The organism is Streptomyces sp. NPDC059695 (assembly GCF_042733785.1).
In the GTDB taxonomy this organism is placed as follows: Bacteria; Actinomycetota; Actinomycetes; order Streptomycetales; family Streptomycetaceae; genus Streptomyces.
Genome location: NZ_JBHWFF010000035.1, coordinates 1 through 54,860, shown reverse-complemented (window position 1 = coordinate 54,860; position 54,860 = coordinate 1). Strand labels below are relative to the sequence as shown.

Annotated in this window: 56 protein-coding genes and 1 riboswitch (1 of these 57 running past the window's edge); of the genes, 25 read left to right on the top strand and 31 right to left on the bottom strand. The window is 72.8% G+C overall.

The features are described 5' to 3' along the window. The 10 genes from metK to ACFV2S_RS31605 all read right to left on the bottom strand — a co-directional run. Positions 1 to 823, bottom strand: the 5' portion of a protein-coding gene (gene metK / locus ACFV2S_RS31650) for a methionine adenosyltransferase (protein WP_385566910.1). 386 nt of this gene lie to the left of the window's left edge; 823 of the gene's 1,209 nt are visible here — the first part of the coding sequence; the start codon lies at positions 821 to 823; its stop codon lies beyond the left edge, outside the window. Continuing rightward, the gene (locus tag ACFV2S_RS31645; protein WP_093874787.1) at positions 820 to 1,071 is read right to left on the bottom strand and encodes a phosphopantetheine-binding protein; all 252 of its coding nucleotides are present in this window, start codon (positions 1,069 to 1,071) and stop codon (positions 820 to 822) included. The genes metK and ACFV2S_RS31645 overlap by 4 nt, the downstream gene beginning before the upstream one ends. Before the next feature lie 14 nt (positions 1,072 to 1,085). Beyond that, positions 1,086 to 1,532, bottom strand: coding sequence for a holo-ACP synthase (acpS, locus tag ACFV2S_RS31640; RefSeq protein ID WP_352021520.1), 447 nt, complete (start codon positions 1,530 to 1,532; stop codon positions 1,086 to 1,088). A 1-nt stretch (position 1,533) separates the two neighbouring features. Continuing rightward, positions 1,534 to 2,421: a hypothetical protein gene (locus ACFV2S_RS31635; protein ID WP_385566903.1), complete on the bottom strand. Its 888-nt coding sequence runs from the start codon at positions 2,419 to 2,421 to the stop codon at positions 1,534 to 1,536. Positions 2,422 to 2,487: 66 nt separating this feature from the next. Beyond that, positions 2,488 to 3,378: a diiron oxygenase gene (locus ACFV2S_RS31630; RefSeq protein ID WP_385566899.1), complete on the bottom strand. Its 891-nt coding sequence runs from the start codon at positions 3,376 to 3,378 to the stop codon at positions 2,488 to 2,490. A gap of 27 nt (positions 3,379 to 3,405) precedes the next feature. Next, positions 3,406 to 4,449, bottom strand: a complete 1,044-nt coding sequence (locus tag ACFV2S_RS31625; RefSeq protein ID WP_385566894.1) for a class I SAM-dependent methyltransferase — start codon at positions 4,447 to 4,449, stop codon at positions 3,406 to 3,408. Next, on the bottom strand, positions 4,446 to 5,288 hold the full coding sequence (locus tag ACFV2S_RS31620) for a class I SAM-dependent methyltransferase (RefSeq protein WP_383797821.1): 843 nt from the start codon (positions 5,286 to 5,288) through the stop codon (positions 4,446 to 4,448). The genes ACFV2S_RS31625 and ACFV2S_RS31620 overlap by 4 nt, the downstream gene beginning before the upstream one ends. A gap of 74 nt (positions 5,289 to 5,362) precedes the next feature. Continuing rightward, positions 5,363 to 5,902, bottom strand: coding sequence for a MaoC family dehydratase (locus ACFV2S_RS31615; RefSeq protein WP_383797822.1), 540 nt, complete (start codon positions 5,900 to 5,902; stop codon positions 5,363 to 5,365). Positions 5,903 to 6,002: 100 nt separating this feature from the next. Further along, complete coding sequence (locus tag ACFV2S_RS31610; protein WP_385566886.1) at positions 6,003 to 7,172, bottom strand: trans-sulfuration enzyme family protein; 1,170 nt, start codon at positions 7,170 to 7,172, stop codon at positions 6,003 to 6,005. 79 nt (positions 7,173 to 7,251) lie between these two features. Beyond that, the gene (locus ACFV2S_RS31605) at positions 7,252 to 8,688 is read right to left on the bottom strand and encodes an MFS transporter (RefSeq protein ID WP_385566883.1); all 1,437 of its coding nucleotides are present in this window, start codon (positions 8,686 to 8,688) and stop codon (positions 7,252 to 7,254) included. Positions 8,689 to 8,833: 145 nt separating this feature from the next. On the opposite strand from ACFV2S_RS31605, the gene ACFV2S_RS31600 reads away from it, so the two are divergent. The 3 genes from ACFV2S_RS31600 to cpt all read left to right on the top strand — a co-directional run bounded on the left by ACFV2S_RS31600 (position 8,834) and on the right by cpt (position 11,459). Beyond that, positions 8,834 to 9,523 (top strand): hypothetical protein, encoded by a 690-nt coding sequence (locus tag ACFV2S_RS31600; RefSeq protein ID WP_385566878.1) that lies wholly within the window; start codon positions 8,834 to 8,836, stop codon positions 9,521 to 9,523. 137 nt (positions 9,524 to 9,660) lie between these two features. Next, entirely contained in the window at positions 9,661 to 10,872 is a 1,212-nt protein-coding gene (locus tag ACFV2S_RS31595; RefSeq protein WP_385566874.1) for a Cmx/CmrA family chloramphenicol efflux MFS transporter, read from the top strand. Between the two features lie 65 nt (positions 10,873 to 10,937). After that, positions 10,938 to 11,459 (top strand): chloramphenicol phosphotransferase CPT, encoded by a 522-nt coding sequence (gene cpt, locus ACFV2S_RS31590; RefSeq protein WP_385566934.1) that lies wholly within the window; start codon positions 10,938 to 10,940, stop codon positions 11,457 to 11,459. 27 nt (positions 11,460 to 11,486) lie between these two features. Here cpt and ACFV2S_RS31585 read toward each other — a convergent pair whose 3' ends face one another. After that, positions 11,487 to 11,756 carry a DUF4031 domain-containing protein gene (locus ACFV2S_RS31585; RefSeq protein ID WP_385566871.1) on the bottom strand — a complete coding sequence of 90 codons (270 nt, stop codon included), beginning with the start codon at positions 11,754 to 11,756 and terminating at the stop codon, positions 11,487 to 11,489. Positions 11,757 to 11,769: 13 nt separating this feature from the next. Beyond that, the gene (locus ACFV2S_RS31580; RefSeq protein WP_376592734.1) at positions 11,770 to 12,126 is read right to left on the bottom strand and encodes a hypothetical protein; all 357 of its coding nucleotides are present in this window, start codon (positions 12,124 to 12,126) and stop codon (positions 11,770 to 11,772) included. Positions 12,127 to 12,262: 136 nt separating this feature from the next. On the opposite strand from ACFV2S_RS31580, the gene ACFV2S_RS31575 reads away from it, so the two are divergent. The 3 genes from ACFV2S_RS31575 to ACFV2S_RS31565 are packed head-to-tail and all read left to right on the top strand — an operon-like array spanning position 12,263 to position 15,676. Then, positions 12,263 to 13,180, top strand: a complete 918-nt coding sequence (locus tag ACFV2S_RS31575; protein ID WP_385566864.1) for a MurR/RpiR family transcriptional regulator — start codon at positions 12,263 to 12,265, stop codon at positions 13,178 to 13,180. A 58-nt stretch (positions 13,181 to 13,238) separates the two neighbouring features. Continuing rightward, complete coding sequence (gene murQ, locus ACFV2S_RS31570; protein ID WP_385566860.1) at positions 13,239 to 14,159, top strand: N-acetylmuramic acid 6-phosphate etherase; 921 nt, start codon at positions 13,239 to 13,241, stop codon at positions 14,157 to 14,159. 47 nt (positions 14,160 to 14,206) lie between these two features. Then, positions 14,207 to 15,676, top strand: a complete 1,470-nt coding sequence (locus ACFV2S_RS31565; RefSeq protein ID WP_385566855.1) for a PTS transporter subunit EIIC — start codon at positions 14,207 to 14,209, stop codon at positions 15,674 to 15,676. 60 nt (positions 15,677 to 15,736) lie between these two features. On the opposite strand, the gene ACFV2S_RS31560 is transcribed toward ACFV2S_RS31565, so the two are convergent. After that, complete coding sequence (locus ACFV2S_RS31560; protein ID WP_385566852.1) at positions 15,737 to 17,233, bottom strand: alpha/beta hydrolase; 1,497 nt, start codon at positions 17,231 to 17,233, stop codon at positions 15,737 to 15,739. A 159-nt stretch (positions 17,234 to 17,392) separates the two neighbouring features. Here ACFV2S_RS31560 and ACFV2S_RS31555 point away from each other — a divergent pair, with 159 nt between their 5' ends. Then, complete coding sequence (locus tag ACFV2S_RS31555) at positions 17,393 to 18,124, top strand: transporter substrate-binding domain-containing protein (protein WP_385566847.1); 732 nt, start codon at positions 17,393 to 17,395, stop codon at positions 18,122 to 18,124. 224 nt (positions 18,125 to 18,348) lie between these two features. After that, the gene (locus ACFV2S_RS31550; RefSeq protein WP_385566844.1) at positions 18,349 to 19,104 is read left to right on the top strand and encodes a class I SAM-dependent methyltransferase; all 756 of its coding nucleotides are present in this window, start codon (positions 18,349 to 18,351) and stop codon (positions 19,102 to 19,104) included. 8 nt (positions 19,105 to 19,112) lie between these two features. On the opposite strand, the gene ACFV2S_RS31545 is transcribed toward ACFV2S_RS31550, so the two are convergent. The 5 genes from ACFV2S_RS31545 to thrC form a co-directional block, all read right to left on the bottom strand. Next, the gene (locus ACFV2S_RS31545) at positions 19,113 to 19,583 is read right to left on the bottom strand and encodes an SRPBCC domain-containing protein (protein ID WP_383801575.1); all 471 of its coding nucleotides are present in this window, start codon (positions 19,581 to 19,583) and stop codon (positions 19,113 to 19,115) included. A 197-nt stretch (positions 19,584 to 19,780) separates the two neighbouring features. Then, positions 19,781 to 21,409 (bottom strand): chaperonin GroEL, encoded by a 1,629-nt coding sequence (gene groL, locus ACFV2S_RS31540; RefSeq protein WP_385566840.1) that lies wholly within the window; start codon positions 21,407 to 21,409, stop codon positions 19,781 to 19,783. Positions 21,410 to 21,717: 308 nt separating this feature from the next. Next, positions 21,718 to 21,921 (bottom strand): cold-shock protein, encoded by a 204-nt coding sequence (locus ACFV2S_RS31535; protein ID WP_015035246.1) that lies wholly within the window; start codon positions 21,919 to 21,921, stop codon positions 21,718 to 21,720. 397 nt (positions 21,922 to 22,318) lie between these two features. After that, positions 22,319 to 22,597 carry a MoaD/ThiS family protein gene (locus ACFV2S_RS31530; protein ID WP_017238235.1) on the bottom strand — a complete coding sequence of 93 codons (279 nt, stop codon included), beginning with the start codon at positions 22,595 to 22,597 and terminating at the stop codon, positions 22,319 to 22,321. Between the two features lie 39 nt (positions 22,598 to 22,636). Then, on the bottom strand, positions 22,637 to 23,944 hold the full coding sequence (thrC, locus tag ACFV2S_RS31525) for a threonine synthase (protein WP_385566931.1): 1,308 nt from the start codon (positions 23,942 to 23,944) through the stop codon (positions 22,637 to 22,639). Further along, a riboswitch (SAM riboswitch) is annotated at positions 23,938 to 24,134 on the bottom strand. (Overlaps the previous gene by 7 nt.) Positions 24,135 to 24,283: 149 nt before the next feature. Here thrC and ACFV2S_RS31520 point away from each other — a divergent pair. From ACFV2S_RS31520 to ACFV2S_RS31510, 3 genes are all read left to right on the top strand, one after another. Continuing rightward, entirely contained in the window at positions 24,284 to 25,252 is a 969-nt protein-coding gene (locus tag ACFV2S_RS31520; RefSeq protein ID WP_385566835.1) for a glucosyl-3-phosphoglycerate synthase, read from the top strand. Between the two features lie 38 nt (positions 25,253 to 25,290). Then, positions 25,291 to 27,108, top strand: coding sequence for a hypothetical protein (locus tag ACFV2S_RS31515; protein WP_385566831.1), 1,818 nt, complete (start codon positions 25,291 to 25,293; stop codon positions 27,106 to 27,108). Positions 27,109 to 27,190: 82 nt separating this feature from the next. Further along, positions 27,191 to 28,543: a trehalose-6-phosphate synthase gene (locus tag ACFV2S_RS31510; RefSeq protein WP_385566826.1), complete on the top strand. Its 1,353-nt coding sequence runs from the start codon at positions 27,191 to 27,193 to the stop codon at positions 28,541 to 28,543. 52 nt (positions 28,544 to 28,595) lie between these two features. On the opposite strand, the gene ACFV2S_RS31505 is transcribed toward ACFV2S_RS31510, so the two are convergent. Beyond that, the gene (locus ACFV2S_RS31505) at positions 28,596 to 28,967 is read right to left on the bottom strand and encodes a winged helix-turn-helix transcriptional regulator (protein ID WP_385566822.1); all 372 of its coding nucleotides are present in this window, start codon (positions 28,965 to 28,967) and stop codon (positions 28,596 to 28,598) included. A gap of 98 nt (positions 28,968 to 29,065) precedes the next feature. Here ACFV2S_RS31505 and ACFV2S_RS31500 point away from each other — a divergent pair, with 98 nt between their 5' ends. Then, positions 29,066 to 29,941: an NAD(P)-dependent oxidoreductase gene (locus ACFV2S_RS31500; RefSeq protein ID WP_385566817.1), complete on the top strand. Its 876-nt coding sequence runs from the start codon at positions 29,066 to 29,068 to the stop codon at positions 29,939 to 29,941. A gap of 16 nt (positions 29,942 to 29,957) precedes the next feature. Here ACFV2S_RS31500 and otsB read toward each other — a convergent pair whose 3' ends face one another. From otsB to ACFV2S_RS31485, 3 genes are read right to left on the bottom strand one after another with little or no spacing between them, the layout of a single operon-like run. Next, positions 29,958 to 30,800, bottom strand: a complete 843-nt coding sequence (gene otsB / locus ACFV2S_RS31495; RefSeq protein WP_385566813.1) for a trehalose-phosphatase — start codon at positions 30,798 to 30,800, stop codon at positions 29,958 to 29,960. 50 nt (positions 30,801 to 30,850) lie between these two features. Then, the gene (locus ACFV2S_RS31490) at positions 30,851 to 31,108 is read right to left on the bottom strand and encodes a DUF3263 domain-containing protein (RefSeq protein ID WP_385566808.1); all 258 of its coding nucleotides are present in this window, start codon (positions 31,106 to 31,108) and stop codon (positions 30,851 to 30,853) included. A gap of 12 nt (positions 31,109 to 31,120) precedes the next feature. Beyond that, complete coding sequence (locus ACFV2S_RS31485; protein WP_385566803.1) at positions 31,121 to 32,404, bottom strand: extracellular solute-binding protein; 1,284 nt, start codon at positions 32,402 to 32,404, stop codon at positions 31,121 to 31,123. A gap of 242 nt (positions 32,405 to 32,646) precedes the next feature. Between ACFV2S_RS31485 and ACFV2S_RS31480 the strand changes: the two genes are divergently transcribed. From ACFV2S_RS31480 to ACFV2S_RS31470, 3 genes are all read left to right on the top strand, one after another. Next, entirely contained in the window at positions 32,647 to 33,585 is a 939-nt protein-coding gene (locus ACFV2S_RS31480) for an ROK family protein (RefSeq protein WP_383793560.1), read from the top strand. Further along, positions 33,585 to 34,730: an N-acetylglucosamine-6-phosphate deacetylase gene (gene nagA, locus ACFV2S_RS31475; RefSeq protein ID WP_385566797.1), complete on the top strand. Its 1,146-nt coding sequence runs from the start codon at positions 33,585 to 33,587 to the stop codon at positions 34,728 to 34,730. The genes ACFV2S_RS31480 and nagA overlap by 1 nt, the downstream gene beginning before the upstream one ends. A 127-nt stretch (positions 34,731 to 34,857) precedes the next feature. Continuing rightward, a complete protein-coding gene (locus ACFV2S_RS31470) occupies positions 34,858 to 35,778 on the top strand; it encodes a 1-phosphofructokinase family hexose kinase (protein ID WP_385566793.1) in 921 nt (306 codons plus the stop codon). Positions 35,779 to 35,781: 3 nt separating this feature from the next. Here the strand turns inward: ACFV2S_RS31470 and ACFV2S_RS31465 are convergent, their stop codons facing one another. Beyond that, positions 35,782 to 36,744, bottom strand: a complete 963-nt coding sequence (locus tag ACFV2S_RS31465; RefSeq protein WP_385566788.1) for a CBM35 domain-containing protein — start codon at positions 36,742 to 36,744, stop codon at positions 35,782 to 35,784. Between the two features lie 73 nt (positions 36,745 to 36,817). Beyond that, entirely contained in the window at positions 36,818 to 38,530 is a 1,713-nt protein-coding gene (cdgB, locus tag ACFV2S_RS31460) for a diguanylate cyclase CdgB (RefSeq protein ID WP_385566785.1), read from the bottom strand. 261 nt (positions 38,531 to 38,791) lie between these two features. On the opposite strand from cdgB, the gene ACFV2S_RS31455 reads away from it, so the two are divergent. After that, positions 38,792 to 39,355 (top strand): flavin reductase family protein, encoded by a 564-nt coding sequence (locus tag ACFV2S_RS31455; RefSeq protein WP_385566781.1) that lies wholly within the window; start codon positions 38,792 to 38,794, stop codon positions 39,353 to 39,355. A 40-nt stretch (positions 39,356 to 39,395) separates the two neighbouring features. Next, positions 39,396 to 39,806 carry a RidA family protein gene (locus tag ACFV2S_RS31450; protein ID WP_385566776.1) on the top strand — a complete coding sequence of 137 codons (411 nt, stop codon included), beginning with the start codon at positions 39,396 to 39,398 and terminating at the stop codon, positions 39,804 to 39,806. Between the two features lie 18 nt (positions 39,807 to 39,824). Here ACFV2S_RS31450 and arfB read toward each other — a convergent pair whose 3' ends face one another. Then, positions 39,825 to 40,262 carry an alternative ribosome rescue aminoacyl-tRNA hydrolase ArfB gene (gene arfB / locus ACFV2S_RS31445; RefSeq protein ID WP_385566771.1) on the bottom strand — a complete coding sequence of 146 codons (438 nt, stop codon included), beginning with the start codon at positions 40,260 to 40,262 and terminating at the stop codon, positions 39,825 to 39,827. A gap of 119 nt (positions 40,263 to 40,381) precedes the next feature. Here arfB and ACFV2S_RS31440 point away from each other — a divergent pair, with 119 nt between their 5' ends. Both ACFV2S_RS31440 and ACFV2S_RS31435 read left to right on the top strand, forming a co-directional pair. After that, complete coding sequence (locus tag ACFV2S_RS31440; RefSeq protein WP_073911578.1) at positions 40,382 to 40,957, top strand: TerD family protein; 576 nt, start codon at positions 40,382 to 40,384, stop codon at positions 40,955 to 40,957. Positions 40,958 to 41,202: 245 nt separating this feature from the next. Beyond that, a complete protein-coding gene (locus tag ACFV2S_RS31435) occupies positions 41,203 to 41,733 on the top strand; it encodes a GNAT family N-acetyltransferase (protein WP_385566765.1) in 531 nt (176 codons plus the stop codon). 25 nt (positions 41,734 to 41,758) lie between these two features. Here ACFV2S_RS31435 and ACFV2S_RS31430 read toward each other — a convergent pair whose 3' ends face one another. Both ACFV2S_RS31430 and ACFV2S_RS31425 read right to left on the bottom strand, forming a co-directional pair. After that, complete coding sequence (locus ACFV2S_RS31430) at positions 41,759 to 43,162, bottom strand: M1 family metallopeptidase (protein ID WP_385566761.1); 1,404 nt, start codon at positions 43,160 to 43,162, stop codon at positions 41,759 to 41,761. An 80-nt stretch (positions 43,163 to 43,242) separates the two neighbouring features. Continuing rightward, positions 43,243 to 43,779 (bottom strand): heme-binding protein, encoded by a 537-nt coding sequence (locus tag ACFV2S_RS31425; RefSeq protein WP_383797091.1) that lies wholly within the window; start codon positions 43,777 to 43,779, stop codon positions 43,243 to 43,245. A gap of 225 nt (positions 43,780 to 44,004) precedes the next feature. On the opposite strand from ACFV2S_RS31425, the gene ACFV2S_RS31420 reads away from it, so the two are divergent. From ACFV2S_RS31420 to ACFV2S_RS31410, 3 genes are all read left to right on the top strand, one after another. Next, positions 44,005 to 45,171, top strand: a complete 1,167-nt coding sequence (locus tag ACFV2S_RS31420; protein WP_385566755.1) for a sensor histidine kinase — start codon at positions 44,005 to 44,007, stop codon at positions 45,169 to 45,171. Continuing rightward, entirely contained in the window at positions 45,171 to 45,791 is a 621-nt protein-coding gene (locus ACFV2S_RS31415) for a response regulator (protein WP_383797093.1), read from the top strand. The genes ACFV2S_RS31420 and ACFV2S_RS31415 overlap by 1 nt, the downstream gene beginning before the upstream one ends. A gap of 220 nt (positions 45,792 to 46,011) precedes the next feature. Further along, the gene (locus tag ACFV2S_RS31410) at positions 46,012 to 47,235 is read left to right on the top strand and encodes an FAD-dependent monooxygenase (RefSeq protein ID WP_385566749.1); all 1,224 of its coding nucleotides are present in this window, start codon (positions 46,012 to 46,014) and stop codon (positions 47,233 to 47,235) included. Between the two features lie 37 nt (positions 47,236 to 47,272). Here ACFV2S_RS31410 and ACFV2S_RS31405 read toward each other — a convergent pair whose 3' ends face one another. The 4 genes from ACFV2S_RS31405 to ACFV2S_RS31390 form a co-directional block, all read right to left on the bottom strand. Continuing rightward, on the bottom strand, positions 47,273 to 48,046 hold the full coding sequence (locus ACFV2S_RS31405) for a hypothetical protein (protein WP_385566745.1): 774 nt from the start codon (positions 48,044 to 48,046) through the stop codon (positions 47,273 to 47,275). A gap of 43 nt (positions 48,047 to 48,089) precedes the next feature. Next, complete coding sequence (locus ACFV2S_RS31400) at positions 48,090 to 50,330, bottom strand: glycoside hydrolase domain-containing protein (protein WP_385566741.1); 2,241 nt, start codon at positions 50,328 to 50,330, stop codon at positions 48,090 to 48,092. A 134-nt stretch (positions 50,331 to 50,464) separates the two neighbouring features. Continuing rightward, positions 50,465 to 51,268, bottom strand: coding sequence for an ABC transporter permease subunit (locus tag ACFV2S_RS31395; protein WP_383797097.1), 804 nt, complete (start codon positions 51,266 to 51,268; stop codon positions 50,465 to 50,467). Then, a complete protein-coding gene (locus tag ACFV2S_RS31390; RefSeq protein ID WP_385566735.1) occupies positions 51,265 to 52,227 on the bottom strand; it encodes an ABC transporter ATP-binding protein in 963 nt (320 codons plus the stop codon). The genes ACFV2S_RS31395 and ACFV2S_RS31390 overlap by 4 nt, the downstream gene beginning before the upstream one ends. Before the next feature lie 133 nt (positions 52,228 to 52,360). On the opposite strand from ACFV2S_RS31390, the gene ACFV2S_RS31385 reads away from it, so the two are divergent. Genes ACFV2S_RS31385 through ACFV2S_RS31375 form a run of 3 tightly spaced genes read left to right on the top strand, consistent with a single transcriptional unit; the run spans position 52,361 to position 54,688 of the window. Continuing rightward, on the top strand, positions 52,361 to 53,521 hold the full coding sequence (locus tag ACFV2S_RS31385; RefSeq protein WP_385566732.1) for a sensor histidine kinase: 1,161 nt from the start codon (positions 52,361 to 52,363) through the stop codon (positions 53,519 to 53,521). After that, on the top strand, positions 53,518 to 54,174 hold the full coding sequence (locus ACFV2S_RS31380) for a response regulator (protein WP_383797100.1): 657 nt from the start codon (positions 53,518 to 53,520) through the stop codon (positions 54,172 to 54,174). The genes ACFV2S_RS31385 and ACFV2S_RS31380 overlap by 4 nt, the downstream gene beginning before the upstream one ends. 13 nt (positions 54,175 to 54,187) lie before the next feature. Continuing rightward, on the top strand, positions 54,188 to 54,688 hold the full coding sequence (locus ACFV2S_RS31375; protein WP_385566726.1) for a hypothetical protein: 501 nt from the start codon (positions 54,188 to 54,190) through the stop codon (positions 54,686 to 54,688). Positions 54,689 to 54,860 lie beyond the last annotated feature (172 nt).

The following is a 54,860-nucleotide window of genomic DNA, read 5'->3' as shown; positions in this document are numbered from 1 at the left end:
GCCGGGCCATCCCGCCGTACGTGTCGATGATGATCTTCCGGCCGGTGAGTCCGGCGTCGCCCATCGGGCCGCCGATCTCGAAGCGCCCGGTCGGGTTGACCAGGAGCCGGTAGCCGTCGGACTCCAGGCTGACGCCCTCCTCGACGAGCTGCTTCAGGACGTGCTCGACGACGTACTCGCGGACGTCCGGGGTGAGCAGGCCCTCGACGGAGATGTCGGCCGCGTGCTGCGAGGAGACGACGACCGTGTCGAGGCGGACCGGGCGGTCACCGTCGTACTCGATGGTGACCTGCGTCTTGCCGTCCGGGCGCAGGTACGGCACGGTGCCGTCCTTGCGGACCTCGGTGAGCCGCCGGGAGAGGCGGTGGGCCAGCGCGATCGGCAGCGGCATCAGCTCGGCCGTGTCGTCGCAGGCGTAGCCGAACATCAGGCCCTGGTCGCCGGCGCCCTGGGCCGCGAGCTCGTCGTCCACGCCGTCCACACGGGCCTCGTGAGCGGTGTCGACGCCCTGCGCGATGTCCGGGGACTGCGCGCCGATCGACACCGACACGCCGCAGGACGCGCCGTCGAAGCCCTTCGCGGAGGAGTCGTAGCCGATGTCGAGGACGGCCTCGCGCACCAGCTGGGCCATCGGCGCGTACGCGGAGGTGGTGACCTCGCCGGCGATGTGGACCTGGCCGGTGGTGATCAGGGTCTCGACGGCGACCCGCGCGTGCGGGTCCTCGGCGAGGAGCGCGTCGAGGACGGTGTCGCTGATCCGGTCGGCGATCTTGTCGGGGTGTCCCTCGGTCACGGACTCCGAGGTGAAGAGGCGGCGGCTCATGCCTGGGCCTCCGCCGGGGTCTTGAAGAAGTGCTGCTCGATGGCGCCGAGCGTGCGGATGGAGTCGACCTCCAGGGTCTCCATCTGGATGGCGGTGCCGCTCTCCTGCTCCAGGAGGAAGACGAACTCGACGAAGGACAGCGAGTCGATGAGGCGGTTCTCGATCAGGTCCAGGTCGGACGCGATGTCGTCGCGCTCGGGGTGACGCTCGAGGATCCAGTTCTTCACCGTCTGCAGGCCGTCGGCCATGGTTTCTCTCCTTGTCAGCTGCTGCTGGATACGTAGGGGGTGGGGGCGATGATCGGCGCGGCGACCGCGACCGCGTAGTCCACGTCGTGGCTGATGGACACGGTGATCTCGGTGATGCCGGACTCCGCCGCCATCTCGGCGGCCGTCCGGTGCAGCTCCACGAGCGGCCAGCCGCCCTCGGAGCGCCGCACCACGATGTCCGGCCACGGGAGGAACCGGCCGCGGACCCGTAAGGTCTTGAACGCCGCTTCCTTCGCCGCGATCCGCCCGCAGAGGCTCAGGACGTCGAGCCCGGAGGAGGTGCGGCAGTCGGCGAGCTCGCCGGGAGTGAGCATCCGCTCGAAGAACCGCTCCCCGTACTGGGCGAGGAGCCTGCGGACACGGTTGACGGACACGATGTCCATGCCGAGGTTCGCCCACCCCAGGCCGCCCGCCGGCGGGGCGGCGGGACGGGCCGGCACGTCAGATCACCGGCCCGGCCGCGACGCTCGCACCGGCCGACGCCCCGCGGGTGGCGTCGAGCACCGCACGGGTGGCGGCCTCCCAGCCGCCGTGCCGGCGGGTGAGCGCGGACAGCCACCGCTCCAGGCCGAAGGCGACGCAGCTGGTGAAGGCCGGGCCGCCGGTCGACTCCAGGGTGATGTCGCAGCGCTCGCCGAAGAAGTTCCGGTGCGTGTTGACCGAGGCGATCGCCAGGTCCTCGTACAGGAACTCGTACTTCACCGGGGTGAGGCGCTGGAGGACCGCCTTGGAGCTGCCCTTGTCGAAGAAGGGGTCGCAGGCGGCCTCCCTGCGCAGCGGCAGGTCGAGGGCGCTCGCGAAGGCCTGGATGCGGGTGGTGAACTCGGCGAGGTGGTTCTCGGCGTGCTCACGGCCGCCGAGGGCGACGATCTCCCGCATGCGGAAGCCGAGCTGACGCCGCATGCCCTCGTAGTGGGTCTCCTTGCGGAAGCACCAGGAGCAGATCGTGACGAGGGTGTCGTCGGCGACGCGGGTGCCCTGGTGGGTGAGGTAGACGGCGTAGCAGGACGCCGAGGGCAGTCCGAGCGCGGCGGGTTCGAGTGCGTCGCTCGGGAAGCAGCCGGTGTCGGCGGAGAAGGGCGCGGTCGCGCGGCGCTCCAGGTCGAGCGGGGCGGCGACGACGGCCTGGTGGGGGAAGTTGTCGTAGTAGTCGAGCCTGGCCAGGTCGGCGGCCGGGAGGAGCGGGGGCATGGTCATCGGGCGGGCGCCCGCGGCCACCCCCCAGCCCTCGAAGGTGTCGTCGAGGAGCCGCAGCAGGCGGGTCGCCTCCGGGCCGAGGGTGGGCAGGCCCCTGGTCTCCCCGACGGTCTCGGGGGTCGTCAAGGTCATGGTCGGTGCACCTCTCAGGTGAGGGCTCTCGGGTGAGGGGGTCGCTCGGAGGTCGCGCAGGGACGCTCAGAGGACGGGCAGGGTGTCGTCGGCGAAGATCCCGGTCTTCAGGAAGAAGGAGAGCGGCTTGCGGATCGCCTTGCGCTCGTGGGCGCGCCGGGAGTCGTCGGCGATCAGCGCGTTGCGCAGGCCGAGCGGGTCGGCGATGCCGGCGTCCTTGTACACGTGCGGGTTGTAGAGCGAGTTGACGCTGTAGACGACGTACCGCTTGAGGTACGCCTCGACCTCGCGGACCCGCTCGGCGCTCACGGCCTGGCACATCCGCTGGTACAGCAGGGAGACCAGCTCGCGCCCGAAGGCGATGTGGCGGGACTCGTCCTGGTGGTGGATGCGGTTGACCTCGCGGATGGTGTGGCAGAGGGAGGTGTCCTTCGCCATCCGGGAGTTGTAGTGGTCGACGAGCTCCTCGAAGAAGAGGATGCGGGTGAAGACCAGGAAGTTCTCGACCTCGGGCTCCCAGGCGGCGTCGGCGCGCATGGCGGTGGAACCGTAGATCTTGTGGCCGTAGCGCCGGCAGAACTCGGAGAAGAACCACATGTGTTCGTTCTCCTCGCCGATGAAGTGGTGGAAGAAGTCCGACGGGACCTCGAAGCCGGGCATGTGGATGCGGCCGACGACCTCGATGAGCAGCTCGCGGATGCCGTGCACGTTGAGGCTGTAGAAGTTGATGGACTCCCACTTCGACAGGTGCTGAAGCGTTTCCTCACCGAGGGTCTCGTAGTGCTCGGTGCCGTAGACGGTGAGCAGCTCCGGCGTCATCCAGAAGCGGTTCTCCTCCAGCGTCTCGGGCCACTGGAAGGTCTGGTACGGGTTGTAGTAGTCCTCGACGGAACGCTCGCTGAGGCGCTCCAGGACTTCCATGAAGCGGTCGGTGACGGGCAGGGCGGCAACGCCCATGGCGGTTCTCCTCGCTGACTTCGGGGGTTACGGCCGGACTTCGTAGACCGCGTTGACCGGGGTCTCGGTGGCGCGCCTCCAGCGGGTGAAGCCGGCCTCCTCGGCGATGGCGCGGAAGGCCTTCTCGCCGGAGTGGTTGCCGAGGGCGTGCGGGCCGCGCTGCGCGACCGCGACCGGCAGGCACATCACGGCGGACAGGGCCATGAACATGCGGGCGGCGGGGGTCTGGGTGTCGATGTCCTGCGGGGAGACGTTGGACTCGACGAGCATCCAGGTGCCGTCCGCGTCGAGGGACTTGTGGACGTGCTGGGCGGCGGCGACCGGGTCGCCCATGTCGTGCAGGGCGTTGAAGAAGCACACCAGGTCGTAGCCGGAGCCGGGGTAGTCGTCGGCGGAGGCGACCTCGAAGACGACCCGGTCGGACAGACCGGCCTCCTCGGCGAGCTCCCGCGCGATCGAGATGGCCTCCTCGGAGTAGTCGAAGCCGTGGACGGTGGCGTTCGGGAAGGCCTTCGCGATGAGCAGGGTGGTGTGGCCGACGCCGCAGCCGACGTCGGCGACGGTGCCGCCGGCGCCGAGCTTGCCGGTGACCTCGTGCAGGGCGGGCAGCCAGTCGGGGACGAGCTTGTGCTCGTACGTGGGCTGGAAGAAGGAGCCCATGCCGGTGTCGAGGGCCGCGTCGTGCTCGGCCCAGCCGACGCCGTCGCCGGTGCGGTACGCGTCGACGAGCAGGTCCTCCGTCGCGTACAGCGCCTTGAGGGCGGTGAAGAAGCCGGCGGCGTAGGTGACGGCCTTCGGGTCGGCGAGGACCTCGACGTGGTCCGCGGGGAGCGTGTACGTGAGGGAGCTGGGGTGCCGCTCGACGTACCCGGCGGACAGCTGGGCGTGCAGCCACTCCTCGACGTACCGCTCGTCCGTGCCGGTCGCCGCGGCGAGGGCGGCGGGGGTGAGCGGGCCCTTCTCCGCCAGCGCCCGGTAGAGGCCGAGGCGCTCGCCGAGGGCGACGGTCAGGCCGCGGACGGCCGCCCCGGCGTCGGTGATGACCCTCTGGTGGAAGTCGTGGGCGCTCATGCGGCCGTCTCCTCCTCGTACGTCGGCAGGTCACACGTGAACAGGAAGGAGCGGGGGACGCGCGGCACGGTGCGGGCCGGGACCGGGTAGGGCCACCGGTCGAACGCGGCGCCGTCCTCACCGGGCTGCCTGACCTCGCGCACGGCCCAGCCGCAGTCGGCGAGCAGCTCCTCGGGCTCCTCGGTGCCGAAGAGCCAGGGGTTGCCGTCCTCCTCCAGGGCCTTCATGAAGCCGCGGGCGAGCGGGTTCTCCAGGGCGGACCGGGAGATGACGTCGCCGAGCAGCACGGAGCCGGGCGCGGCGTGCGCCGAGAGCGTCGAGATGAGGGTCCGCACGGCCTGCTCGGGCAGGAAGAACAGCAGGCCCTCGACCACCCACAGGACGGGCTCCTCGCTCTTCCAGCCGGCCTCCTTCAGGGGGCCGGTCCAGTCCTGGGTGAGGTCGACGGGGACGGTGATCCTGGTGCGTCCGGCGGGCAGCGGCTCGTCCTTGAGCATCTCGGCCTTGGCCTCCAGGAGGGCCGGGCGGTCGAGCTCGTAGACGGTGACGCCGTCGGGCCAGGGCAGCCGGAAGAAGCGGGTGTCCATGCCGGCGGCGAGGAAGACGACCTGACGGATGCCGCGCTCCTCCACCGCCTTCACCACGGCCCGGTCGAGGTAGGTGGTGCGGATGGCGAGGAACGGCACGATGCCGCCCCCGTCGTAGCGCGCGAGCAGCTCGAAGCCGGTCTCGTCGGCGACGGTGCGCGCGTAGGGATCGGCGAACAGCCGGTCCTCGCGCTCGGTCTCCAGGGCGCGCGCGGCGGCGGTCCACTGGGCGGTGCGGGATACGGCCTCCACAGGAGGTCCCCCTTCGGTTGGGTTGCGGGATGTACGGACGGCCGTGTTCAGGGGCCGGACGGAAGGACGGTCCGTCAGGCGCTCATGGCCGGGACACAGGTCTTGGCCGGTCGCACACAGGCGACGGGGTCCTCGGCCGCGGGCATCGACGACAGATGGCCGGCCTCGGAGCCGCCGGGGCGGCGGCGGAAGATGCTGTGCAGGATCATGCTGAACACGGCCGTCCCGTCGGGGGCCACGAGCGTGCACCGCGGCTTGACGGTGCCGGTGGCGGGGTTGAACGGCGACGGGGTGGAGCCGAGGATCTCGACGCGCGCGGTGAGGACGTCTCCCGGGCGGACGGGCCGCAGGTAGCGGACCTCGTCGATGCCGGGCGAGCCCGTACAGGCGCTGTAGGCGAGCAGTCCGTCGACGTAGCGCCGCATGAACATCGCCTGGGTGTGGAACCCGCTCGCGATCAGGCCGCCGAACGGGGAGTCCTTCGCGAGCTCGGGGTCCGTGTGGAAGGGCTGCGGGTCGAAGCGCCTGCCGAACTCCAGCACCTCCTCCGCCGTGACGGTGACGGTGCCCAGCTCGTGGACGTCGCCGGGCCGGAAGTCCTCGAAGTAGCGCATCGCGCGCCCCCCTTGACCTAGGAGTGGTCTTTTCCTGGCACCTCCAAATCTACGAATCGACCCATTATTTTGTCAACCCAAAAGAAGCCTTCAACCTCCCTCAGGCGAGGGCCTGTTCGATGTCGTCCCAGAGGTCCTCGACGTCCTCGATGCCGACGGACATCCGCACCAGCCCCGGAGCGATCCCCGCGGCCGCGAGCGCGTCCTCGTCCAGCTCCCGGTGGGACGTGGACGCCGGATGGGCGACGAGCGTCTCCACGCCGCCCAGCGACAGCGCGAGCTTCGCGAGCCGGACCCGCTCGATGAAGGCCCGGCCCGCCTCCCGGCCCCCCGCCAGCCGGAAGGAGAGCAGCCCGCCACCGCCGGCCAGGACCTTCCGGGCGGTGTCGTACGAGGGGTGGTCCGGGCGCCACGGGTAGAACACGGCCTCGACCTCGGAGCGGGCCGCGAACAGCTCTGCGAGAGCGGCGGCGCCGGCGCAGTGCTCCCGCATCCGCAGGGGCAGCGTGGGGATCCCGCGCAGGGTCAGCCAGGCCGCGAACGGGTCGGCGCAGGCGCCGAGTTCGACCGTGCGGGGCCACACTCTGCGACGCAGGGCCTCGTCGGCGAAGACGGCGACGCCGCCGAGGACGTCCGAGTGCCCGGAGAGGTACTTGGTGGTGGAGTGGACGACGACGTCGGCGCCGAGCCCCAGGGGGCGGCACAGCACGGGCGAGGCGAGCGAGTTGTCGACCAGGCTCGTCACCCCGAGGGCGCGGGCCGCGGCGAGCAGTCCCGGCAGGTCGGGGACCTGGCCGGTGGGGTTGGCGATGGTCTCCAGGACGAGGAGCCGGGTGGCCGGGTGCACCGCGGCGGCCTCCAGTTCGGCCGGGTCGTCGCCGGATATCCGTACGACCTCGATCCCGTACCGCTCCGCCAGGTCCGACAGGACGGCGTGCGTCCCGCCGTACAGGCAGCGCTGGGCGACCACCCGGTCGCCGGGCCGCAGCAGGGCGAGGAGCACGCCGCTGATCGCGCCCATGCCGGAGGCGAAGGCGATGGCCCCCTCGCCGCCCTCCAGGCCGGCGAGCGTCCGCTCCAGGGCCCGCACGGTCGGGTTGCCGCGGCGGCTGTAGACGTACCGGCCGTCGGGGCCCTCCATCGCGTCGGCGAGCTCGGCCGCGGAGTCGAAGGCGAAGGCGGAGGACTGCACGAGGGGGACGGAGAGCGGCCGGCTGCCGCCGGGCAAGGGCTCGTTGACGACGTGCACGGCGCGGGTGCGGAGTTCCACGGCTTTCCTTTCCGAGTACGGGAAAGGGGCCGCCCGGCGTCCGGGCTCGGACGTCGGGCGGCCCCTCGGGGGGCGGGGGTCAGGCGGAGACCTTCTCGGCCTGCGGGGCGGGCGCGGCGGCCTCGGCCGCGACGGCCTTGTCGCCCTTCATGACGAGGAGGGTGACGACACCGCCGACGGCGGCGACGATCGCGGCGCCGATGAAGGCGGCGGAGAAGCCGTCGGTCAGCTTCGGGAGGTTGCCGAGCTGGTCGGCGCCCTGGGACATGGCGACGGCGGTCAGCGCGGCGAGACCGAGCGCGGAGCCGACGTTGTACGTGGTGTTGACGATGCCGGAGGCGAGTCCGGCCTGCTCCTGCGGAGCACCGGACATGGCCGCGATCATCGCCGGGATGTAGGCGAGGGACATGCCGAGGGCCGCGACGAGCGAGGCCGGCAGGACGTCGACCAGGAAGGAGCCGGTGGGCGGGACGGCGGCGAGCCAGACCAGGCCCGCGGCGAGGACGAGCAGTCCGCCGGCGATGAGCGGCTTGGCGCCGAACTTCATCATGAGCCGCGCCGTGATCGCCGTCATGAAGATCATGAGGAGCACGGTCATCGGGAGCAGCGCCGCACCGGACTCGAAGGCGCCGAAGCCCAGGACCTGCTGGAGGTACAGGTTGAGGAAGTACCACATCGGGATCCACGCGGCGCCGAGCAGCGTCATCGCCAGGTTGGCCGAGCCGAGGCGCGGGACCCGCCACACGCTGAGCGGCATGAGGGGTTCGCGGACGCTCTTCTGGATCACGAAGAACAGGACGAGGAGGACCGCGGCGCCGGCCAGCTCCAGGATGGTGGCGGTGGCGCCCCAGCCGACCTCGGGGGCGCGGACGACGGCGAAGACGGCGAGCGCGAGACCGGCGGTGACGGCGACGGCCCCGAGGACGTCGACGGAGCCGCGGCGGGACTCGACGTTCGGGAGGAGCCTGGTCGCGGCGAGGGTCGCGAGGCCGATCGGGATGTAGATGATGAAGACCCACTGCCAGCTCATCCACTCGGTGAAGACACCGCCGAGGAAGACGCCCGCGGTGCCGCCGGCGGGGGCCGCGGCGCCGTAGAGCGCCATCGCCTTGCCGAGCTCCTTCGGGTCGTGCATGAAGAGCATCATGAGCAGGGTCATGGCGGAGGGCGCGATGAGCGCGCCGCCGACGCCCTGGACGGCGCGGCCGGCGATCTCGACCCAGGCGGTCTGCGCGGCCGCGGCCACGACCGAGCCGGCGATCATGACCGCCCAGCCGGTGACGAAGATCCTGCGGGCTCCGACGAGGTCGGAGAGGCGTCCGCCCAGGAGCAGCAGACCACCGAAGACGATCACGTAGGCGTTGAAGATCCACTGGAGCTCGCTCTGCGAGAAGCCCAGGTCCTTCTGCATCTCGGGGAGCGCGACCCCGATGATCGAGGTGTCCATGATGACCATGAACTGAGCGGCGGCGAGCACGACAAGTGCCCACCAGCGCCGGGGATTGACGGTTGACATTGCCCTGACCCTTCACTCGCTGCTGCATACCCCTAGGGGGTACCTGTGCGGAGCACCGTAGCATACCCATGGGGGGTATGTAAGGGTGAGATGAGGGCGCGTGGGAAGCACCCCTTCCGCACCCTCGGCCGGGCAGAATGCCCCCATGACCGCAGACCAGGCACCCGCACCGGCCCCCGACCAGGACCCCGCGCTCCTCCGGCGCTGGAACGCCACCCTGCGCGCCGCGCGCTCCGGCCGCGAAGGCCCCGACCCCACCCCGTACGGCCGGAACCTGCTGTCCCGCTGGGCCGAACCCCAGCGCCGCTACCACACGGTCGACCACCTGAGGGCGGTCCTCGACCGCATCGACGAGCTCGCCGACCAGGGCGGGGAGGGCGGCGAGCTGGAGCTCGTACGGCTCGGCGCCTGGTTCCACGACGCCGTCTACCGCCCGGACCGCTCGGAGAACGAGGAGCGCTCGGCGCTCCTCGCGGAGAAGGCCCTCGCCGAGGCGGGCCTCACCCCGCACGAGGTGGCCGAGGTGGCCCGCCTGGTCCGCCTCACGACCACCCACGACCCGGCACCGGGCGACCTCAACGGCGAGACCCTCTGCGATGCCGACCTGGCGATCCTGGCCACCGCTCCGGACACCTACCGGGGGTATGCGGCGGCGGTCCGCGAGGAGTACGCCTTCGTCCCGGAGCCCGCCTTCCGCGAAGGCCGCGCCACCGTCCTCCGCCACCTCCTCGCCCTCCCCCGCCTCTTCCGCACCCCGTACGGAGCGGCGGCCTGGGAGGAACGGGCCCGGGAGAACCTGGAGCGGGAACTGGCGGAGCTGACCGCCGGCGGCTGACCGTCTCAGATCCCGAGAAGTCCGCCCGTCATGGAATGACAGGCACAAACCGCAGGTTGACGCATGTCATGCCGTCTCCCTCAGCCGAGCACACGACCTCCGCCCCCTCGACGCCCGAGACCATACCCCCCACCCGTATGCCCCTGGCCGTGTACATCCTCGGCCTGTCCGTCTTCGCACTCGGCACCAGCGAGTTCATGCTGTCCGGACTCCTGCCGCCGATCGCGGAGGACATGAACGTCTCCATCCCCCGCGCCGGGCTCCTCATCTCCGCCTTCGCGATCGGCATGGTCGTCGGCGCGCCGCTGCTCGCCGTGGCGACGCTCCGGCTGCCCCGCAAGACGACCCTCGTCACGCTCATCACCGTCTTCGGCCTCGGGCAGATCGCCGGCGCCCTCGCCCCGAACTACGCCGTCCTCTTCGCCTCGCGCGTCGTCAGCGCCCTCGCCTGCGCCGGATTCTGGGCGGTCGGCGCCGCCGTCGCCATCGCGATGGTCCCCGTCGGCTCCCGCGCCAGGGCCATGGCCGTCATGATCGGCGGGCTCTCCATCGCCAACGTCCTCGGCGTCCCGGCCGGCGCGTTCCTCGGCGAGCACCTCGGCTGGCGCTCGGCGTTCTGGGCGGTCGGCGCCGCCTCCGCGATCGCCCTCGTCGGCGTGGTCACCCGCATCCCGCACATCCCGCTCCCCGCCACCCGGCCCCGCCTCAAGCGGGAGCTGGCCATCTACCGCGACCGCCAGGTCCTCCTCGCCGTCGTCATGACCGCGCTCGCGGCGGGCGGCGTCTTCTGCGCCTTCTCCTACCTCGCCCCGCTCCTCACCGACGTCTCCGGACTCGACGACAGCTGGGTCTCCGCCGTCCTCGGGCTCTTCGGCATCGGCGCCCTGGTCGGCACGGCGATCGGCGGGCGCGTCGCCGACGCCCACCTCTTCGGCGTGCTGCTCACCGGCATCGCCGCCTCGACGGTCTTCCTGGTCGCGCTGGCCCTCCTCGCCCCCAGCCCGGTCGCCACCATCCTGCTGACCTTCCTCCTCGGCGTCTCGGCCTTCTACACCGCCCCGGCCCTCAACGCCCGCATGTTCAACGTCGCCGGCGCCGCCCCCACCCTCGCCGGCGCCACCACCACCGCCGCGTTCAACCTCGGCAACACCGGCGGCCCCTGGCTCGGCGGCACCGTCATCGACGCGGACCTCGGCTACGCCTCCACGGCCTGGGCGGGCGCCGCCATGACGGCCCTGGGCCTGGCCACCGCGGCGGTCGCCCTCCGGCTCCACAGGTCGACGTCCCGCGTGGTGACGTCCAGCGCGGCCGGGCAGAAGACCGAGCGGACCGCCGGAGCGTCCTGCTGAGGACCGGCGGAAATCGGCTGCGGCCCGTCACCGCGTCCCCCTGGGGTGGCGCGGTGACGACGCGGATGATCATCCTCAACGGCGGTTCCAGCTCCGGGAAGACCGGGATCGTACGGTGCCTCCAGGCCCTGCTTCCGGATCCCTGGCTGGCCTTCGGGATCGACTCGTTCGTCGACGCCCTGCCCGCGAGGATGCAGGACTCCGACGACGGGATCGTCTTCGACGCCGACGGAGGGGTCGGCGTCGGGGCGGACTTCCGGACCCTGGAGGCCGCCTGGGCCGGCGGGCTCGTGGCGATGGCCCGGGCCGGCGCCCGGATCGTCGTGGACGACGTCTTCCTCGGCGGGGCCGCCTCCCAGCGCCGCTGGCGCGAGGCCCTCGGCGACCTGCCGGTGCTGTGGGTCGGCGTGCGGTGCGAGAGCGCGGTCGCCGAGGGACGCGAGACCGCCCGCGGGGACCGGACAGCCGGAATGGCCGCACGGCAGGCGCTGACCGTGCACGAGGGGGTGGAGTACGACCTGGAGGTCGACACGACGCACACCGGGTCCCTGGCCTGCGCCCGCGCCGTCGCCGCCGCGCTCGCGTAGCGCACGTCCTCGCGGACCGGACCCGCCTCAGGGAGCCGGGCGGCCCTTCGGCCGGCGGAGACCCGCCCTCGTGAGGTGCCGGAGCAGCTCCTTCGAGCCGACCTCGACCGCGCCCGCCGCCACCGCGTCCGCGTAGCGGTCGGAGGGGATGTCGTAATGGTCCCGCTCGAAGGCGCGTGGCGGGGCGCCGATCGACGCGGCGAAGGCGTGCAGCTCCTCGAAGGAGACGTCGCTGACCAGGTGCGACCACATGCGGCCGTGGCCCGGCCAGGTCGGCGGGTCGATGTAGAGGCTCACGCGGGGACTCCCGTCATGTCAGGCCGCCCACCGGGGCCACCACCACGCCCTGCTTGCCGCAGACCCAGTGCGGGTCCGGACCGAGCTCCGGCTCCACGTCGAGGGCGTGCGGGTCGCCCGAGGCGCAGACCGGGCAGAGCGGCCAGCGTCCGTACTGTTCCAGCAGGGCGTCCTGCACGTCCTGGGCGACGAGCCCGGCGACGTACGACACCCCCTCGGGCCACTGCTCCACCCACCAGCGGCGGTGGGTCACCGCGTCCTCCACCATCGACACGACCTCTGCGGCGGCCACCTCCCGGGCCACCAGGTCGGCCAGAACCAGCGCGCGAGCCGTGTGCAGCGCCTGCTCCACGGGGTCGATGTCGTCCATGCACTCATTGTCACCCGTACGACGGAAAGGGCGAAGGTCCCCTCCGGAAGTCCGCCGGACGTCCCACCGGAAGTCCCACCGGATCCGGGACCCCCGGGGTCTTGTCGCCCCCTCCCCCCGAAAGTATCTTTCAGGTGTGACCAATGTTGTGAAGGAAAGTTTCACCAGCGACGCGCCGCCCGCCCCGGCCGCCCTCGCCGCCAAGGTGCGCACCCTCGCGCCGTCCATGACCCGCTCCATGCAGCGGGTCGCCGAGGCCGTCGCCGGAGACCCGGCCGGCTGCGCCGCCCTCACGGTCACCGGCCTCGCCGAGCTCACCGGCACCAGCGAGGCGACCGTCGTCCGCACCGCCCGGCTCCTCGGCTACCCCGGCTACCGCGACCTGCGCCTCGCCCTCGCCGGGCTCGCCGCCCAGCAGCAGTCCGGCCGCGCCCCCGCCGTCACCGCCGACATCGCCGTCGACGACCCGATCGCCGACGTCGTCGCCAAGCTGGCCTACGACGAACAGCAGACCCTCGCCGACACCGCCGCCGGACTCGACACCGTCCAGCTCGGCGCCGCCGTCGCCGCCCTCTCCGTCGCCCGCCGCATCGACATCTACGGCGTCGGCGCCTCGGGCCTCGTCGCCCAGGACCTCGGCCAGAAGCTGCTCCGGATCGGCCTGATCGCCCACGCCCACAGCGACCCCCACCTCGCCGTCACCAACGCCGTGCAGCTCCGCTCCGGCGACGTCGCCATCGCCATCACCCACTCCGGCTCCACCGGCGACGTCATAGAACCCCTCCGCGTGGCCTTCGACCACGGCGCCACCACGGTCGCCGTCACCGGCCGCCCGGACGGCCCCGTCACCCAGTACGCCGACCACGTGCTGACCACCTCCACCGCCCGCGAGAGCGAACTGCGCCCCGCGGCCATGTCGTCCCGCACCAGCCAGCTCCTGGTCGTGGACTGCCTGTTCACCTGCGTCACCCAGCGCACGTACGAGACGGCGGCCCCTGCCCTCGCCGCCTCGTACGAAGCCCTCGCCCACCGTCACTCACCCCGCACCCGCTGACCGCACACCCGCCAGGAACCGGCGCCGACGACGCCGCCGTACCGAAAGAGCCCGCCCCGTGCCCACCACGTACTCCGAACTCCGCGCCCAGCTGGCCACCCTCACCACCGAGGCCTTCCGCCCCGAGCTCGCCGAGATCGACCGGCTCCCCACCCTGGACCTCGCCCGCACCATGAACGGCGAGGACCGGACCGTCCCCGAGGCCGTCGCCCGGCAGCTCCCCGCGATCGCCGCCGCCATCGACGCGACCGCCGAGCGGATGGCCCGCGGCGGACGGCTGATCTACATGGGCGCGGGCACCGCGGGCCGCCTCGGCGTCCTCGACGCCAGCGAGTGCCCGCCCACCTTCAACACCGACCCGGCGCAGGTCGTCGGCCTCATCGCGGGCGGCCCGTCCGCCATGGTCAAGGCCGTCGAAGGCGCCGAGGACTCCAAGGACCTCGCGGTGGCCGACCTCACCGCGCTCGGGCTCACCGCCGACGACACCGTCGTCGGCATCTCCGCCTCCGGCCGCACCCCGTACGCCGTCGGCGCCGTCGAGCACGCCCGCGCCCACGGCGCGCTCACCATCGGCCTCTCCTGCAACGAGGACAGCGCGCTCGCCGACGCCGCCGAGCACGGCATCGAGGTCGTCCCCGGGCCCGAGCTGCTCACCGGCTCCACCCGGCTCAAGGCCGGCACCGCCCAGAAGCTCGTCCTCAACATGATCTCAACCATCACGATGATCCGCCTCGGCAAGACCTACGGAAACCTGATGGTCGACGTCCGCGCCTCCAACGAGAAGCTCCAGGCCCGCTCGCGGCGCATCGTCGCCCTGGCCACCGGCGCGCCGGACGAGCAGATCGAGACCGCGCTCGCCGCCGCCGACGGCGAGGTGAAGAACGCCATCCTCATGATCCTCGCCGACATCGACGCCAGCACCGCCGAGCAGCGGCTGACCGCGTCCGGGGGCCACCTGCGCACGGCCCTGCACCCGTAGAGAAGCCCCCGCGCCAAGCCCCCCTCACAGCAAGGCACCACCGCACCATGAGCACAGACGACAAGAACCGCGCCATCGCCGCCGCGATCCTCCCCCTCGTCGGCGGCGCCGGGAACATCAGCTCCGTGGCCCACTGCATGACCCGCCTCCGGCTCGGTCTGCGGGACCGCTCGCTCGTCCGGGACGACGCCCTCAAGGCCCTGCCGTCCGTGATGGGGGTCGTCGAGGACGACACGTACCAGATCGTCCTCGGCCCCGGCACCGTCGCCCGCGTGACCCCCGAGTTCGAGGCCCTGGTGGCCGAGACGGCCCCGCAGCACTCCGCGGAGGACCTCGCGAGCCAGGGCGCGGCGATCAAGGCCGCCCAGAAGGCGAGGAACGCGACCCCGTTCAAACTCTTCCTCCGCCGGATCGCGAACATCTTCGTCCCGCTGATCCCCGCGCTCATCGGCTGCGGCATCATCGCCGGCCTCAACGGCCTGCTCGTCAACCTCGGCCGGCTGCCCTCCGTCACCCCCGCGCTCGCGGCGATGGCCAGCGGCTTCATGGCCCTCATCGCGGTCTTCGTCGGCTACAACACCGCGAAGGAGTTCGGGGGCACCGCGATCCTCGGCGGCGCGGTGGCGGCAATCATCGTCTTCCCCGGCGTCGCCAAGATCGACGCCTTCGGCCAGACCCTCTCCCCCGGCCAGGGCGGCGTCCTCGGCGCGCTCGGCGCGGCCGTCCTCGCCGTGTACGTCGAGAAGTGGTGCCGCCGCTGGGTCCCGGAGGCCCTGGACGTCCTCGTCACGCCGACCCTGACCGTCCTGGTCTCGGGCCTCGTCACGATCTTCGGCCTGATGTTCGTGGCCGGTGAGATCTCCCGGGCCATCGGAGAGGCCGCCGACTGGCTCCTCGCGAACGCGGGCGCCGGAGCCGGCCTCCTCCTCGGCGGCCTCTTCCTGCCGCTCGTCATGCTGGGCCTGCACCAGGCGCTCATCCCGATCCACACCACCCTCATCGAGCAGCAGGGGTACACGGTCCTGCTCCCCATCCTCGCGATGGCGGGCGCGGGCCAGGTCGGCGCGGCCATGGCCGTCTACCTGAAGCTCCCCCGCAACGGCTCCCTCCGCCGCACCATCAAGTCCGCCCTCCCGGCCGGCTTCCTGGGCGTCGGAGAGCCCCTGATCTACGGCGTCTCGCTGCCCCTGGGCCGCCCGTTCGTCACGGCCTGCGTCGGCGGAGCGTTCGGCGGCGGCTTCGTCGGCCTCTTCAGCATGCTGGGCGACAAGGTCGGCTCGACGGCGATCGGCCCGTCCGGCTGGGCGCTCTTCCCGCTCCTCGACGGCAACAAGGGCCTGGGCGGGACGATCGCGATCTACGCGGGCGGTCTGCTCGTCGGCTATCTGACCGGATTCGCGGCGACGTACTTCTTCGGCTTCAGCAAGGAACTCCTGGAGGAGTTCGACGTGGAGACGGACGAGGACGGGGTACGGGCGGACTCCCCGGCCCCGGAACCGGAGCTGGTGAAGGCCTGAGAGCCCGTACGGAAAGGGGGCCCGCCCGGAGCGATCCGGGCGGGCCCCCTTCCGTCCCCGTCACCGGCAGAGCACGTCCCGCGCCGGCCGCACGCCCTCCGTCAGGAAGCGCGTCACCGCCCGGTCGCCGCACGCGTTCCCGTTCCCCAGGTAGACCGCGTGGCCGCCCTTGTCGACGGAGACCAGGCGCGCCCGGTCCCCGAAGGCCCCGCGCATCTTCAGACCGGCGGAGTGCGGGGTCGACGGGTCGCGCAGGTTCTGGATCATGAGCACGTTCGACGGGCCCCGGTCCGTGATCCGGGTCGGCTTCTCCACCGCGCCGCCCTTCCAGAACGAGCACGGCGTGATGTTCGCCGGCAGGCCCGCCGTCAGCGGGTAACGCACCCGGTCCGCCGCGACGGCCCGCTCGTACGCCGGCACGGAACGGGGCCAGTCGACGTCGTTGCAGATCACGCCGACGCTCACCGTGGCCGCCTCGTCGGGCATCGGACCGGCCAGCTCGGGCGGCAGCACCGGCACGCCCGCCGGGTCGAGGGCCTGGGACATCAGCCGGGCGAGGCCCGGGAAGGCGGCGTCGGAGTAGAGCGCCTGCTGGAGCGCCTGCCGCAGCACCGTGCCCGTCAGCGGCGTCCCGGGGGTCGTCGACGTCCGCGGCTCACGGTCGAGCCGGGCGGCCAGCTCCAGGAACAACGGCCGCACGTCCTCGGCACGTCCGGCGAGGCGCAGGCCCTCCGCCGCCCGGTCCGGGTGGGCGGCCCAGGCCGCGAAGTCCGGGAAGCGGTCCTCGACTCCGCGCGCCATGTCCGCGAGCCAGCCCCGGGCGACGCGCCTCGGGTCCGGATCGGCGCTGCTGTCGAGGACCCAGCGGTCGGTGCGCTCCGGGAACTTCTGGGCGTACACGGCGGCCACGTACGTCCCGTACGACACGCTCCACGCCGACAGCTTCCGCTCGCCGAGCGCCTGCCGCAGCCGGTCGAGGTCCCGGACCTGGTTGGCCGTGGTGAGGCCGCGGACCATCGCGCCCCCGTTCCGCGCGCAGTCCTCGGCCATACGCCGCGAGCGGGCCACGTTCTCGCCGATGCCGCCGTCGGCGGCGGGCCAGGACCGCAGGGTCACCAGGCGCCGGTCGTCCTCGGCGAAGCCGCACCGGGCCTTCGCCGAGCCGCCGACCCCGCGCGGGTCGAAGGCGACGAGGTCGTAGGCGCCGTCCATCTCCTTCGCGAGGGCGGCCCCCTTCTGCCCGAGCCGCTGCACCCCGGAGCTCCCCGGGCCGCCCGGGATCACCATGAGCGTCCCGCGCCGGGCCTCGGGCCGGGTGCTGGGCAGCCGGGCGACGGCGAGCCCGATCTGCTCGCCCCGCGGGTCGGCGTAGTCGAGGGGGACGGAGAGCGTGGCGCACTGCTGGCCCGGCAGCGGCTTCACGGCGGGGTCGCAGTCGCCCCACCGCAGTCCGGCGGCAGCGGCGGGGGCGGCCCCGCCACCGGCGAGGGCGACGCCGGCCACGGCGGCGGCGGAGAGGGCGAGCATCAGGGCCTTGCGTCCACGGTTCGTTGTCATGCGCACAGCCTCGCGGACCGGGCGCACGGGCCCCATCCGGCAGACAGGCGGGTCGGAGGTGGGGCCAACCCCCGGCCGGACGGGGGGTGTTCGCCGAGCTCGACGGGGGACGGCGACCACCCCGCCCGACCGCGCCCACCCCCTGCCTAGACTCCGCCCATGACGACCACCACCCCACCGAACCCCGCAGTCGCCGCCGACCTCGCCCCCACCGGCGTCCTCCGGGCCTCCGTCAACCTCGGGAACCCGGTGCTCGCGCAGGGCACCCCCGAGGCGCCGGGCGGGATCACCGTGGACCTGGCGCGGGAGATCGGGGCGCGGCTCGGCCTGCCCGTCGAGCTCCTCTGCTTCGACGCGGCACGGAAGTCCTTCGACGCGATGGCAGACGGCCGGGCGGACCTCTGCTTCCTCGCCGTGGACCCGGCGCGGGAGACGGAGGTCGCGTTCACCGCCCCGTACGTCGTGATCGAGGGCGTGTACGCCGTCCCGAGCGGCTCGGCGCTCACCACCGTCGAGGAGGTGGACGCACCGGGCGTGCGGATCGGGGTCAAGAAGGGCTCCGCCTACGACCTGTTCCTCTCGCGGAGTCTCGCCCACGCGACCGTGGTGCGCGGCGAGGAGGGCGTCGACACGTTCCGCGCGGAGGACCTGGAGGCCGGCGCGGGCATCCGGCAGCCGCTCACCGCGTACGCCGCCGCACACCCGGACGTGCGGCTGATCGAGGGCCGGTTCATGGAGATCCGGCAGGCCGTCGGGACGACGGTGGACCGGCGCCCCGAGACCGTCGCGTTCCTCCGCGACACGGTGGAGGAGCTGAAGGCGAACGGCTTCGTCGCGGACGCGCTGCGCCGCGCGGGCCAGGACGCGGAACTCCTGGCCCCACCGGCCTGACGGCCCTCGAAGGCGCCAGAAACCGGGCCCCGCGAAGCCCTGGAAGGGCTCTTCCGGGGCCTGGAGGCGGGCTTCCGGGGGCCTGCGGGCCGCCTCCGCCCCAGAGGGTCGGGAGCCCCGCCACGGGCCGACCGGCGCCCGCACGAGACATCTGCACACCGCCTCTGACCTGGGCTTTTCCTTCAACTCACCCTATTCTTGGGGGACTCGGAGGGGAGATCCACTTGGACGCCACACACCGCGACATCCGCACGATCGACGACGTACTCACCCTGCTCGACGGCCTGTTCCCGCCCGGCGCCGACCGCTGGACGGAGGGCGGGGCCGCGTGGTGGGACGGGTTCTACGCGGACCGGGACAGGCCCGTGCCGTTCTTCGTCGCGAAGCCCGACGAGAACCTCCTCTCGTACGTCGGACGGGGCCTGCTCCCGGCCGGCGGCAAGGTCCTCGACCTCGGCTGCGGGCCCGGCCGGAACGCCCTGCACCTCGCGTCGGCCGGCTTCGACGTCACCGCCGTCGACCTCTCGCCCACGGCCGTCGCCTGGGCGGAGGAACGGGCCGCCGCGACGGGCACCGAGAACGTCCGGTTCGTGTGCGGGGACGCCTTCACCGCCGCCCTCGACGGGCCGTACGACCTCGTCTACGACTCCGGCTGCTTCCACCACCTCCCCCCGCACCGCCGCATCAGCTACCTCGCCCTCCTCGACCGGGCCCTCGCCCCCGGCGGCCACTTCGCGCTCACCGCGTTCGCGGCCGGCGAGGGCGGCATGGGCTCCGAACTCCCCGACGCCGACTTCTACCGGCAGGGCCGGCTGCACGGCGGACTCGCCTACACCGACACCGCGCTCCGCGCGCTCTTCGCCGACCCGGCCGGGGCCGGCCTGACGGAGATCGAACTGCGCCGCATGCGCGCCCAGGACGCGGAATCCCCCGCCTTCGGCGAGTCCTTCCTCTGGACGGGCCTCTTCCGCCGCCCGTAGCCCCGGGGCTACATCCCCGCCAGGTGCTCGGCCAGCCGGTCGTACTGCTCCCGCACCCCCGACTCCATGCCCGCCGCCAGCGCCTGGTCCCTCGTCTCGTTCGAGGGCCAGAAGGACGTGCTGGTCAGGGCCGTGCCGCCGTCGGGCGTCGCGTCGAAGGTCAGGGTCACGCGGACCGGCTCGGCGTCCGGCATCTGCTCGAACACCTCCGTGTAGTCGAGCCGCTCCACCGGGACGACGTCCTCGTACGTGCCGGAGAAGACGATCTCCTGGCCGTCCGGCGCCCGCTGCCCCCAGCGCCAGGCCCCGCCCGTCCTCAGGTCGATGTCGACGACCGTCGTGGTCAGCCCCGCCACCCCGTACCACGCCCGCACGTGCTCGGGCCGCGTCCAGGCCTCCCAGACGCGGGCCGGCGGGGCGCCGAAGGTACGGGTGATGACCAGTTCGCGGTCGGCCGGCGTCGTGAGGAGGGTGACCATGGCTCCGTTCCTTTCACGAAAGGGTCCATTCCAGGATCACCCCGGCACTCCCGTAAAGCGAATGAACGGGTCCACGGGCGGGTGCCGAGTGCGTCGGCGGGCGCCGGGCCCGTCCCGCGCAACGCCCGAGGGCGGCACCCCCCGGTGGGGGTGCCGCCCTCGTTCGCGTTCAGCGATGAACTGCCGATCCGTCAGGATCAGAAGTCCATGTCACCGCCCGGCATGCCGCCGCCGGCCGGCGCGGCGGCCTTCTCCGGCTTGTCGGCGATGACGGCCTCGGTGGTGAGGAACAGCGCGGCGATCGACGCGGCGTTCTGCAGCGCGGAGCGCGTGACCTTCGCCGGGTCGATGATGCCCTCGGCGATGAGGTCGACGTACTCGTTGGTCGCGGCGTTCAGGCCGTGGCCGACGGGCAGGTTGCGGACCTTCTCCGCCACGACGCCGCCCTCGAGGCCGGCGTTGACCGCGATCTGCTTCAGCGGGGCCTCAAGGGCCAGCTTGACGATGTTGGCACCGGTGGCCTCGTCGCCCGCCAGGTCCGCCTCGAGCTTCTCGAAGACGCTCGACGCCTGGAGCAGGGCGACGCCACCGCCGGCGACGATGCCCTCCTCGACGGCCGCCTTCGCGTTGCGAACGGCGTCCTCGATGCGGTGCTTGCGCTCCTTGAGCTCGACCTCGGTCGCGGCACCGGCCTTGATGACGGCCACGCCGCCGGCCAGCTTCGCGAGGCGCTCCTGGAGCTTCTCGCGGTCGTAGTCCGAGTCGGAGTTCTCGATCTCGGCGCGGATCTGGTTCACGCGACCGGCGACCTGCTCGCTGTCACCGGCACCGTCGACGATGGTGGTCTCGTCCTTGGTGATGACGACCTTGCGGGCGCGGCCGAGCAGGTCCAGGCCCGCGTTCTCGAGCTTGAGGCCGACCTCCTCGGAGATGACCGTGCCGCCCGTGAGGATGGCGATGTCGTTCAGCATGGCCTTGCGGCGGTCGCCGAAGCCCGGGGCCTTGACCGCGACGGACTTGAAGGTGCCGCGGATCTTGTTGACGACCAGGGTCGACAGGGCCTCGCCCTCGACGTCCTCGGCGATGATCAGCAGCGGCTTGCCCGACTGCATGACCTTCTCCAGGAGCGGAAGGAGGTCCTTCACGGAGGAGATCTTGGAGTTGACGATCAGGAGGTAGGGGTCGTCGAGGGACGACTCCATGCGCTCCATGTCGGTGGCGAAGTACGCCGAGATGTAGCCCTTGTCGAAGCGCATGCCCTCGGTGAGCTCCAGCTCCAGACCGAAGGTCTGGGACTCCTCGACGGTGATGACGCCTTCCTTGCCGACCTTGTCCATCGCCTCGGCGATGAGCTCGCCGATCTGGGTGTCGGCGGCGGAGATGGAGGCCGTGGAAGCGATCTGCTCCTTGGTCTCGACATCCTTCGCCTGCTCCAGCAGGGCGCCGGAGACGGCCTCGACGGCCTTCTCGATGCCGCGCTTGAGGGCCATCGGGTTGGCACCGGCGGCGACGTTGCGGAGGCCCTCGCGGACGAGCGCCTGCGCGAGAACGGTGGCGGTGGTCGTACCGTCGCCGGCGACGTCGTCCGTCTTCTTGGCGACTTCCTTGACCAGCTCGGCGCCGATCTTCTCGTACGGGTCCTCGAGCTCGATCTCCTTGGCGATGGAGACACCATCGTTGGTGATCGTGGGGGCGCCCCACTTCTTCTCGAGGACGACGTTGCGGCCCTTGGGGCCGAGGGTGACCTTGACGGCGTCAGCGAGCTGGTTCATGCCGCGCTCGAGACCGCGCCGGGCCTCCTCGTCGAACGCGATGATCTTGGCCATGTGAAGTGGTCCTCCCGGACATGGGGTGGATAACGCTCCAGGACCGCGCCGACGCCCGCGACGGACGGCCTGCGTGCCCGGTGGTTCCTTGCCCCACCTGGCCGCGGGCCTCGTCTGCCCGATCCTCGTAAGCACTCTCACCTTCCGAGTGCTAACGCCAATGATTAGCACTCGACCCATGCGAGTGCAAGCGACTCTCGTGGATCGGGCACCTCTCCGGCGAGGTTCGGGAACGCACGAGGGGTCCGCATCCCCTCAGGGATGCGGACCCCTCGACGGCGTTGCGTCGGTGGCCGATCGCGCCGCGCTCAGACGGCGAGCTTGACCATGTCCGCCTGCGGACCCTTCTGGCCCTGCGAGATCTCGAACTCGACCCGCTGGCCCTCTTCGAGGCTGCGGTAGCCATCCATCTGGATCGCGCTGTAGTGGACGAAAACATCCGCACCACCGTCTACCGCGATGAAGCCGTAGCCCTTCTCCGCGTTGAACCACTTGACGGTGCCCTGAGCCATGCCTAACTCCCCTATTACTGGCCCTTGCGCGGGACCGCACCTCGCGGACCCGGGTCAGACCCTGCGCCGGAACGCGTCGACCGCCGCTGAATGTATCTGCCCAACTGCCCTCTGCAACAGGTCATTCGACCGAGAATTCTGGGCGTCCCGGAAAGGGGAATTGGGGAGAATCCCCGGAATTACGGGGCAAGTCGGGCCCGGCAAAGCGCGCAGAACGTACACAACGCGCAGGCACTTTGGCTGCTTCTTGTCGTGCGGGGACGCATTCTCATATGCGCCCGGCATGAGCAGCGGAGGTGACTTCCCCAACTCTACCGCGCTCAACCATGCAGAATTGCCCCTTCCGCTTATTGACGCGGAAGGGGCAATTCGAGAAAGACGGGACAGCCGGTGCGGCTCAGCAGCCGCCGGCGACGGCCGGGATGATCGAGACGCCCGCGCCGGCCGGGGTGGCCGTCTCCAGGCCCTGCTCGAAGCGCACGTCGTCGTCGTTGACGTAGACGTTGACGAAGCGGCGCAGCTTGCCCTGGTCGTCCAGGACGCGGGCGGCGATGCCCGTGTGGTTCTTCTCCAGGTCCGCGATGACCTCGGCGAGGGTCGCGCCCTCGGCCTGGACCTCGGACTGACCGCCCGTGTAGGTGCGGAGGATGGTGGGGATGCGGACGTTCACGGCCATGACTGCGGAACCTTTCGGTGGGCCAGGAGGCGGACGGACTCAGACGGCCAGGCCGGCGTCGCGGAACGCCTCCAGGCTCGGGCGGATGGTGACGGTCGCCTGAGAGGTGTCGGCCACCGCGTCCAGGGTCTTGAGTCCGTCGCCCGTGTTGAGGACGACGGTGGTCAGGTCCGGGTCGATGAGACCGGCCTCGACGAGCTTCTTGGTGACGCCGACGGTCACGCCGCCCGCGGTCTCCGCGAAGATGCCCTCGGTGCGGGCGAGGATCTTGATGGCCTCGACGACCTGCTCGTCGTTCACGTCCTCCACGGCGCCGCCGGTGCGGCGGGCGATGTCGAGGACGTACGGGCCGTCGGCCGGGTTGCCGATCGCCAGCGACTTGGCGATCGTGTTCGGCTTCTGCGGGCGGACCACGTCGTGGCCGGCCTTGAAGGCGGCGGAGACCGGGGAGCAGCCCTCGGCCTGGGCGCCGAAGATCTTGTACGGCTTGTCCTCGACGAGGCCCAGCTTGATGAGCTCCTGCAGACCCTTGTCGATCTTGGTGAGCTGGGAGCCGGAGGCGATCGGGATGACGAGCTGGTCGGGGATGACCCAGCCGAGCTGCTCGCAGATCTCGTACGCGAGCGTCTTCGAGCCCTCGCCGTAGTACGGGCGGAGGTTGACGTTCACGAAGCCCCAGCCCTCGCCGAGCGGGTCGCCGATGAGCTCCGAGCAGAAGCGGTTGACGTCGTCGTAGTTGCCCTCGATGGCGACGAGGTCACCGCCGTAGACACCGGCCATGACGACCTTGCCCTGCTCCAGGTCGTGCGGGATGAACACGCAGGAGCGGAAGCCGGCGCGGGCGGCGGCGGCGCCGACGGCGCCGGCCAGGTTGCCGGTGGAGGAGCAGGAGAGGGTGGTGAAGCCGAAGGCGCGGGCGGCTTCGAGCGCCTGGGCGACGACCCGGTCCTTGAAGGAGTGGGTCGGGTTGCCGGAGTCGTCCTTGACGAAGAGCTTGCCGGGGGCGACGCCGATCTCGGCGGCGAGGTTGTCGGCCTGGACGAGCTTGGTCCAGCCGGGGTTCAGGTTCGGCTTCTCGGCGACGTCGGCCGGGACGGGCAGCAGCGGGGCGTAGCGCCAGATGTTGGCGGGGCCGGCCTCGATCTGCTTGCGCAGTGCCTCGGGGTCACCGGTGGGGAGGTCGTACGCGACTTCGAGCGGTCCGAAGCAGAGCTCGCAGGCGAAGATCGGGCCGAGCGGGAAGACTTCACCGCATTCGCGACAGGAGAGCCCGGACGCGGGACCGAGGTCGACGTTGGTGGGTGCGACGGTCTGAACAGCCATGGAGGCGAGGCCCTTTCTCCTCATCTTTCCCATGACGAATTTTTCGCCATGAGACGGATTTGGCACCTTCCCTAGCCGGGGACCTCGCGCAAAGAACTGCGTCCGTCAGGACACCACTAGGGGTGGTGGCCGGGAGACGGGTGGGCGAGACGAACCGACTGGAGGGTTGCCGGGGCTTCAACGGGCCGTTTCCCTCTGCCCCTCTGGATGAGCGGTATTCGATTGTGAAGCGTGGTGGACTTTCGTTCCTGCGCTCCGACGCGGTCGGCACCCCGACGTGCATCGGGCATCCGCGTTGTTCAAGACTGTAACCGAAGGCCCGGAACCATGAACCGGCCGTCCGAACCGCGAGATGGAGATCACGTGCTGGAGGAAGTGGAGCGCTGGCTGGCCCGGCGGTCCTGGTCCGTGTCCGACCGCCCGCTCGACCGGGTGCTCGCAGCCAAGCGGAACACGACGGTCAGCGTCGTCCTGCCCGCGCTGAACGAGGAGGCGACGGTCGGCGACATCGTCTCCGTGATCCGGCGCGAACTGATGTCGGAGGCGGTGCCGCTCGTCGACGAGCTGGTGGTGATCGACTCGGGCTCCACGGACCGCACGGCGGAGGTGGCGGCGGCGGCCGGCGCGCGGGTGGTCGCCCGGGACGCGATACTCCCCCGCATACCGGCGGTGCCCGGCAAGGGCGAGGTGCTCTGGCGGTCACTGATGGTGACGAGCGGGGACGTCGTGTGCTTCGTGGACGCGGACCTGCGGGACTTCTCGGCGGACTTCGTGACGGGGATCGTGGGCCCGCTGCTCACCGACCCGGACGTGCACCTCGTGAAGGCGATGTACGACCGCCCGTTCGGTCCTGAATTCGACGGGCCCGCCTCCGGCAGGACTCCCGGTCAGGGCGGCCGCGTCACCGAACTGGTGGCCCGCCCGCTCCTCAACCTGCACTGGCCGCAGCTGGCCGGCTTCGTGCAGCCGCTGGGCGGCGAGTACGCGGCGCGGCGCTCGCTGCTCGAACGGCTGCCGTTCCCGGTCGGTTACGGAGTGGAGCTGGGGCTGCTCGTGGACGCCCTGCACACGGTGGGCCTGGACGCGCTGGCCCAGGTGGACGTGGGGGTGCGCAAGCACCGGCACCAGGACGGCCTCGCGCTGGGCCGGATGGCGGCGGCGATCTACCGGACGGCCCAGCTGCGGCTCTCGCGGGGCCATCTGGTGCGGCCGTGGCTGACGCAGTTCGAGCGGGGCGAGAAGGGCTTCGAGCCGCGGACGTACGCGGTGGACACCGAGGAGCGGCCGCCGATGGCCGAGGTCACGGAGTACGCGCAGCGCCGCGTGGCGTAACGCCGCGTGATGATCTGTTTTGCATAAATTGCCCTTTTATGCGCTTCAGACACCATCACCTGGGCAGGGTGCTCGCGGCCCTCGGGCTCACGGCGGGCTCGCTCGCCTGCGCGACGGCCGCCCCGGCCGCCGCGGACGTGATCGAGCCCTTCGGCCGGCGGTACGACGCGTCGCTGTACGGCGACTTCACCACGATCGGCAACACGGTCATGGGCTGCCCGGACGCCCCGGCCGGCCCGGCGGCGCGCTGCGCGGCGGCGGCCTCGGGCCAGGGCTCGGACAACAACAACACCTTCGTGATGCGGCGGATCGACGCGGCCGGCACCGGGACCGCCGCATACGGCTCCAGCACCGGCCACGTGCGGATCCCTGCGGGTGCCCGGGTCGCGTACGCCCGCCTCTTCTGGGGCGGCAACGACGGCACGTACAAGGGCCCGAGCGGCGCCCCGCTGCAGCGCTGCGACCCCTCCGGCGCGGACGTCGGGCGGTCCCCCGGCGACCCGACGACGACGGCCCCGGTGCTCAGGGTCGGGGCCGGGGCGGCGACCCCGGTCTCGATCGACAGCATGGTCGCCGACCCGGCCGACACCGGCGGCCCGCACTACTACACGGGCGAGTCCGACGTGACCGCCGCCTTCGCGGGCGTCTCGGGGACGGACGCGCGGGTGGCGGTCGGCCACGTGTGGGCGCCGAGCGGCAAGGGCTGCGTGGCGGGCTGGTCCCTGACGGTCGTCCACGCGTTCCCGGGCCCGGACCCGGTGAAGGCCCCCGTGCGGCGCAGCGTCCACGTCTACGGCGGCCACGTCCTCCAGCGCTCCACGTCCCCCGCGACCACGATCACCGTGGACGGCTTCCGGCGGGGCCCCGGCACGGTGCGCGCGAGCGTGACGGCGTACGAGGGCGACCGGAACACGCCGGGCGACCGGTTCCTCGTGGACGGCAGGAGCGTCACCGAGGCCCGCACCGGCACCACGGACGACTTCTTCGCCGGCGCGGCCGACGGCGCGGTCGCCCCGCGGCTCGGCGACAACCTGAGCGTCGACGCCAAGGCCTTCGACGTCCCGCCCGGCGCCGTCCCGCCGGGCGCGACCTCGGCGGACCTCACCTTCTCCACCGGCGGCGACACCTACGTGCCGGCCGGGCTCGCCCTCTCGGTGCCGGTCCCCGACCTGGAGATCACCCAGACGGCGACCCCGCGCACGGTGGAGCCGGGCGACACCGTCACGTACACGATCACGGCGAAGAACACCGGCGGGACCGACCACCCGGACGCGACCTTCGGCGACGACCTGACCGGGATCCTGGACGACGCCGACTACAACGGCGACGTGCGGACGGACCTCGGCAGGGTCTCGTACGAGAAGCCGGGGATCGGATACGTGGGGACCCTCCCGGCCGGGAGGACGGCGACGGTCACCTACTCGGTGACGGTCAGGGATCCGGCGACGGGCGACGGGCGGCTCCGCGGCGGCGTGGTCGTGCGGTCCCCGCGCTCGAACTGCCCGGACGGCGGCCGGGACCCGTCCTGCGCGGCGACCCCGACGCTGGAGAACCGGAAGCCGACCCCGACCCCGACGACCCCGACCCCGACGACCCCGCCCCCGACCCCGACCCCGCCGGACCCCGAGCCGGACCCGGAGACCTCCTCCCCGGAACCGGGCACCCCGCCCACCGACCCGGTGTCCCCGCCCTCCCCCGCGCCCCCGGCCCCGGGCCCGCAGGGAGACCGGCACGCCGGCTCCATGGCCGAGACGGGAAGCAACGGCGAGCGCCTCTGGCTGCTCGGCGCGCTCGCGGTGGCGCTGGCCGCGACAGGCCTGGTCGCGAAGGCGGCGATGCGCGGCCGACGCGACTGACCTGCGATGACTGCCCGTGGCCGAATCGGCCCGTCTCGTATACGTACGTTTGAGCGTTTACGAGACGGGCTAGGTTCGCCACATGGCTACTGTGCTCGTGGCATCCAACCGGGGCCCCGTCTCGTACGCGCTCGGCGAGGACGGCTCGCTCGACGCCCGCAAGGGCGGCGGCGGCCTGGCGTCGGCCCTGAGCACCATCGACGCGCGGGAGAGCCTCTGGGTGTGCGCGGCGCTCGGCGCGGGCGACCGCGAGGCGGTGCGGCGCGGGACGGCCGAGCCGGGCGTGCGGATGCTGGACATCGATCCGTCCGTGTACGCGGACGCGTACAACGGCATCGCGAACTCGGTGCTGTGGTTCCTCCACCACCACCTGTACGACATCCCGCGCGAACCGGTCTTCGACGCGGAGTTCCGCCGCCTCTGGGCGTCGTACCGCGCCTACAACCTGGCCTTCGCCGAGGCCCTCGCCGCGGAGGCGGCACAGGGCGCGGCGGTCCTGGTCCAGGACTACCACCTGGCCCTGGTCCCGGGACAGCTCCGGGAGCTCCGCCCGGACCTGCGCATCGCCCACTTCACCCACACCCCCTGGGCCTCGCCCGCGTACCTGGGGATGCTCCCGGACGACATCCGCGGGGAACTCCTCCGGGGCATGCTCGGCGCCGACCGCCTCGGCTTCCACACCCGCGCGTGGGCCGAGGCCTTCGAGGGCGGCGCGGGCGACCTCGGCCGCACCCGGGTGGCGACGTACCCCCTGGGCGTGGACGGCGAGGAGCTGAGGGCCCTGGCCCACCGGCCGGAGGTGGACGAGCGCGTGGCACGGCTGCGGGACGAGACCGGCGGCCGGAAGACGATCGTCCGGGTGGACCGCACGGAACTCTCGAAGAACATCCTGCGGGGCCTCCTGGCCTACCGCGAGCTCCTCATCACCCACCCCGAGTGGCGCGACCGCGTGGTCCACCTGGCCTCCGCGTACCCCTCGCGCCAGGACCTGGAGTCGTACCGCGCCTACACGACGGCGGTCTCGGACCTCGCGGCGGAGATCAACGCCGAGTTCGGCACGGCCGGCTGGCAGCCGGTCCTCGTCTCGGTCGAGGACGACTTCACCCGCTCCCTGGCCGCCTACCGCCTGGCGGACGTGGCCCTGGTGAACCCGGTGCGGGACGGCATGAACCTGGTGGCCAAGGAGATACCGGTCGTCTCGGAGAACGGGTGCGCCCTCGTCCTCTCCCGGGAGGCGGGCGCCCACGAGGAGCTCCACGAGGACGCCCTCACGGTGAACCCCTTCGACGTGTCGGAGACGGCCCGGGCCCTCCACACGGCCCTGACCATGCCCCCGGCGGAACGCGCCGACCGCACGAAACGCCTGGCGGCCGCCGCCACCGCCCTCCCCCCGCAGCGCTGGTTCCTGGACCAGCTGGACGCGCTCAGGGGCTAGGCCGTCTCTTTCGGATCTTGCCGGGCTCGCGACGCCTGGCACGCACGCTCCCTCATCCGGCCTGATCCGAAAGAAACGGCCTAGGGGGTGTCCCGGTCCGCGTCCTGGCCCAGGCCGCGAGGGGTTCGAGGGCGTCGTTGAGGCGGATGCCGTCCTTCGTCAGGGCGTACTCGACGCGGGGCGGGACCTCGTCGTACGAGACGCGGTCGACGATCCCGTCCGCCTCCAGCTCGCGGAGGTGGGACGCGAGGACCTTCTCCGTGATGCCCGGGACCAGCCGGCGCAGCTCGCCGAAGCGGCGGTGCGACCGCTCGTGGAGCGCCCACAGGATGAGCACCTTCCACTTGCCGCCGATGACCTCCATCGCGGTGTCGATCCCGCAGACGTGGCCGTCCCCGTCCCCCGGCCGGTTCAGTGTCGCCATCCGCCCCACCCTCCTGACCTGTTCGCTCACCTCAGGGTAACCACCCACTCCCAAGTGGGTACTTGAGCAGGCCGGGGGCCCGGCGCAGCCTGGTGGGCATGACAGCGCACACGCCTTCCCCCCTCTCCCTCCTCGGACTCGGCGCCATGGGCACCGCCCTCGCCCGGACCTGGCTCGCCGCCGGGCACCCGCTCACCGTCTGGAACCGCACCCCGGCCCGCGCGGACGCCCTCGCCGCCGGAGGCGCGAAGCGCGCCGACAGCGCGGCCGCGGCCGTCGCGGCGAACACCCTCGTCGTCCTCTGCCTCCTCGACGACGACTCCGTCGGCGCCGCCCTCGACGGCGTCGACCTCACCGGCAGGGACCTCGTCAACCTCACCACCACGACACCCGCCCAGGCCCGGGCCAGGGCCGCGTGGGCCGAGGAGCGGGGCGCCCGCTACCTGGACGGCGGCATCATGGCCGTCCCGCCGATGATCGGCGTCCCGGAAGCCGGCGGGTACGTCCTCTACAGCGGCTCGCCGGAGCTCTTCGAGAGGCACCGGGCGACCCTGGCCGTCCCGGCGGGCACGACGTACGTCGGCGGGGACGCGGGCTTCGCGGCCCTGCACGACGTGGCCCTGCTCAGCGCCATGTACGGAATGTTCGCCGGGGCCGCGCACGCCTTCGCGCTGATCCGCCGGGAGGACATCGACCCCGTCGCCTTCGCCCCGCTGCTCGCCGACTGGCTGGCCGCCATGTCCGGGGGCGTCCACGGGACCGCCGCGCGGCTGCGGTCGGGCGACTACACCGGGGGCGTGGTGTCGAACCTCGCCATGCAGGTGGCGGGCACGCCGACGTTCCTGGCCACCGCCGAGGGGCAGGGCGTCAGCCCGGAGCTGCTCGCGCCGTACTTCGAGCTGATGCGCCGCCGGCTCGACGTGGGCCGCGGGGAGGAGGACCTGACGGGCGTGGTGGACCTGCTGCTCCGCTAGACCTCGAGGGGGGGCGTCAGCCCTCCCTCACCGCCTCCGCCAGTTCCGTCAGGAACGCGACCACACCCGCCGGGCCCTGCACGGACAGGTCGGCGCGGCCGGCCAGCTCCGGGACCTCGCTGGAGCCGCTGCACACCAGGACGCCCGGGGTGCCGTCGGAGCGGAGCTTCTCCACCGCCGCGAAGGCCGGCAGATCGCCCAGGTCGTCACCCGCGTAGAGCACGGACCCCGCGTCCACCTCCCGTACGTACTCCGCGAGCGCGACGCCCTTGTCCATGCCGGGCGGCCGCAGCTCCAGGACCATGCGGCCGGGCTCCAGGACGAGGCCGTGGGCGACCGCGAGATCGCCCAGCGGGCCCTTGAGCGCCTCGAACGCGCCCTCGGGGTCGAGGGCGCGGCGGGTGTGGACGGCGACCGCGCGGCCCTTCTCCTCGATCCAGACGCCCGGCCAGGCCCCGGCCCGGTCGAGGAAGCCGGGGAGCTCGGCGCGGACGGTGGCCACGCCGGGGTGCGGGGCGGCGGCCCTGACGGTGCCGGTGACGGCGTCCCAGCGTTCGGCGCCGTAGTGGCCGAGGACGACGAGGTGCTCCAGGCCGGGGACGCCGGCGAAGCCGCCGTGGCGGACGGCGACCCCGGCGGGGCGGCCGGTCACGACGGCGACGGAGGCGACCCGCGGGGCGAGGGCCGCGAGGGCGGCCACGGCACCGGGGTGGGCGCGGGCCTGCTCGGGATCGGGGACGATCTCGGCGAGGGTGCCGTCGAAGTCGAGGGCGACCACGGCCTTCGCGGGCCGCGCGAGGAGCGCGGCCAGACCGTCGCGGCCGGCAGGTGTGGCCGGGTGCGGGAGGCTGGTGACCATGCTCCCGACCCTACCGACGTACGGGGTCCACGTCAGCGTGGCCGGAGGACTCACCCCTCCCGACGGCGCTGCCTCTCCTCGCGGACCCGGCGCAGCCGGTTGACGGTCACCGGGTCGTGGGCCAGGGCGCGCGGGTCGTCGAGGAGGGCGTTGAGGAGCTGGTAGTAGCGGGTCGGCGAGAGCCCGAGCCGTTCGCGGACGGCCCGCTCCTTGGCCCCGGGCCCGGGCCAGGACCGGCGCTCGACGGCGAGCAGATCCCGCTCCCGCTCACCGAGCCCGCTGTCGCCCGCCGTCTCCTCTTCGGTCATACGACCAACCTATTACTCCGCGTTCTCGGCGGCCGTCGCGTCCCGGCCTATCCGGCCGAGGACGTCGGCGGGGCGGCCGTTCGGGGTGACGGCCTTGCCGATGTTCTGCTTGACGTTCTCGCTGACCCTGGCCCAGGACGTCTTGCCGACCGGCGGGAGCTGCGCGTCGGGGAGGACCTTGAGGAAGACGCGCAGGTTGGCGTGGGCGGGGTCGGTCTCCATGCGGGTGGAGGCGGAGACGGTGACCGGCAGCAGGTCGTTGTCGCCGGCGAACTTCAGGACGTTCTCGTCGCTGAAGACGAAGTTGAGGAAGTCGCCGATCTCCTTGCGGTGACCGTTCTCCTTGAAGCCCATGATCCAGTCGGCGACGCCCATGGAGGTCTTGGGCGCGCCGTCGGCTCCCGGGAGCGGGACCTGTCCGACCTGGACGCCCTTCTTGGCGGCCTCCTTGAGGAGCGAGGGGTGGCCGTTGAGCATGCCGACCTCGCCGTTCGCGAAGGCGGCGAAGGCGGCCTTGCGGTTGAGCTTGCCGGGGGCGACCGGGCCGGTGAGGTCCTTGCCGACCAGCTTCTTGCGGAGCCACTCGAAGGTGCGCACGTTGGCGTCGGAGTCGATGGCGTAGCGGTCGGACGCGTCGGTCCAGCCGCCGCCGCCGCTGAGCAGCCACATGAGGGCCTCGGCCTGGGCCTCCTCGGGGCCGAGGGGCAGCGCGAAGGGGGTGGGGACGCCCTTGGCCTTGAGCTTGGCGGCGGCCTCGGCGAGCTCGTCCCAGGTGGTGGGGGCCTCGGCGCCGGCCTCCTGGAAGAGGTCCTTGTTGTAGAAGAGGGGCCGGGTGGAGGCGACGAACGGCATGCCGTACTGGGTGCGCTTGTACTCGCCGGCGGCGACGAGCGGTCCGAGGAAGTTGGCCTGGACGGGGATGGAGAGGAGCTCGTCGGCGGCGTAGAGCTGTCCGGCGGCGGCGTAGTCGGCGTAGGCGCCGATCTGCGCGAGGTCGGGGGCCTTGCCGGCCTTGACCATCTCGGCGACCTTGCGGTCGACGTCGTCCCAGGACACGACCTCGACCTCGACCTTGACGCCGGGGTTCTTGGCCTCGAAGGCGGCGACGAGGTCGGCCCAGTACTTCTTGGTGGTGTCACCGCCGGTCAGGTCGTAGTCGGCGGCGACCAGCTTGAGGGTCACGTCGCCGGAGTCGCCGCCGAGGGAGCCGCAGCCGGCGACCGTGGTGGTCAGTCCGAGGGCGGCGGCGGCCGCGGTCAGTCCAAGGAATCGTCGCCGCTCCACGTCTTCATCCACCTTTTGCTCATCGTTGAGCTGTCGTTCCGACAGGTTTTCCACTGCATTGAGCTGCGTGTTTGCACTTCTCAGGGCCGTAAGTGTGCCCCGCGCCCGGGCGTGAGGTCTACACCACTCGGGTATCACTTCCGCAACTGCGGCGGGACCATGGCCCCATGCCTGGCCTCGAATTTGTATCCGAGCGCAACAATCCTGCCCAGTGGACTAGACCTTTTGGGCGGTCCCGCGTCAGACTGTCCCCCGTGAGACACGTCATCGCCCTGGATGTGGGCGGCACCGGCATGAAGGCCGCCCTCGTCGCGGCGGACGGCACTCTGCTGCACGAGGCCCGCCGCGCCACCGGGCGCGAGCGGGGCGCCGAGGCCGTCGTGGAGACGATCCTCGGCTTCGCGGAGGACCTCCGCGCCCTCGGCCAGGAGCGGTACGGAGAACCCGCCGCCGCGGCCGGCGTCGCCGTCCCCGGAATCGTCGACGCGGAGAACGGCATCGCCGTCTACGCCGCCAACCTCGGCTGGCGCGACGTTCCCATGCGCGAACTCCTCAGCCACCGGCTCGGCGGCATCCCCGTCGCCCTCGGCCACGACGTCCGCACCGGCGGCCTCGCCGAGGGCCGCATCGGCGCGGGCAACGGCGCCGACCGCTTCCTCTTCGTGCCCCTCGGCACCGGCATCGCCGGAGCCATCGGCATCGGCGACCGCATCGAGGCCGGCGCCCACGGCTACGCCGGCGAGATCGGCCACATCGTCGTCCGCCCCGGCGGCACCGACTGCGGCTGCGGCCAGCGCGGCTGCCTGGAGCGGTACGCCTCCGCCTCCGCCGTCTCCCTCGCCTGGGCCGAGGCGAGCGGCGACCCCGACGCCGACGCCGCCGACTGCGCCAAGGCCGTCGAGTCCGGCGACCCCACGGCCGTACGGGTCTGGCAGGACGCCGTCGACGCCCTCGCCGACGGGCTCGTCACCGCGCTCACCCTCCTGGACCCCCGCACGCTCATCATCGGTGGCGGTCTCGCCGAGGCCGGGGAAACCTTGTTCACACCACTCCGGGCCGCCGTGGAGGAACGCGTCACGTTCCAGAAGCTGCCCGCCATCGTCCCGGCGGCCCTCGGGGACACCGCCGGATGCCTGGGCGCGGGCCTCCTCGCCTGGGACCTTCTCTCCCTCGACTCGGAGGTTTCCGCCTGATGGCCGATCACAAGGTTCTCGCCGGCGCACACGTCGTGCTGCCCACCGGAACGGTCGAGAACGGACGCGTGATCGTCGACGGCGACCGCATCGCGGGCTCCGCACCCGAGAACGCCCAGGTCGTCGACCTCGCCGGCCACTGGCTCGTCCCCGGCTTCGTCGACATGCACAACCACGGCGGCGGCGGAGCGTCCTTCACCTCCGGCACCGTCGACGAGGTCCTCAAGGGCGTCCACACCCACCGCCTGCACGGCACCACCACCGTCGTCGCCTCCTTCGTCACCGGCGAGATGGACTTCCTGAGCCGCCGCGCCGGACTGCTCTCCGAGCTCGCCGAGCAGGGCGAGATCGCCGGCCTCCACTTCGAGGGCCCGTTCATCTCCCCCTGCCGCAAGGGCGCCCACGACGAGACGCTCCTGCGCGACCCCGACCCCGCCGAGGTCCGCAAGCTGATCGACGCCGCGCGCGGACAGGCCAGGATGGTCACCCTCGCCACCGAGCTCCCCGGCGGCATCGACTCCGTACGGCTGCTCGCCGAGCACGGCGTGATCGCCGCCATCGGCCACACCGACGCCACGTACGAGCAGACGCAGGCGGCCATCGACGCGGGCGCCACCGTCGCCACCCACCTGTACAACGCGATGCCGGCGCTCGGCCACCGCGCCCCCGGCCCGATCGCCGCCCTCCTGGAGGACGAGCGGATCACCGTCGAGCTCATCAACGACGGCACCCACCTGCACCCCGCCGCCCTGGAGCTCGCCTTCCACCACGCGGGACCCGAGCGCGTCGCCTTCATCACCGACGCGATGGACGCCGCCGGCTTCGGCGACGGCAGCTACATGCTCGGCCCGCTCGCGGTCGAGGTGAAGGACAGCGTCGCCCGCCTCGTCGAGGGCGGCTCCATCGCCGGCTCCACGCTCACCCTGGACCGCGCCTTCAAGCGCGCCGCGACCGTCGACGGCCTCCCCGTCGAGGCGGTCGTCCAGGCCATCTCCGCCAACCCCGCCCGGCTCCTCGGCGTGTACGACCGCGTCGGCTCCCTGGAGCCCGGCAAGGACGCCGACATCGTGGTCCTGGACGCGGAGTTCGAGCTCAAGGGCGTCATGCGCAAGGGCGAGTGGATCGTGGATCCCCTGGCGGTCTGATCAGGAGTCATACGGAAGGGCGGTCGGCCGGGGGTCTGGGCCAACCGCCTTTCGTTTGGCATGATCGGTGCCCGTCGGAACGCCCGTTCCGCAAGACTTCACAGGGAGTACGGGGGGTGGACAGGTCATGATCCTCACGGTCACCCTCAACACGGCGCTGGACCTGACCTACCGGGTCCCCGCGCTGACCCCGCACGCGTCCCACCGGGTCACCCAGGTCATCGAGCGGCCCGGCGGCAAGGGGCTCAACGTCGCCCGCGTGCTCGGGGCCCTCGGACACGAGACGGTCGCCACCGGCTTCGCGGGCGGCGCGACCGGCGCGACGCTGAGGGACCTGCTCGCGGCGACGCCGGTACGGGACGAACTCGTCGAGACGGCGGGGCCCACCCGCCGTACGGTCGCGGTCGTCGACACCGCGAGCGGGGACACCACCCAGCTCAACGAACCGGGCCCGACCGTCACCGCCGCGGAGTGGACCGCCTTCCGCACCCGGTTCGCGGAGCTCCTCGACGGAGCCGCCGCGGTCGCCCTCTGCGGCAGCCTCCCGCCGGGCATCCACGTCGGCGCGTACGCGGAACTGATCCGCCTCGCCCGCACGGCCGGAGTCCCGGTCCTCCTCGACACCAGCGGCGAACCGCTCCGGCGGGGCATCGCCGCCCGACCCGACCTGGTCAAGCCGAACGCCGAGGAACTCGCCCAGCTCACCGGGGCCCGCGAGCCCCACCGGGCCACCCGGGACGCCCGCCGCCGGGGCGCCCACGCGGTGATCTCCTCGCTCGGCCCCGAGGGCCTCCTCGCCGCCACCCCCGAAGGCCTGTGGCGCGCGACCCCGCCCGCCGCCGTGAAGGGCAACCCCACGGGCGCGGGCGACTCCGCCGTCGCCGGCCTCCTCTCGGGCCTGGTCGACGGCACCTCCTGGCCCGACCGCCTCACCCGAGCGGTCGCCCTCTCGGCGGCCACAGTCCTCTCCCCGGTCGCCGGCGAATTCGACCCCACGGCGTACGAGGAGCTGCTGCCCCGGGTGAAGGTCGTCGAGGAGACCCCGTAGGGCTCAGCCCGCCGGGGCGGGCGTGACCTCCAGCCAGTCGAGCAGGACGTTGCACTGGTTGCCCTGCTCGCACGAGATCTTGATCTCGTTGTCGCCCTGCTGGAGGGTGACCGGCGCCCAGGTGGTCTGCCAGTTCTTCTCCAGGTTCGGGTCCGAGGAGTGGATGAAGTTCTTCAGGCCGAGCGGCAGGGAGTTCGCCTTGCCGTTGACCGTCAGGGTCGCGTTGGCGTCGACCGCCGGGATCGCGTAGCGCACGGTCAGGCGGTACTTGCCGCCCGACGGCATGTTCGCCTTCCAGGTCACCGAGGCGCCCGGCGCGTTGAAGCCCGACACGTACACGCCGCCGGCGCCCTCGGCGCCCGGGACGGTCTTCTCCGCCGCGGCCTGGCCGCCCAGCATCAGCGTCGCCGCGTCCTGCTTGGGGAGCTCCTCCGGGGTCTTGTCGGAGCTCGGCTCGGTGCTCGGGGTCTCGGAGACCTGGGACGGCGCGGTCGACGGGGTGTTGCCGCCGGCCTTGTCCTTGTCCTTCTCGCCGCCCGAGTTGCTGATGACCGCCGCCGCGATGCCGATCACGACGACCGCGACGACCGCGACCGCGCCGATCAGCAGGCCCTTGGTGTTCGGGCCGCGGCCCGAGCCGCCGCCGCGCTGGGGCGGGATCGGGCGGGTCTGGGGCTGGGCGCCGTACGTCTCCGGCGCCGCGTACTGCGCCTGCGGCTGGCCGTACGGGGCCTGCTGCGGCGGCACGTACGCCTGCTGCTGGTGGTGGCCGTACTGCCGCTCGCCGACCGTTCTGACCTGGTGGTACGAGGTCCGGGGCACACCTGGCTGCGCCGCGCCGGGGCCGGGGTAGCCGTAGCCGCCGCCCTGCGGGGGCTGGGCGCCCGCAGCCTGTCCGTCCTCGTACAGGTAGCCGAACGGGTCGTCGTCCTCGGGCTTGCTCGCGCCGTCGTTACCGGCAGCCATCCGGGTCACCCTCTCCATGCTCGCCAGCCGTCGCCGACCGGCCGAGCCTACCCCGAACGGACCAGCGCGCGACTCAGCCCGCCCGCCGGTGGACCTTCGCGCGGGAGCGCTTCTCCATGTACATCCGCTGGTCGGCCGAGTTCAGGACCTCTTCCACGGTCATGCCGCACTCGGCCCAGCCGATGCCGAAACTCGCCCCGACGCGGACCGCCCGGCCGTCCACCCGGATCGGCGGGATGATCGCGTTGCGGAGGCGTACGGCCAGGTCGGCGGCGTCCGCGGCACCGAGGCCGTCGGCGAGGACGACGAACTCGTCACCGCCGAGCCGGGCGACCGTGTCGCCGTCCCGCACGCCGGTGGTGAGCCGCCGCGCGACCTCGATGAGCACCGCGTCACCCGTGTGGTGCCCGAAGCGGTCGTTGATCGACTTGAAACCGTCGAGGTCGCAGAAGAGGACCGCGAGCCCCTTGGTGCCGTCGTCGATCTCCCCGCCCGTCGGCGCGACGATGTGGACGTGGTGGTCGTAGGGACCCGCGCCGCCCGCCGGCTCGAATCCGAAGCCGTGCTCGTGCTCGTGCTCGTACTCGTAGGGCTGCGGCTCGTACCCGGAGTCGTACGCCGGGTCGTGCGCGGGCTCGTACCCGCCGCCGCTGCCGTCCACCGGCCCGTACCCGCCGTACGCGGCCTCGTCCCCCGGCGCCGACGGCCGCTCGCAGATCCGGGCCGACAGGCGCGAGCGCAGCTCGGCACTGTTGGGGAGGCCGGTGAGGGCGTCGTGCGAGGCGCGGTGGGCGAGCTGCAGCTCGTGCCGCTTGCGCTCCTCGATGTCCTCGACGTGCGTGAGGAGGAAGCGGGGCCCGTCGGCGGTGTCGGCGACGACGGAGTTGCGCAGGGAGACCCAGACGTACGTCCCGTCCCGGCGGCCGAGACGCAGCTCGGCCCGGCCGCCCTCGGCGGACGTCCGCAGCAGCGTCCCTATGTCCTCGGGGTGGACGAGGTCGGCGAAGGAGTAGCGCCGCATGACGGAGGCGGGGCGGCCGAGGAGCCGGCACAGGGCGTCGTTCGTGCGGAGGAGGCGGCCGTGCTGGTCGCCGCCCATCTCGGCGATGGCCATGCCGGAGGGGGCGTACTCGAAGGCCTGCCGGAAGGACTCCTCCGAGGCCCGCAGGGCCTGCTGCTCGCGCTCCAGGCGGACCAGGGCGCGCTGCATGTTGGAGCGGAGACGGGCGTTGCTGATGGCGATCGCCGACTGCGAGGCGTACATCTGGAGCGCCTCCTGGCCCCAGGGGCCGGGGTGCCGGCCGTTGCGCGGGCGGTCGACGGATATGACGCCGAGGAGCTCACGGCCGGAGCCGGAGGCGTACATCGGGGCGTAGAGCCGGTCGTGCGGGTGCCACTCGTCCTCGAAGCGGGGCGCGGGGCCGTCGGTGTGCCACTGGGGGACGTCGTCCTCCATGAGGACCCAGCCCTCGGTGTGCGGGATGAACCGCAGGTCGCCCCAGGAGACGCCCATGGTCAGGCGGCGCTCCCAGGAGGTGCGGGAGCCGACGCGGCCGGTGATGAGGGCCTCCGCGGCGGAGCTTCCGGCGAAGGCGGCGACGACGAGGTCACCGTCGGGGCGGACGAGGTTGACGCAGGCCAGCTCGTAGTTGAGACCGGCGACCACACCGTCGGCGACGGTCTGCAGGGTGTCCGCCAGGCTGCGTGCAGTGTTGAGGTCCGCCACGACCTGATGCAGCTGCCGCAGGGTCGAGAGACGGACGTACGGCTCCGACTCGGTCTCCATCGCTCGCTCTCCCCGAGACCTCGACAGCAACTCCAGGGTTCTCATCGGCTTCGTGTTGCACTGTCACCGCCACTGAATCACAGCGAGCTGCGCCCCCGGTACACAGGGTCAGCAAATACTGCCCCGTGTGACTCAAGTCACAGCAGGTCAGACGGGTACCGCGCATCCTCGCGGGGCGACGGGTCCTAGGTCCCCGGACCCCCGCCGGGCTGGTCCCCCGGCCCGATGCGGGCCGCGGGGGCCCGGGGCTAGCGTGCGGGTGTGCTGCAGAAGACCCCGACCTCGCCCCCCGTGTCCGATCTGGCCATCCCTCATGCTGAGGGGGTGAGCAACGACGAGTTCCGGGCGGCGATGTCCCGCCTCGCGGCGGGCGTGGTCCTGGTGACCGCGCACGACCCCGACGACGGCCCGCGCGGCGAGGACGTCGGCATGACGGCCACCGCCTTCATGTCGGTCTCCCTCGACCCTCCGCTGGTCCTCGTCAGCCTCCGCAACGGCTCCCGCATGGACGACCTGCTCACCGACGTCCCGGTCTGGGCGGTGTCGGTCCTCGCGGAGGACCAGCGGCACGTCGCCGGGCGCTTCGCGATGAAGAACCGGGTCAGCGACCGGCTCCTCTTCGCCGACCTGCCGTACACCCGCGGCGAGGAGAGCGGCGCCCCGCTGATGGCCGGCGCGCTGTCGGTCCTGGAGTGCCGCACGGAGAGCCGTGTCGTGGCCGGCGACCACACCCTGGTGGTGGGCCGGGTCCTGACGGCCGGTCTGTCCTCGCACGCCGACGGCCCCCTGACGTACTTCCAGGGGAAGTACCGCCGGCTGTCGTAATTGCGGTGCGCCCGGCCCTCACACCGGCCAGACTCGCGCGATGACCGAGAAGATCACCCGCATCAACCCCGAGCGGCTGCACGCGACCCCCGGGTACCACCACGTCACCGTGGTGGAGTCGGGCCGGACGGCCCATCTGGCAGGACAGTGCCCCCTGGACCGGCAGGGTGAACTGGTCGGAGCCGGCTCCTTCGAGGAGCAGACCGACCAGGTCGTCGCGAACGCCCTCACCGCCCTGGCCGCGGTGGACGCCCGGCCGCACCACGTGGTGCGGTCGGTGATCTACGTGCGGAGCGACGAGCGGGAAGCCCTGGCGGCCGTGTGGACCCGGCTCACGGACTCCGCCCTGGGCCCGGCCTTCACCACCGCCAGCACGCTCCTGGGCGTCGCCCAGCTGGGCTTCCCTGGACAGCTCGTCGAACTGGACCTCACCGCGGCCCTGCCCGGCTGAGCCTCCCCCGGCGCCGGCCTAGCCCCAGTCGCGGGACTGGCGGGTGCGCTTGGTCTCGGCGCGTTGTTTCTTCTCGCGGAGGCGGCGTTCGTTGATGCCGCGGGGGATCTTCGTCGGGCGGCGGGGCTTCGGGGGCGGGGCCGTCGCCTCGGCGAGGAGGGCCGCGAGGCGGACCGCCGCCGTCTCGCGGTTGCGCCACTGGGAGCGGTGCTCCGAGGCGCGGACCGTGACGACGCCGTTGACCAGGCGGGAGGCGAGGCGCTCCAGGGCTCGGGCCTTCCACACCTCGGGGAGCGCGCCGGTGGCCGCGAGGTCGAAGCGGAGCTCCACCTGCGAGTCGCTGGTGTTGACGTGCTGGCCGCCCGGCCCCGACGACCGCGAGAAACGCCACTGGAGCTCGGCCTCGGGAAGCGAGACGGAGCCGCGGATGGGATAGGGACCGGACATGCCCTCCATGTTCCCCGCAGGGGGCCGTACGAGTCATCCTGTTTTCCCACGGCCGCGGGCGGGAACCGGCGGCGGCCCCGGCGCGTTTCTCCAGGCGAGCGACGACATCACGACGAAAGGGACTTTCCATGGCTGTGAGCCTGTCCAAGGGCGGCAACGTCTCCCTGACCAAGGAGGCCCCGGGCCTCGCCGCCGTCACCGTGGGCCTCGGCTGGGACGTCCGCACCACCACCGGCACCGACTTCGACCTCGACGCCTCGGCGATCGGCGTGGACGCCGCCGGGAAGGTCGCCTCGGACGCCCACTTCGTCTTCTTCAACAACAAGTCGACGCCGGACCAGACCATCGTGCACACCGGTGACAACCGCACCGGCGAGGGCGGCGGCGACGACGAGCAGATCAACGTCAACCTCGCGGCCCTCCCGCCGAACGTCGACAAGATCGTCTTCCCGGTCTCCATCTACGACGCGGTGTCCCGCTCGCAGAACTTCGGCCAGGTGCGCAACGCGTACATCCGCATCGTGAACCAGGCCGGCGGCGCCGAGCTCGCCCGCTACGACCTTTCCGAGGACGCGGCCGTCGAGACGGCCATGGTCTTCGGCGAGCTGTACCGCAACGGCGCCGAGTGGAAGTTCCGCGCCGTGGGCCAGGGCTACGCCTCGGGCCTGGAGGGCATCGCCCGCGACTTCGGCGTCAACCTCTGACCCGTCGCGTGTCCGCAGAGCCCCGGGGGGGGGGGGGGGGGCGCGGGGGGGGCCCGGGGCGGGGGCGGGGGGGGGGCGCCGCCCCCCCCCCCCCGGCGGGGGGGGGGGGCCGCCCCCCCCCCCCCCCCCCGCCCCCGCCTGGGGGGTGGGGCGCAGCCCCGGCTAGTGGGCCCACACCCCCGCCCGCGCGGGGTGCGGCCAGCCCCGGGCGGGGCCCCCCCCCCCGGGGGCTCTACCCTGTGCGCGTGATCGTCGAGACCCTCGCCCCCAAGGCCCTGGAGGACGGCGCCGCCCTCCCCGGCGCGCTGCTCACCGAGCTCACCGCGCTCTACGCCTCGAACGAGGAGTTCCAGCAGCTCAGCGGCGACTTCCCGGATCCGTCCGACATCCGGCCCGAGCAGGTCGCGGCGGCGCTGGCCGAGGAGTTCGCGCAGCCGACCGCCGAGGTCCTCCTGGCCCGCTCCGGGGGCCGGCTCGTCGCCGTCGCCGTCACCCTGGGCCGCCACCCCGATCCGGCCGATCCCGATCCGTGGCTCGGGCTGCTGATGGTCCACGCGGACGCGCGGCGCGCGGGCCACGGCCGCCGGCTCGCCGCGTACGTCGAGGACCGCTTCCGCGCGGCCGGCCGGACGGGGCTGCGGCTCGCCGTCCTGGAGAACAACCCGAAGGCGCTGGCCTTCTGGACCGCGCTGGGCTACGAGGAGACGGCCCGCCGCCCGGACCTCGCGCACGGCCGGGCCTGCGTCGTCATGCGGAAGGGCCTCCAGGGCCCCTAGGCCGTCTCTTTCGGATCTTGCCGGGCTAGGGCTTCGACGGCTTCTCGTCGCCGTACAGCCAGACGTCCCACAGCGCGCCGAGGTCGCGGCCGGAGACGCTCTCCGCGTAGGCCGTGAAGTCGTCCGTGGTGGCGTTGGCGTGGCGGTACTTCGCGGCCCAGCCGCGCAGGATCTCGTCGAAGACGCGGTCGCCGACCGTCTCGCGCAGCTTGTGCAGGACCATCGCGCCCCGCTGGTACACGGGCGGGTCGAAGAGGTTCTCCGCGGCGGGCGGGGCGGCGGGCGGGAAGGCCCAGTTGGCGTCCTGGGCGAAGGCCTCCGCGAACCGGGTGCTCGCCGGGACGTGTTCGTACTGCTCCGCGTACAGCCACTCCGCGTAGGTCGCGAAGCCCTCGTTCAGCCAGATGTCGCGCCAGCTCGCGGGGGTGACGGAGTCGCCGAACCACTGGTGGGCCTGCTCGTGGACGAGGGTCGGGCGGTCGAAGGAGCCGGCCGGGAAGATGGGCCGGGTCTGGGTCTCCAGGGCGTACCCGAGGGTCCCGTCCCTGGTGACGATCGCCCCGGCGGTGGAGAAGGGGTACGGGCCGAAGCGCTTCACCTGGCGGGCGAGGAGCTCGGGGATCTCGGCCCGCAGGGCGGCGCTCGCCGCCGCGACGGGGGCCTCGGCGGCGGTGAGGACGGGCACGGAGCCGAGGGCGGTCGCCGTCCCCGTCGTGTACCGGCCGATCGCGACCGTCGCGAGGTAGCTCGCCATCGGCTCGGGCGTGTGCCAGACGGTGGTGACGCGCCCGTCGGCCTCGGTCCGGCGGGCGGTCCTGACGCCGTTCGAGAGGGCTTCGAGTCCGGCGGGGACGGTGAGCGTGATGTCGTAGGAGGCCTTGTCGGAGGGGTGGTGGTTGCCGGGGAACCAGGTCATGGAGCCGGCCGGTTCGCCGACCGCGACCGCCCCGTCGGCCGTGCGCAGCCAGCCCTCCTTGGAGCCGTCGGCGTCGGTGAGCGGCTCGGGGACGCCCGAGTAGGTGACGGTGGCGCGGAACTCCCTGCCCTCGGGGATGTCCTCGTGGGGGCGGAGGGTGAGCTCGTTCCCGGCCCGGTTGTACGCGGCGGGGGCGCCGTCGACGGTGGCGCCGCCGACGGTGAGGCCGGCGAGGTCGAGGTTGAAGGCGCTGAGGTCCTGGGTGGCGCGGGCGGTGATCTCGACGGTGCCGTCGAGGCGGCCGGAGGCCGGGTCGTAGGCGAGGGTCAGGCCGTAGTGGCCGACGTCGTACCCGCCGTTGCCGAGCTTCGGGAAGAGCGGGTCGCGCAGCCCGGAGGCGCCGGGGGTGCCGCGGACGCCTCCGCCCACGTCGGAGCAGCCACCCGCGAGCAGCGCGAGGGCGGTGAGGGCCGCGGTGAGGGCGAGGGCTCCGATACGGCTGCGCTGTGACACGTACCGATCTTAAAAGGTCAAAAACGAAAAAGGCGGCGGCGCCCGGCGGGAGATCCGGGCGCCGCCACCGGCTGGGGGCGTTACTTCGCGAGGGAGGCGACGCCGGCCTGGGCGAACTTCTCGTCGAGGTCGCCCGAGGGGGCGCCCGCGACGCCGATGCCCGCGATCGGGGCGCCCTTGGCGGTGACCGGGGCGCCGCCGGCGAGGAAGAGGGTGCCGGGGATGTCCTTCAGGGTCGGCGCGTTGGCCAGGCGGCCGGCGAGGACGGAGGTCGGGGCGTTCCAGGAGACCGCGGTGAACGCCTTGCGCTCGGCCGACTCGTAGGACTGCGGGCCGGCGCCGTCGCCGCGCAGGGTGACGATCGTGTTGCCGTTGCGGTCGACGACCGCGACCGACACCCGCTGGTTCTCCTTCTCGGCGGCGTCGAGAGTCGCCTGCGCGGCCTTCGTGGCAGCCTCGATCGTCAGGTGCGTCGACGTCGTGGTGTTGCCGTGGTCCGCGTCGGCCGTGACGGCGGCGGGAGCGGCGGCCGGGGCCGCGGCGTTCGCGGAGACCACGCCGAAGGTACCGGCGGCGACGACAGCGGCGGCGGTGGCACCGAGGAGGATCTTCTTCATGACTGACTCCGTAAGAGGTGAGGAGGGGGAAGCCTTCGAGCGGTTCGTTCCTTCGCTCTGCATCGATCCTCCGCCCGGAACCGGCACCGGACGGTCCACGGTCCGGCTGCCCTCCGCGCGCACACCGGACGACGGCACTGTCAGCCGATCGGTTGATGCCCGGCTGGTCCCTCCGGGCCACCATGGACACGTACACCCAGGTCAGAACGGCAGGGAGGCGGCACGGTGACCCGGCCAACGGAACACGACCCGGACGCCCGCTGGCTCGCGCGGGTCATGCACATCGCCTTCTTCCTGCTGCTCGGCGCCTCCCTCGCCCGCTTCCTGCTGCGGCACGACTGGGAGGCCCGCAGCCCCTGGATCATCGCCCTGACCGGCGCGCTCGCCTCCCTCTACCTGCTCGGCCCGGTCCTCGGCACCCGCGCCACCCCGCGCCGGATCGCCTGGCTGGGCACGGTCGTCGCCGTCTGGGTCCTCCTCGTCGTCCTCGCGCCCAGCTTCGCCTGGTGCGCGGTGCCGCTCTTCTACACGGGCCTGCGCACCCTCCCGCCGCGCGCCGCACTCGGCCTGGTCGCCCTGCTCACCGCCTTCGTGGTCTTCGCTCAGGTCCAGCTCTCGCACGGCGGCTGGGACCCGAACCTGATCGTCGCCCCGCCGGCCGTCGCCGCCCTCGCCACCGGCGTCTTCGTGTACGCGGACCGGCAGGCCGCCCGCCAGCGCGCGCTGATCGACGACCTCATCCGCACCCGGCGGGAACTCGCCGCGATCGAGCGCCGCGAGGGCACCCTCGCCGAACGGCAGCGGCTGTCCATGGAGATCCACGACACCCTCGCGCAGGGCCTGTCCAGCCAGCAGATGCTGCTCCAGGCCGCCGACCGCACCTGGGACAGCGACCCGGCCACCGCCCGCCGCCACGTCCGCACCGCCGAGTCCATCGCCGAGCGCAACCTCGCCGAGGCCCGCCGCTTCGTGCAGGACCTCGCCCCCGCCGACCTCGCCGGGGGCGGCGGCCTGGAGGAGGCCCTGCGCGGCCTCGCCGCGCGCGAGTCGGCGGGCTTCCGGATCGACGGGATCGCGGTGCCGCTGCCCGACCGCGTGCAGGCGGCGCTGCTGCGGATCGCGCAGGGCGCCCTCGCGAACATCCGCGAGCACGCCGGCGCCGACTCCGCCGCGCTCACCCTCACCTACCTCGACGACCAGGTGGTCCTGGACATCGCCGACGACGGCCGCGGCTTCGATCCGGCGCTCGCGCGCGAGCAGGCCGAGCGCGGCCACGGGCTGCCCGCGATGCGGGTGCGCGCCCAGCAGCTCGGTGGCACCCTGACCGTCGAGTCCACCCCCGGCGAGGGCACGGTGCTCTCCGCCGCGATCCCGCTCTCCCTGGAGTCCTGATGTCCGTACGGATCCTCCTCTGCGACGACCACGTCGTCGTCCGGGCCGGCCTGCTCGCGCTGCTCGGCAGCACCCCCGACATCGAGGTGGTGGGCGAGGCGGGCAGCGGCGAGGAGGCCGTCGCCCTGGCCGCGAAGCTGACGCCGGACGTCGTCCTCATGGACCTCCAGCTCGGCGCGGGCATCGACGGCGTGGAGGCGACCCGGCGGATCGCGCCGACCGGTGTCCACGTCCTGGTCCTCACCACGTACGACACGGACGCGGACATCACGCGGGCGATCGAGGCGGGCGCCACCGGCTACCTCCTGAAGGCCGAGCGGCCCGAGGAGCTGTTCGCCGCAATCCACTCCGCCGCGCAGGGCCGCACGGCCCTCTCCCCGCCGGTCGCCAGCCGGGTCATGGACCGCATGCGCGGGGCGGCGGGCCCTTCGCTCACCGACCGGGAGCGGGACATCCTCGGGCAGCTGGGACGGGGCCTGGGCAACCGGGAGATCGCGCGGGCGCTGTTCATCAGCGAGGCGACGGTGAAGACGCACCTGGGCCGGATCTACGCCAAGCTCGGCGTCGACACCCGCGCGGGCGCGGTCGCGGTCGCGAAGGAGCGCCGCCTGCTGCCGTAGCCCGGCCGCCGCCCCTGCCCGCCCACGCCCCGTCCGCCCGCCGCCCCTGCCCGCCCACGCCCCCGTCCGCCCGTCGCCACGGTCCGCGCGCCGCCCGGCTCTCCCGCCGCCTTCATCCGTTGGGCTGGTACCGGGTGCCGTTCCCCCGTGCCGCACCGCCCCCACTGCTACCGTGCGTCGTCACTCGACCGCACGGTGTCATGTCTCAGTGGGAGCGCACGTGAAGCTCGCGATCGTCGGCGGCGGCCCCGCCGGCCTCTACCTCTCGATCCTGCTGAAGCGGCAGGATCCGTCCCACGAGATCACCGTGTACGAGCGGAATCCCGAGGGCTCCACGTACGGCTGGGGCGTCACCTACTGGGCCGGGCTCCTCGACAAGCTCCGCGCGGGCGACCCGGAGTCCGCGGCCGCCGTCGCCGAGGCCTCCGTCACCTGGACCGACGGGGTCGCCATCGTGCGCGACGAGCGGACCGTCCACCGGGGCGACGCGGGCTTCGGCATCGGGCGGCGGCGGATGCTCGCGCTGCTCGCCGACCGCGCCGAGGAACTCGGCGTACGGGTGGAGTTCGAGCACGACATCACCGGACCGGACGCCCCCGAACTGGCCGGAGCGGAGCTGGTCGTCGCCGCCGACGGCGTCAACAGCGTGCTGCGCGAGGCGCACGCCGGGCACTTCGGCAGCGCGGTCGCCCATGGCCGCAACCCGTACATCTGGCTCGGCACCACCAAGGTCTTCGACTCCTTCAGCTTCGCGTTCAAGGAGACCGAGCACGGCTGGATCTGGTGCTACGCGTACGGGTTCAGCGGCGAGCGCTCCACCTGTGTCGTCGAGTGCTCCCCCGAGACGTGGACCGGCCTCGGGCTCGACACGCGCGGCGAGGCGGACAGCCTGAACCTGCTGGAGAAGCTCTTCCACGACCTCCTCGACGGGCACGAGCTGATCGGCCGCGACCGGGCCGACGACGCCGCCCAGTGGCTGACGTTCCGCACGCTGACCAACCGGGTCTGGCACCGCGGCAACCTCGTCCTGCTCGGCGACGCCGCCCACACCACGCACTACTCGATCGGCGCGGGCACCACCCTGGCCCTGGAGGACGCGCTCGCCCTCGCGGACGCCCTGCGCGCCCCCGGCGCCCTGGACGCCCCCGGCGCCCTGGACGCCGCCCTCACCGCGTACGGGAGGCGCCGCCGCGCCGAGCTGGTCTCCGCGCAGAGCGCCGCCCGCTACAGCGCCCAGTGGTACGAGAACCTGCCGCGCTACATGAGCCTGGAGCCGGCGCAGATGTTCGCGCTCCTCGGGCAGCGCCACTCGCCGCTGCTGCCGCACGTCCCGCCGCAGCTGTACTACCGGATCGACCGGGCCGCCGAGCAGCTGGAGGCGCTGCGGCGGCTCAAGCGCTGGCTCGGGCCCCGGGTCGCCCGGGCGGTGCACGGCCGCCGCTGACCCCGTCCAGGGGCGGCCGTGGATCGTCACCGGTCCGTCAGCGGTGGCGGGCCGCCCTGAGGCGGCGGGCCGGCTCCGTCACGTCGGGGAGCGTCCCGGCGCCGAGGCCCGGGGTCTCCTCCCAGCTCCTGAGCCGGTCCGCGACCCGCGCCAGGCGCGCGTCGCCCGGCCGTACGGCGAGGTGGAAGAGCCCCTCGTACGGGCGGTCGTCGTCGGCGCCCCAGCGGACGAGGCCCTCGGTGTCGGCGAGGATGTCGCGGACGACCTCCTGCTGACGGGCCGTGAACCCGCCCCGTACGCCCGGCGGGTAGGAGCCGGGGCGGATGACGACGGCGGTGCCGGACGCCAGGTTCGACTCGGGCAGCCGACTGTCCCGGACGGTGCCGGGGGCCACCCAGCCGGCGAGCGCGTGCGGCTCGCCGTCCCGGCCGAGGGCGTCGACCTCGTAGTGGAACCGGCGGACCACGTGGACGAGGACCGCCTCGACGTCGCCCGTGCGGACGGCGACGCTCAGGCCGGTGCCGGGCACGGAACGGGTGGCGATGTCGCCGCCGTCGACGTCGGCGAGCTTCTGCATCTCCCAGCCGTTGGCGGAGGGGCGGCCGGTGTGGATCTGGCGGTCGCGCTCCCGGGCGCGGCGCAGCGCCTCCTTGAGCGTGTCGTTCCGGGCGGGCTGCGGCGGCACGGCGGGAGCGGCCGGGGCGGCGGCCACCGCGGGTGAGGCGAGGAGTCCGGTGGAGCCGAGGCTCACCGCGGCGCCGGCGGTGGCGGCGAGGGCTCGCCTGCGGGTGACGTCGGTGGTGGGGTTCAACGGGTCGTCCTTTCTTCCGTCTGGCGGGGTGGTGACGTCGGGGTCAGGACTCGCGGATGACGCGGTTGTACTTCTCGAAGATCGCGTAGAGCGGCATCCGCAGCTGCGCGTCGCTGAACGCCGGCTCCACATAGCCCTGGTAGCGGCGGAGGATCTCGTAGGTCTCCGTGTCGGTGTAGTCGAGGGCGGGGCGGCGTATCGCGGGCTCCGCGTGGTCGCCCTGCTTGCCGTCCGCCCCCCAGATGTGCAGGTACGCGACGTTGCCCAGGTTGAACGCGTTGTCCTGGTTGACCTTCTTCCACATCGTCCAGCGGTCGTCGTCGCTGGCGGAGTTCATGAGATCGCCCTCCAGGAGCCCGGAGTTGATCGCGTTGTTGCGGGCGAGGATGCAGGTGCGCCCGGACATCTTGGCGACACCGGTGCTGCTGTCGACGAGCCGCTCGACGACCGGCAGGTCCTTGGCCCAGTCCGGGATGGCACCCTCGTGGTAGAACCAGACGCCCGCGTCCTGGATCAGGTCCTTCTGGCTGTAGTGGGCGAACTCCCAGAGGGCCGTCGTCTGGATGAGGGCCTTGCGCATGCGGAAGGCCCGGGCCGACGAGCTGATCGTGGCGTCGTTGCTGATGATCGTCTCCAGGCACTGCTGGAGCGTGTAGATCCGCTCGCCGCCGGGCCGGCCGATCGACTCCATGTAGGCCTGGATCTCGGCCAGGAGCGCGTCCCAGTAGGCCAGGCTGAAGCCGGTGTCCTGCTTCAGCGAGGGCCGGGGCAGGAACTCGCCCTGCCCGGTGTCCCAGCCGGTGGCGATGTTGTTGTCGATCTCGATGAGGCCGTCCCCGGAGCCGACCGTCTTGGTGACGATCTGGTCGAAGGCCCACTTGTCCGGCATCGGGTAGCCGAGGTTGCCGGAGAAACCGGACGACATGTCGGACACGAAGCAGGAGTCCGCGTGGTTCTTCTCGACCACGCGCGAGCAGACGTTCCGGGGGCCGTAGATGCCGATCTTGTACGGGCTGCCCAGCCGGGTCATCATGGCCCGGACGCTCTGGAAGTACGGCAGGACGTTCGAGGTGACCTCGTCGTCGACGGCGTCGTAGTCGACGGCGAAGTAGATCCGGGCGCCGTTCTTGAAGCCGTGCTCCTGCGCCTTGTAGACGGCCATCATGCAGTCGGACTCGCCCTGCTTGGGGCTGTAGTAGTCGACCGAGCGCGCCCACGTCTGGTAGATCGGGAAGCAGCGCAGCCCGTACGCCTGGATGGTCTCCAGCTCGCCCGGCTGGATCTCCTTCTCCGGCAGGGACGTGGTGGAGGCGTTGTAGAGGTAGCGGCCGATGTACTTGTAGCCGGCGTTCTTCAGCGCCTGCGCGCGCGCCGGGGTGATCTTCGTGACGCCGTCGCAGGCCGTGCCCTGACGGGTCTGGTCGCCGTACGAGACGAGCAGCGAGGCCCAGGTCCGGAAGTCGCCCTGGCCGGTCATGTCCAGCGCCATGAACTCCTGGAACGAGCGGACGCTGACGGCGGTGGACTCGGTGAACGTGCTCGTGAAGCCGGTGTGGCGGCGGTTGAGCTCCATCGCCGCCGTGAACAGCTGCACCCACACGCCGGACGAGCCGACCGACACGGTGCGGCTCTTCAGACCCGCCTGGGTGCCGGGCCCGAACGCGCCGTTCGCGGTGCCGTCGGCCATGCCCAGCTCGTACTGGATGGCGAACAGCATCGACTTGGCCACGTCACGCGAGTGGTGGCCGTCGCACGGGATGATGAAGAAGTCCTTGCGCTGGACGTACTGGCCGTTCAGCCAGCGCTGGATCGCGCGGACGGAGTCGGTGCCGTCGCCGACGCTCACGTAGGCGTCCATGTTGAACAGGCCCTTGACGACCTTCGGCTGCAGCGAGGTGCCGGGGAAGGCGTACGCGACGCCCATCTGGTCCTTCAGCTTCGCCACCGCGGCCTTCACGCGGGAGTTGTACGTGCCGTCGATGTCACCGCCGTCGTAGCCCTTGCAGTACAGCGCGGACTGGACGACCCGGCAGAAGTTCGCCGACGGGACCGTCGTCTCGTCGAGCTGGCCGTACTTCGTCTGCAGCGTGGACAGCGTCGTCGGACCGAAGCTGTTGGACAGCGCCGTGATGCCCATCTCGTACTGCAGCGCACGGGTGAGGGCGTACATGGTGGTCCATCCCGTGCGGCCGTCCTCCTGCAGCTTCGAGAGGCCCAGCAACGCGCCGTCCATGTAGGTGAGGTTGATGAATCGCTGGGCGCGCAGCACCATTTCGTCGGCCATCGGACTCCTTGCTCCAGGGTGCGGGAACCGCGGGGGGACCTTTCGAACGTAAGGTCCTGGCCCCGCCCACCCCGTGTCCCGGCCGTCCCGGGACGTCCCGGATCGTTCTTGAGCACCGTCGTGGCGTTCGGATCTCACACGTCGCGGCGGCCGACGGCCACGAACGCCGCCGCCACCGCTCCCACCGCCCACGCCGCGTACACCGTCCACGCCCCGCCGGCGGTCCACGGGTACTCCACCGGCACCGGCGACACCCCCACCTCCGTCAGCCGCTTCCACGCGCCCTGCGGCAGGGCGTGCAGGAACGTCGCACCCCAGCGGTTCCGGTCGTTCATCAGCGCCGGCAGCAGGAGCAGCACCCCGGTCAGGGACACGATGGTCGTCGCCGCGTGCCGCAGCAGCGCCCCGAGGCCGAACCCGGCGAGCGCGCACACCGGCGCGAGGAGCGCCGACGCGGCGACCGCCCGCACCACGCCCTCGTCGCCGAACGCCATGCCGACGCCCCGGCCGTCGAGCACGGTCTGCGTCGCGGCGAACGAGACCACGGCGACCAGCGCCCCGTACACCAGCATCACCGCGGCGAGGACGAGCGACTTCGCCGCGACGACGGCCCGGCGGGCCGGGACGGCCGCGAACGTCGAACGGATCTGGCCCGAGCCGTACTCGCCGGCGATCATCAGCGCGCCGATGGAGCCGGTGGCGAGCGTGAACACCATGGCCCCGCCCAGGGTGAACGCGTCGCGCATCGCCCAGATCGGCACGAAGAGCTCCCTGATGCCGTCCGGGTAGTCGGGATAGTTGCGGTAGTCGGCCAGGGTCGCCTGGAGGTTCACCGCGAGGACGGCGACCGCGCCGGCGGCGAACGCCCAGGGCGTGGAGCGGAGCGACCACAGCTTCATCCACTCGGCGGCGAGCAGGTCACGGAACCGGGCGGTCATCGGCGGTACTCCACACTGTCGGCGGTGAGCTCCATGAAGGCCTCTTCGAGGGAGGAGGCGTGCGCGGTCAGTCCGGCGAGCGCGACGCCGTGGCGGAAGGCGAGGACGCCGATCCGGTCCGCTTCCGCACCGGTGACGGCGAGGGTCCCGTCCTCCTCCCGCCGCACGGCCGCTCCCCCGGCGGTCAGGGCGTCGGCGAGCACCGGGGCAGCGGCCGGATCGGCCGTCCGCACGGTCACGCTCCTGCGGGTGCCGCGCGCCGCGAACGCCGCCACGCTCTCGGCCGCGACGAGCCGGCCGCGGCCGATGACGACGAGGTCGTCGGCGGTGTGCTCCATCTCGCTCATCAGATGGCTGGACACGAACACGGTGCGGCCCTCGGCGGCGAGCCGCCGGAACAGGCCCCGCGCCCACAGCACGCCCTCCGGGTCCAGGCCGTTGACCGGCTCGTCGAAGAGCAGCACCGGAGGATCGCCGAGCAGCGCGGCGGCGATCCCCAGGCGCTGCCTCATGCCGAGCGAGCAGGCGCCGATCCGGCGCCCGGCGGCGCCCGCGAGGCCGACCTCCTCCAGGACCTCGGCGGCCCGGCGGCGCGGAATGCCGTTGGTACGGGCGAGGGCCGCGAGATGGGCCCCGGCGGTCCTGCCGCCGTGCACGTCGTGCGCGTCGAGCAGCGCGCCGACGTCCCGCAGCCCGCGCGGCAGCTCCCGGAAGGGCCGTCCGCCGACGGTGGCCGTCCCGGACGACGGCGCGTTCAGGCCGAGGATCATCCGCAGGGTCGTGGACTTCCCGGCCCCGTTGGGTCCGAGGAAGCCGGTGACCCGGCCGGGCCGCACCTCGAAGCTGAGCCGGTCGACGGCGGGGCGGGGGGCTTCGGCGGGGCGGACGCGGCCGAGGCGGGTCCGGGCGGGGCGGACCCGGCGGCCGTACCGCTTCGTCAGTTCGTGGACTTCGATCATGCGGCCCACGGTGGCGGCCCGGCACCCCGAGGCGCATCGGCCCGGCGGCCACAACCGGACCGCCGGGGTGGCCCGGGGGCGTACTCCCCCGGGCCGACGCCCCGACGGGACGCCCCCGCCTACGATCGTCGCCATGCCCGCCACCCCCGCCGACCGGCCCTCCAGCGGACCGATACCGACGGCCCTCACCCGGGGCGCGGCCGTCGCACACCCCTTCCTGCTCCTCACCGCCGTCCGGACCGGCCCGTACCGCTCCACCGAACTGCGGCTCTTCCTCACCGCCGTCGCCGTGGGCCTCGTCCTCCCCCTCGCCCGCCGCAACCCGCTCGCCGCGCTCGTACCGCTGCTCGCCGGACTGCTCGCCGCCGCGACCACCCGCCCCGACGCCGCACTCCTCTACCTGCCGGTGCTCGCCGCCGACGCCGTCGTCGGCCGGATCGCCGTCCACCACCCGCCACGGATCCTGGTGCCCGCCGCCCTCGGGGCGCTCGCCGTGCAGATCGCCGCCGCGACGTACACCACCTCCGGACAGGACGTGTTCGTCAGCACCGCCGTGGCCCTCGCGCTCGCGCTGCTCACCGCCGGACTCCTCGGCCGCTCCGTACGCGAACGGCGCGACCACACGGCGGAGCTGCGCGCCGCGACCACCGCCGAGGCCGTCGCCGCCGAACGGCTCCGGATCGCCCGCGAGCTGCACGACGTCGTCGCACACAGCATCGGCGTCATCGCCATCCAGGCGGGCGTCGGCCGCCGGGTGATCGAGACCCAGCCCGCCGAGGCCCGCAACGCGCTCGCCACCATCGAGACCACCAGCCGGGAGACCCTCGCCGGTCTGCGCCGCACCCTGGGCGCACTGCGCGGCGCCGCCGACGACGGCCGCCCGGCACCGCGCGACCCCGCGCCCGGCCTCGCCGACCTGGAACGGCTCGCCGCGTCCACGGCGGACGCGGGGGTACGGGTCGAACTGCGGCACCTCGGCAACCGCGACGGCGCGCTCCCGCCGGAGATCGACCTCGCCGCGTACCGGATCGTCCAGGAGTCCCTCACCAACGTCGTCCGCCACGCGGCCACCCCCACCTGCCGGGTGACGGTGGAGCGGCGCACCGACACCCTGCTCGTCGAGATCGCCGACGACGGCCGGGGCACGCCCGGTGCGGAATCCGGGGGCGGCTACGGTCTCGTCGGAATGCGCGAGCGCGCCGCGCTCCTCGGCGGAAGCCTCACCGCGGGGCCGCGCCCCGGAGGCGGCTTCCACGTGACCGCGCTGCTGCCGCTGCCCGAAGGAGCCCCGTGAACCCGCCGATCCGAGTCCTCCTCGTCGACGACCAGCCCCTCGTCCGGGCCGGTCTGCGCGTCCTCATGGCCGACACCCCCGACATCGAGGTCGCCGGCGAGGCGGGCACCGGCACCGAGGCGGTCGCGCTGGCCCGGGACCTCGGGCCCGACGTCGTCGTGATGGACGTCCGGATGCCCGGCATGGACGGCATCGAGGCCACCCGGATCGTCACGGCGGGCCCCGGGGCGCCGCGGGTCCTCGTCCTCACCACGTTCGACGACGACGCGTCCGTGTACGGGGCGCTGCGCTCCGGTGCGAGCGGCTTCCTCGTCAAGGACATGGCCCTCGACGACATCCTCGCCGCGATCCGGGTGGTGGCCGCCGGGGACGCCCTGATCGCGCCGGGCGTGACCCGCCGGCTGATCGAGGAGTTCGCGGCGCGCCCCGAACCCGCGCGGCGTCCCTCCGGCGGGCTCGACGGGGTCACCGAGCGCGAGCGGGAGGTCCTCACCCTCGTCGGGCGGGGCCTGTCGAACGGCGAGATCGCGGAACGGCTCCACATCAGCGCGGCCACCGCGAAGGCGCACGTGGCGCGGCTCTTCTCCAAGCTGGACGCGCGCGACCGGGTGCAGCTGGTGATCCTCGCGTACGAGGCGGGTCTGGTGCCGTGACACCATCGGTCCCGTGCTCGACATCGGCTACTCCCTCTCGCGTCGCTTCCCCGACCCGCCGCAGACCGACTACCGGCGCGCGGACGTCCACGCGCTGCGTCACGACCTGTTCTGCGGGGACGTGTACCTCGCGGACACCGAGGCGGACCGCGAGGTGTCCACAGCCTGGGGATGGGTGCCGGTGCTCGACTTCGCGTGGGCGCTGTGCGACATCGTCGAGCAGCTCGACCAGGACCCGCGCGGCAGCCGGGCCGCGCAGCCGCAGTACGCGGAGCTCGACTTCACCGAGTCCACGGACCGGATGCTCTTCGAGCGGCGCTTCGGATGGGTGGACGTCGAGGCGGACTGGATGCCGGGGGACGAGCCGCCGGTCACGTTCAACCACGCGGAGCTCCGCCGTGAGGCGCGGGACTTTCTGCACGATCTGATCGCGGACCTCACGGACATGCACGAGGGCCTGGCCGACAACCCCACGATCTGGACCCTCCAGTCCCGCTTCCCCCGCGTGAAGTAACCCCCACGCTACGACCTGCGCCCCACCGTTGCGGGCTGCGCCCCGCCCGTTGTGGGCGGCGCCCCGCCGTTGTGGGCAATCGCCCCGCCGTTGTGGGCAATCGTTCCGCAGGGCGGAACGGGTGGGCACAACGGAACGGCGCCCCGTGCCGGGCCTAGGCTCCTGCGCCTGA

Bases quoted from the DNA above. Each gene is read 5' to 3' on its own strand.
- ACFV2S_RS31555 (WP_385566847.1), top strand. From the start codon at position 17,393: ATGACGACCACCACCCCACCGAACCCCGCAGTCGCCGCCGACCTCGCC.
- ACFV2S_RS31505 (WP_385566822.1), bottom strand. From the start codon at position 28,967: ATGGCGACACTGAACCGGCCGGGGGACGGGGACGGCCACGTCTGCGGG.
- nagA (WP_385566797.1), top strand. From the start codon at position 33,585: ATGGCCGATCACAAGGTTCTCGCCGGCGCACACGTCGTGCTGCCCACC.
- ACFV2S_RS31400 (WP_385566741.1), bottom strand. From the start codon at position 50,330: ATGGCCGACGAAATGGTGCTGCGCGCCCAGCGATTCATCAACCTCACC.
- ACFV2S_RS31560 (WP_385566852.1), bottom strand. From the start codon at position 17,233: ATGACAACGAACCGTGGACGCAAGGCCCTGATGCTCGCCCTCTCCGCC.
- cdgB (WP_385566785.1), bottom strand. From the start codon at position 38,530: ATGGAGACCGAGTCGGAGCCGTACGTCCGTCTCTCGACCCTGCGGCAG.
- ACFV2S_RS31530 (WP_017238235.1), bottom strand. From the start codon at position 22,597: ATGGCCGTGAACGTCCGCATCCCCACCATCCTCCGCACCTACACGGGC.
- ACFV2S_RS31580 (WP_376592734.1), bottom strand. From the start codon at position 12,126: ATGGACGACATCGACCCCGTGGAGCAGGCGCTGCACACGGCTCGCGCG.
- ACFV2S_RS31515 (WP_385566831.1), top strand. From the start codon at position 25,291: ATGCGCTTCAGACACCATCACCTGGGCAGGGTGCTCGCGGCCCTCGGG.
- ACFV2S_RS31470 (WP_385566793.1), top strand. From the start codon at position 34,858: ATGATCCTCACGGTCACCCTCAACACGGCGCTGGACCTGACCTACCGG.
- ACFV2S_RS31425 (WP_383797091.1), bottom strand. From the start codon at position 43,779: ATGAAGAAGATCCTCCTCGGTGCCACCGCCGCCGCTGTCGTCGCCGCC.
- ACFV2S_RS31415 (WP_383797093.1), top strand. From the start codon at position 45,171: ATGTCCGTACGGATCCTCCTCTGCGACGACCACGTCGTCGTCCGGGCC.
- ACFV2S_RS31465 (WP_385566788.1), bottom strand. From the start codon at position 36,744: ATGGCTGCCGGTAACGACGGCGCGAGCAAGCCCGAGGACGACGACCCG.
- ACFV2S_RS31635 (WP_385566903.1), bottom strand. From the start codon at position 2,421: ATGACCTTGACGACCCCCGAGACCGTCGGGGAGACCAGGGGCCTGCCC.
- ACFV2S_RS31440 (WP_073911578.1), top strand. From the start codon at position 40,382: ATGGCTGTGAGCCTGTCCAAGGGCGGCAACGTCTCCCTGACCAAGGAG.
- arfB (WP_385566771.1), bottom strand. From the start codon at position 40,262: ATGGAGGGCATGTCCGGTCCCTATCCCATCCGCGGCTCCGTCTCGCTT.
- ACFV2S_RS31605 (WP_385566883.1), bottom strand. From the start codon at position 8,688: ATGTCAACCGTCAATCCCCGGCGCTGGTGGGCACTTGTCGTGCTCGCC.
- ACFV2S_RS31615 (WP_383797822.1), bottom strand. From the start codon at position 5,902: ATGCGCTACTTCGAGGACTTCCGGCCCGGCGACGTCCACGAGCTGGGC.
- ACFV2S_RS31630 (WP_385566899.1), bottom strand. From the start codon at position 3,378: ATGGGCGTTGCCGCCCTGCCCGTCACCGACCGCTTCATGGAAGTCCTG.
- ACFV2S_RS31625 (WP_385566894.1), bottom strand. From the start codon at position 4,449: ATGAGCGCCCACGACTTCCACCAGAGGGTCATCACCGACGCCGGGGCG.
- otsB (WP_385566813.1), bottom strand. From the start codon at position 30,800: ATGGTCACCAGCCTCCCGCACCCGGCCACACCTGCCGGCCGCGACGGT.
- thrC (WP_385566931.1), bottom strand. From the start codon at position 23,944: ATGAGGAGAAAGGGCCTCGCCTCCATGGCTGTTCAGACCGTCGCACCC.
- groL (WP_385566840.1), bottom strand. From the start codon at position 21,409: ATGGCCAAGATCATCGCGTTCGACGAGGAGGCCCGGCGCGGTCTCGAG.
- ACFV2S_RS31645 (WP_093874787.1), bottom strand. From the start codon at position 1,071: ATGGCCGACGGCCTGCAGACGGTGAAGAACTGGATCCTCGAGCGTCAC.
- ACFV2S_RS31595 (WP_385566874.1), top strand. From the start codon at position 9,661: ATGCCCCTGGCCGTGTACATCCTCGGCCTGTCCGTCTTCGCACTCGGC.
- ACFV2S_RS31500 (WP_385566817.1), top strand. From the start codon at position 29,066: ATGACAGCGCACACGCCTTCCCCCCTCTCCCTCCTCGGACTCGGCGCC.
- ACFV2S_RS31490 (WP_385566808.1), bottom strand. From the start codon at position 31,108: ATGACCGAAGAGGAGACGGCGGGCGACAGCGGGCTCGGTGAGCGGGAG.
- ACFV2S_RS31510 (WP_385566826.1), top strand. From the start codon at position 27,191: ATGGCTACTGTGCTCGTGGCATCCAACCGGGGCCCCGTCTCGTACGCG.
- ACFV2S_RS31385 (WP_385566732.1), top strand. From the start codon at position 52,361: ATGCCCGCCACCCCCGCCGACCGGCCCTCCAGCGGACCGATACCGACG.
- ACFV2S_RS31390 (WP_385566735.1), bottom strand. From the start codon at position 52,227: ATGATCGAAGTCCACGAACTGACGAAGCGGTACGGCCGCCGGGTCCGC.
- ACFV2S_RS31545 (WP_383801575.1), bottom strand. From the start codon at position 19,583: ATGGTCACCCTCCTCACGACGCCGGCCGACCGCGAACTGGTCATCACC.
- ACFV2S_RS31600 (WP_385566878.1), top strand. From the start codon at position 8,834: ATGACCGCAGACCAGGCACCCGCACCGGCCCCCGACCAGGACCCCGCG.
- ACFV2S_RS31535 (WP_015035246.1), bottom strand. From the start codon at position 21,921: ATGGCTCAGGGCACCGTCAAGTGGTTCAACGCGGAGAAGGGCTACGGC.
- ACFV2S_RS31450 (WP_385566776.1), top strand. From the start codon at position 39,396: ATGACCGAGAAGATCACCCGCATCAACCCCGAGCGGCTGCACGCGACC.
- ACFV2S_RS31565 (WP_385566855.1), top strand. From the start codon at position 14,207: ATGAGCACAGACGACAAGAACCGCGCCATCGCCGCCGCGATCCTCCCC.
- ACFV2S_RS31395 (WP_383797097.1), bottom strand. From the start codon at position 51,268: ATGACCGCCCGGTTCCGTGACCTGCTCGCCGCCGAGTGGATGAAGCTG.
- cpt (WP_385566934.1), top strand. From the start codon at position 10,938: ATGATCATCCTCAACGGCGGTTCCAGCTCCGGGAAGACCGGGATCGTA.